This window comes from Parendozoicomonas sp. 2304DJ65-17 (assembly GCF_058148445.1).
Genome location: NZ_JBYVJV010000011.1, coordinates 57672 through 115342, shown reverse-complemented (window position 1 = coordinate 115342; position 57671 = coordinate 57672). Strand labels below are relative to the sequence as shown.

Genomic DNA, 57671 nt, shown 5'->3' with positions numbered 1-57671 from the left:
GATTCTTGCAGGTTGATTCCAGCTACAGAAGAGACTGGGTATATCGGTCATTTTTTATTAAGTGGCCGATAACAGCATCCTCTCGCCACTGTTCCAGAAAGGCCTTCATCTGAGTAAGACCTTCTTCATTATTATAAGGCGCTCGGCTTTGCGGGTAGTTGCACAGCACTGTGACGACTTCCCGGTCTGTCACTGAGTTCTGGATATCGTCGAGATGCTTCTGGCGGTCATCAATCACAATAATCTTTTCAATGTTTTGGAATAGGGGCTTTTTTGCCAGTAGCGTCTTTAGGGTATCTCCCTTGGTATTTCCATGGCCGACAAAAACCACACCGCTTTCTATTGATATAGAAGGTTTATTAAGAGTGTTTTTTAGAGACTGTGTCTCCATAAATTTCGTGTCGGTCTGTTGTAACTGCCACAGGGTGACATCTTTTACACCCAATCCCCTTGAAGTCATGCCCAGCACCCGAAAGCCTTTATCTTTCAGTACGTGAAGTGTCTGGGGGAGGGTTGCGTCGGTAAGCTGAAGGGGAACTCTCGGGTAAATAGCAGCCAACAAAACATCAATATGTTCGGCCGCCTGCTTTCGAGTCCATTCTGGATGTTGTTGCTGAGCTTCGGCGAGCAATCCATAAAACATGGCCGAACTGCCCAGCCACTGGCTGGGCGGGGTAGTCAGTACAGTATCGTCAATATCCAGAATAATCAGGATTGTTTCAGGGTTACAGGCACTTTTCAGGCATTGCTCCAGCCATGCCTGTAGGTAGATACCCGGCTGATCGGTACTTTCCTGCTGATTATTGAATTCCTGGGCTGCAATCCCTGCTGCCAGCATGGTTATCAATCCTGTGATCAGAAACCAGAAATAGAGCTGTTTCCATCTCAATGTAGCAACCTCCGCTGAAAATCCCCCCAAATAGGCTAGGGCAGCATAGCCACTGAAGCCTGCGCAGAGCGGAACTTTCGGGGATTTTTAAGGCCTAAAGATAAATTTCTGTGATCACGGAGGATTCCTCTATGGCTTCAACAATGACTGAAACAGCTCATCCCCCTATGAGCTACACCCCGTCTACAACGGGTGGGCTTCATAGGCCTGACTCTTACTCTACACCGTCATCCACTGGAACTGGCAGAAAGCTGGGTAGCAGCTCTCCTACATCTTCCCACTTTCCTCGTAGCCATGAGCATTCCGGGCATGGGAGCTCTAAGACATTCGCAGAGGGAAGTTGGGAAATCAGCCAACCTTCTGATAGTGAACCGGAGACAGAAATCGAGAAGCTGGAGCAGGAAGTTCGAAATGTAGAGAGGCAGGAATGGGCCTGTAGTTACCTTGATCTGATTTTACAGAGTCTGAATGATCCAATGGTGGCCCAGAAGCACGGCTTTATCGTATCTGTTGTTAACCATGCGACAGGAGAAGAGGTTCAGATTGCCCCTGTAAAGGCTGGAAAGAAGTCCGAAAATTTTGGCTATTACCGTCAAATGGCTGAAGACGGTATAAACAGCATGAAAAATGATACTAAGCACAGCGCTTATACAAAGAGGTTGAGGGAGCTAAAGCAAGAGCTCAACAATGCCTTTAAGCAGGAAAGTACTGATAACAGTGACTGTGAGTATCCATGGGAGTTATTTTTTAAATCCGTTCAGGAAGAGCCTAAAGTCTTTTCCTGGAAAAAGGGAAAGGTTCAGATTGTTTTTAAAGCTGCACCAGACTCTGTTGATACCGAAGAGAGCGAAGGTGAAACCAGTGTGTCTTCCACTAAAAAGAAAAAGCACCACAGAACTTCACACCATACCCACCATTCTGCCTCTGACGGAGAGGATGAAGAGGAACTCTCAAGCAGTTCAGCGAGAAGAAAGCGTAAAACCAGAAGTCGTCATCATACAACTCCGGTGACACGTTCCAATCCTTCAAGCACAACTGAGGAAGAGAGTGACGATGATATGGGCTTTGGCCTGTTCGACTAACGTCTTTTCACAAGCTCTGCTAAGATGCCAGCCCGAATGATAAACCGCTCCGGATTTACGTTCCGGCTGGCATATAAGGATAAAAACAGTGGCATCTTCCCAACAGACAGGCTCCCGGCAAGTGGTGGTCTGCGCTCTCTATAAGTTTGTAACTCTCGAAAATTACAAAGACCTCCGTGAACCGCTGTTAACTACCATGACCGAACTGGGTGTGCATGGCACTTTGCTGCTGGCTCAGGAAGGGATTAACGGTACGGTGGCAGGTTCCCGTAAAGGTATTGATCAGCTGTTGAACTGGCTGGAGCAGGATAAGCGACTTAAGCCAATCGAATTTAAAGAGTCTTTCGTGAGTGAGATGCCGTTCAAACGCACCAAGGTGAAGCTGAAGAAAGAGATTGTCACCATGGGGGTTGAAGGTATTGATCCGCTGAAAACAGTAGGCACTTACATTGAACCTAAAGACTGGAATGCCCTGATCAGTGACCCTGATGTAGTTCTGGTAGATACCCGTAACGACTATGAAGTACAGGTGGGTACCTTTAAAGGAGCGGTGAATCCCAACACTGAAACCTTCCGTGAGTTTCCTGTCTATGTGGCAGACAACATGGATAAGAACTCCCAGAAAAAAGTAGCTATGTTCTGTACCGGTGGAATTCGCTGTGAGAAATCCACAGCCTTTATGAAAGAGCAGGGGTTTGAAGAGGTGTATCACCTCAAGGGCGGTGTTCTGAAATACCTGGAAGAAGTGCCGCAGGAAGAAACTCTCTGGGAAGGTGAGTGCTTTGTGTTTGATGATCGGGTAACAGTTAACCATCAGCTGGAGAAGGGCAGTTACGATCAATGCAATGCCTGTCGCTTACCGATTACTGAAGAAGATAAGCAGAGTGAGAAGTACCAGCAGGGCGTAAGTTGCCCGCACTGTTTCGATAAGCTCACAGACCAACAGAAGAAACGCTTTTCTGAACGGGAAAAGCAGATGCAGTTAGCCCGTAGCCGGGGAGAGCATCACTTAGGTGGAGGCGTCGCGGAAACTATTGAGCAGCGACGGATTAAAAAAGCAAAAGAGAGAGAACTGCAGAAAGAGCTTAGCCAGAAGTAGTAGCGGCTGAAGAAGGCAACTCAAAAGCTACGTTTTGGGTTTGTGTTGCTCGGTCAAAGACCAGGGTGGCCTGATAGCGACATCAATACGGGGATGTATTGTTGGAGCGGACAGAGCTGCACAAATCCAAAAACATACGCTGAAGTATTAGTTATCTTACCTGCAGCTGTAACTGCCGCACTTCAACATCCCCGGTTTTCTTGCCTGCCACCATTTGCAGATTGGTCACTTCAATCTGTTCACTATCCAGAGCAACCAGCCACTGCGTAAACCGGGTAAAACTGATCGGTGCAAGTCGCAGGGCTAATCCCTGACTTTGCTGGTTAATGGATTGGATAGTGATGCCGTAGTTGCCAGCACTTTCACTTACCCGGCTGTCCAGCGGTGCTCCACTGTTTGATCCTTGCAAAGGCTTGCTGCCGGCAGCTAATAGCTCAGCAATCTTGATTGCACGATTGCCTGCCTGTTGATAGGCTTTCTGGCTCGCCTGCAGGCGCATTTCAGCCTGCTCTCTGGCAGACAGTGCAGGCTGAACAATAAGGTTATAAACCAGCCAGATAGCCACAACAGCAGCCAGCAAAGAAACAATTTGTTGTTCACGAGAATTCAGTGCTGCCCAACGCTCTCCAAGCGAACTTTTCAGGTTGTGCCAGGTCGTTCTTAACTGTTCCATTATTGCTGGCCCCTTAAAACAATCACTCCGGTGGCTGTATCACCATTTTGCTCCAGAGATTCAAGGCTGATGACGCTGGTGGTGCTCAGATCATTACGCAGGCTGGTAATACTGTTCATAGAATCGGCTTGAGCAGTGATTTTCAGAAGCTGCTGATCGTGGTTGTAACTCAGTGACTGAGCCTTAACAGAGTCGTAAGACTTCATGACGGGAGCCAGTTTGCCAAGCTGGACCAGCAGGCTACTGCTGTCGGTTTGCCCAGATTCCAGTTCCGCCAGTTTACGGTTCATCTGAGGAATCAGGCGAATAATACGTTCTCCCGGAAACAGTTGTTGATAGAGGCTTCTGGATTCTTGCTGCAGGGCTGAGGCCTGTGCATCAATCTGCCAGGTACCATAAAGACTGCTTCCCAACCATACGGCCAATGTTGTGCAACCAAGTGTCAGTGCTCTGCGCCAGATTTGAAAGCGACTCTGCTGCTGACCAGATACCTCGTAGGCTCCCTGCAGTAGATTGGTTATTTCTGTTAAGGCACCTGGCCCGAGAGTTTTCAGGGGATTGGTGTCGTCCTGCAGGCTGCCATGGTTTACCCGGTGGATCTGCTTGTCTTCATCAATACTGGCGAGATAATGATCAAGCCAGTAGTTGTCGCATGTGGCTATTTGCCACTGACCATGACGTATTAGCCAGTGGTCATCCATGCGGTAGACATCAATAGCTTCTTTATTGGTTGGAAGCGCAAGTGTTTCTGGAATCAGCGTGTTGCAATGAATTTCCGCCTGTTCCAGCCATTCTGTCCATTGTTCCATCCAGCGGTGTTCAATAATCGCCAGATACAACAAGTCATTGGCATGTTCCAGGATACTGATATGCAGATCATCCACATCGCCAGCCAGATCATCTTCGAGCCGATAAGGGAGCGATTTAACTACCACATTGGTCAGTCGGCCGGGCATGTCCAGCTCTCGCAGGGTAACCAGTTCCCCAGGTACCAGAACTATAACCTGTCGCCCCTGGCTGTAATCCGTCAGCTGGTTGAGCTCACGGGATGATGGAAGGCGACCGCTGTCTTCAATCTCAACGAGTTCGCCCACTGCATCGTGGGCACAGGTTTGCCAGTAAACCGTTTCATCTTTACCTGTGGGCAGGCGCAGTAGCAGAGAGTGTTTCATTGTGATGTTATGAGTCTCCAATACGACGGCGTACGGTTATAAGTTTCTGATCGGTTTCCCTGACCAGCAGGCTCTGAAAGTGCTCGCTGTTTTCCTGAACCTGAATGCGGGCGCTGACTTCAAAATAACGGCTGGTGACAGCCAGCGTCTGGGTGAACTTGCTGACAGTTGCCAGTTCCGCCGGCAGTTCCTGAATAAAATCATCCGTTGTTTTCCAGCCTTCCCGTGGGCGGCCGTTGAGCAGTGATTCTGCCTTAGAAATACTTATCTGGTTGTCAGTGATGGCAGCCAGCAGTGCTGGTTGGCTGACAGAAAGGGTATTGATGTTAAAACTCAGCTTGGTATCTGATAGTGCACACAAATAAGGACTGACCTTTTGAGCTATAGAGGCAGTGACTCCCATAACTGCTCGCCATTCACTGGCATCACGCATGCTGGTATCTGCAGGCAGGTAAGGTACCGGCAGCGACAGGTAATCATTATCGCTTGCTCCCTGCACAGATTGTTGGCGCCGATCTGGATAAACCCAGTCCCGGGTTGCTTCAACAATCTGCTCAGCCTGGATTTCTTCAATGCCAAGATTGATCAGCAGAGCCCGAAATACTGTGACGGATCTTGGTTTTGCAGGAGGAGAGCTGTTGCGATCATCCGGTAGAGCCAGACTGTTGAGATTAAAGCAGCTTTGTCGGTCAGTAATTGTTTGGGTAATGGTGCCTTTATCCAGAGGAAAACTGCGATCCTGCAAAGCCCAAACCTGCGAGAGATGAACAGTCTGGTTGTTATCAGCAAAGTCCCGCATAAGAGCCTGCTTGGCCATCTCTTCGGCTGATATGCCATACCAGTAAATCTGCTCCTGGTTTTGCAGGGCAGAACTGAAGCGCACCTGCCGCCCAAGCCCCTCAGACAGGCCAGCCACAAGCAGAACAGCCAGGGTCAGAACAATCAAAACACTCAGCAGTGCCAGCCCGTTCTGATTGGCGGGCTGTGGTTGGGAGCGGTAGGAATTAGCCATCTTCACTGTTCCCCCAAGAAGATGGAATCAGAAATCGGCGTTCAATCTGGCCGTAGCGTTCATGCTCAAAGCTGATGGATATGGCCTCCGGGAAAGCTTCATTGTTCAGCCGGTCATGCCACTGGTTTCGAAAATAGAACTGAAAATCCAGATTGTTTATATCGCTGATAAGTGTACGAAATTCCGGTGTTGTGGCTGACGGTTTATCCAGAATCTGGTCGTATCCGCGCTGCAGAGTATTTTTTTGCTGCCGGTAGTAGACACGCTGTAAAGTGGAGCGTGGCAGTTGTTGTTCATTATTATGCCAGCCCGCCCGTACAAATGAGAGTGACTGGCCAGTGCCTGCCACTGCATTGTTTATAAACAGGCTTTTACCCGTTGAACGACTGCCAATACGGGTACTGCGATCGATCAGCTGGCGAATATCTCGCTTGATCAGCAAAAAGGCGTAATCAAGTTCGTGCAGATAACTCTCGCTTTCCAGTTGGGCATCACGGGTGCGGGTGATTGTATTCAGCATCTGCCAGGCGGCCAGACTTACCATGGCAAAAATAGTAATCGCCAGCAGCATCTCCAGCAGGGTAAACCCTCCAGCCGGAGTTTGGCGTCTATTTCTAACAGGCAGTCTACTCATGGTTGTTGATACATATGGCTTTGCAGCTGGGCCAGAGGGGCTTCGCTGGTTTTGTGCTCACGAACTTCCACTTCTACTGCGCGAAAGCCTTTGGTAACCGTTTTGATACTGCGGCTGCGGACAAACCATTCTCGATCCGCCAGCGTTGTGCGGCTCTCCTGCCACTCTTCAGCAGGCCATTGCCGGGAGAGCTGAATATCAGTCATGGCGTTTTCTGCCACCCAGTAGGCCGGCCGTTTGGTGTTCAGGTACTGGCTGTTGATTAAACCTTCCCGGGTTGTGCCAATCAGAGCCATACCGGCGATAGCCAGCACCGCTAGTGCGACCATAACTTCCAGTAAGGTAAAGCCTGAGTCATTACTAAGTTGTCTGGACATAGATTTCCCCAGACTCCTTCAGAGAAACAGAGCGACACAGCTGCTCTTCCTTAAGGCAAAGAGTGATAGTGGCGGGTGATATCTCGCCGCTTTCCCAGAAGTAGAGCTGTGGAGCTTGTTCCTGCTTCTGCTTGTTCAACGACCGCTTATGTTGAGTCAGGGCTGGTGCCCAGAATGAACTTCCAGGCTGAATACTCAGTTGTATATCGCCTGGCAGAGTGATCGCTTTCAAATAACGCTGGTTGACCCACCGCAACTTGTTCTTGCCTGGATCGTCTTTGCGAACAAAGCTGTAACCCTGTTTCTGCTCGTTACTTTTTAAGCCAATCACCCGACCGCTGGTCAGGGCTGTTTCATGGGCAAAGCGTAATTGGGCGGCCAGTCGTTCGGTCAGTTGGTTGAGTTGTTGAGGTCCACTGTTTGAGGGCAGTCTCGGCACAATGGCCGTTGCCGTCAGTCCCAGCAGAACAAACACCAGCATCACTTCCAGAAGAGTAAAACCCTGATCAAACCGGCCACCAGAGAGCATCAGATATTCCAGTTACCAATATCCTGGTCGGTACCTGTCTGGCCATCGGGGCCAGCGGAGAACACATCAATCTCACCGTATTCGCCGGGTACCTGCAGGTAGTAAGGGTTACCCCATGGGTCAGTCGGTAGACGACGGATATAGCCGTTCTTGCGGTAACTCTTTGGCTCAGGGAAACCAGAAGGTTTGCTGACCAGAGCTTCCAGCCCCTGCTCATTGGATGGATAGATATTGTTATCCAGCTTGTACATATCCAGTGCACTCTCCAGAGAGGAGATATCACTGATGGCTTTCTGGCGGTCGGCCTTGTCTTTATTGCCCAGTACATTGGGAGCTACCATGCTGGCTAGGATGCCGAGGATCACGATAACCACCATGATTTCCAGCAGGGTGAAACCTTTCTGCTGGTGGCGGTTGGTCATTGTTTTGTTTGTATTCATAGAATTACTCTCCTGAATCATCAGCCCATCAGGCTGTTGAGATCCATCATCGGGGTGAGAATGGCCATAACAATAAACAGAACCAGTCCGGCCATAGTGACGATCATTAACGGTCCAAAAATTCCCAGGGCAATATTGACTTGGTCTTCAAAAAGCTTGTCCTGAGCATTGGCGGCACGCAGCAGCATATTGTCCAATTCTCCAGAGCGTTCACCGCTGGCAATAATGTGCAGCATCATTGGGGAGAACAGACCGGTTTGATCTAGAGCTGACCAGAAGGCACCCCCTTCACGTACCTGCTCGGATGCGTTCATCAGTGTTGAGCGGATATGGCTGTTGGACATCACCTGCGCTGAAATGCGCATGGCTTCAACCAGTGGCACGGTGCTGCTGATCAGAATGCTGAGGGTGCGGGCAAAGCGGGCAATATCAACGCCTGCCAGAACGGGGCCAAAAACCGGCATTTTCAGGATATGCCGGTCGTAATTCAGTTTGAGCTTTTCATGTTTCAGAGCGCGCTGTCGTATAACCAGCAGAGCAATGATCACGGCGAACACTTTCATACCGTGGTTCTGCACAAAATTGCTGGCAGTGATCAGTGCCTGAGTCATTTCCGGCAGGTTACGGCCGGCCATATCGAACTGTTCAACAACAGTAGGTACCACCGTTGTCAGCAGGGCGATAACCACCGAAACCATCACAAAAGCCAGTACTGCCGGGTAGATCAGTGCCTGAGTCAGCTTGCTGCGAATCTGCTGTTTCTGTTCGGTGTAATCAGCGAGACGTTCAAGAATAGCGTCCAGATGCCCGGACTTTTCACCAGCAGCAATCATTGCACGGTACAGAGTATCGAAGGTGCCGGGGTAAGCAGCCAGAGCATCGGACAGAGTATGGCCTTCAAGTACTTTGGCCCGAATAGCGATAATCATCACTGACAGGTGTTTTTTCTGTACCTGCTTGGAGAGAGCCTGCAAACATTCATCTATCGGGATTGAGGCGGCCACTAAAGTGGCTAGTTGTCGTGTGATCAGTGCAACTTCGGAAGCACTGGCCTGACGTTGAAACAGGTTGGATTTAACCTTTTCTGTCGCGGCGCTGGCTGCTTCCGTCTCTTTGATTTCAACGGGAGACAAACCTTCCGAGCGCAGAGTCTGGCGCAACAGGCGAGGGGAATCTGCTTCCTGTACGCCTTTGCGCACCTTGCCGCGGGTATCGAGTGCAGAGTAGGCGTATAACGTCATGCCCGGGTCACCCGCAGAACTTCTGAGAGTGTGGTGTCACCAGTCAGCACACGACTGAAGCCGTCAACACGAATGCTGCAGTTATCCTGTAGCATCACTTTTTCCATCTCGGCTTCGCCAGCACCGTCATGAATCAGCTGGCGAATATCATCGTTAACCAAGAACAGTTCATAAATACCGGTACGGCCAATATAACCTGTATGATTGCAGGCGCTGCAACCTCTTTCCCGCCATATGGGACGATAATCTCCGGGAGGCAAACCTAAAACTTCACGCTCTGCTTCGGTGCAAACTTCTGACTCACAACAGTGGGGGCAGAGAGTTCGTACCAGTCGCTGTGCCAGCACTCCCAGTAAACTTGAAGAAAGCAGGAAGGGTTCAACACCCATATCCCGCAGACGGGTTACAGCGCCGGAAGCGGTATTAGTATGCAGGGTGCTTAACACTAGGTGGCCGGTCAGAGAGGCTTGTACAGCAATCTCGGCGGTTTCCAGATCCCGGATTTCACCGATCATGACGACATCAGGATCCTGACGAAGAATCGCGCGTAACCCCCGGGCAAAAGTCATATCAACTTTGGGGTTTACCTGGGTCTGGCCGATGCCCTGCAGGTCGTACTCCACCGGGTCTTCAACTGTCATAATATTGCGTTCCGGCGTGTTGATTTCACTCAGGCCGGAATACAAAGTGGTGGTTTTACCTGAGCCAGTTGGGCCAGTCACAAGTAGAATGCCGTGGGGTTTTTGCAACATGTTACGGAACTGGGAACAGACCTTCTCCGACATGCCTGAACTGCTCAAATCATGTTGGATACTACTGCGATCCAGCAGACGCAACACGATGCGCTCACCGTGGCGGGTGGGCATGGTGGATACTCGTACATCCACCGCGCGGCCGCCCAGTTTCAGTGATATACGACCATCCTGGGGCACCCGTTTTTCAGCGATATCCAGTTTGGCCATTACCTTGATTCTGGATACCAGCAATGCGGCGAGTTTGCGCTGAGGCTTGAGGATTTCTCTTAATACACCATCTATCCGGAAACGAATCACCAGATAGTTTTCAAAGGTTTCGATATGAATATCGGAAGCACCATCGCGAATGGCTTCGCTGAGCATGGCATTGATCATACGAATGATCGGTGCACCATCATCGGCTTCCAAGAGGTCTTCATTTTCCGGCAACTCTTCCGCCAGAGCCTGAAGCTCGGTATCGCTGCCAATATCATTCATAAGCTGACGTGCAGCGGAAGAATCCTGCTGGTAAAACTCAGACAGCTTCTTGTTGAATTCATCTTCTGACAGCTTGCGGGGGCGAAACGGCCCAGATAAAACCCTGCGTACTTCGGTGAGGGTACTCGACTCTGGCAGGCTGTCGTAATAGAGATGGTAATCATCTCCAATCTTATCCAGCAGTACCCGAAACCGGTTGGCAAAGGAGAAGGGCAGAGTGACTGTTTCACCAGCAGTCATCAGAGGCTTGCCTCCTGGCTGTTGGTAAACACAAATTCTTTAGCTACCACAAGCTTCTGGCCAACTTCCAGCACAGTACTATTAAGGCGGTTCAAGGCCATTAACTGAGTCACGGATAAACCGTTGCGTTTTGCCAGTGAGTACAGGGTGTCGCCTTTTATAACGGTGTGATAAATCCTGCGAACTTCAGGCTTTGGAGCAGGTTCTGGCTCGGGCTGAATGACAACGGCAGGTTGAGTGGTTTTGTCTACAGAGACTGGTGCTGGCGCTGGTGTTGCTATAGTTTGAGTCACTTCTGTTTTTTCAGTAGCAACTTGGAGCGATGTCTCGACAGGTTCATCTTCGTCAGTGATCAAAGCATAAGGGCGTACGACTTCCGGTAAAACAGGGATGCTGGTGAGCGGCATCAGACTGATACCTTCCTGGTCATGCTCCAGCTGCTCGGCACGAATCAGGCTGTATTTATCAGCGCTGATGGTTTTCATCATATCGTCGTCACGAATAATGGTCGGGCGTATAAACACCATCAGGTTGCGTTTGACTTTACGACTGGACGTGGAGCGGAACAGATGTCCCAGCACCGGGATATCCCCGAGCAGCGGTACTTTGGATTTACTTTCCTGAACATCGTCGTCCATGATGCCACTGATCACTACGGTATCGCCGCTGCGAACCATAACAGATGTTTTGACTTCCCTTGTTGAAAAGGTGACATCTACAGTGGTGCGACCGTTCACCTTCGAAACTTCCTGTTCAATGTCCAGGCGAACAGCATCACCTTCGTTGATCTGGGGTGTCACCTTGAGTTTTACCCCAACCTGGCGGCGTTCAATGGTCTGGTAAGGGTTGTCATTGTTGTCACCAGTGGAAGAGCCTGTAATAGTGGGAACCTCATCACCCACGACAAATGATGCAGGCTGGTTATCCAGAGTCATCAGGCTGGGAGTGGAAAGTACATTGGATTCTGAGGCTGTAGATACTGCCTGGATCAAAGACGCCCAATTGCCAGAACTGATAGAGAAAGCAACACCTGACAGGCTGGACAATGTATTCGCTAGCGAGGAGTAGTCGCCGGGTTTATCCGGGTTAATGGTTCTGTTGCCATTGCTGTCGATAATAGTGGTGCCTTTTTCTCCCTGGGCTTTGGATATCCCAAGCAGAATCTGGGATGCAGGAATGGTCGTGCCATCATTGAACTGCAACAGGGCGCCATCTTTGCTGGCCAGTTGCAGTGAAAGGTCAATACCGTCCGATTCTCCAACTTCGGCAATAATGGCTTCCACCATTACCTGAGCACGACGGATGTCCAACTGCTCAATTAATCCCTCAAGAGATTTCATCAGTGCTGGCTGGGCAGTAATTATCAGCGCGTTGTTCTCTTCGTGAGCGGTGATGCTGTAGGACTTTTTATTTCCGCTACCTTGGTTTGAGACAGCTGCTGCACCTTCCAGAACTTTCTTCAGGCTTTCTGCACGGGCATAACGCAGATAGAAAACTTTATCGTTATCAAGATTGTTGGCGCGTTCATCGTCCAGCCTTAAGGCAAGGCTGCGCATACGGTCGATCATTTCCGGGGTACCAGAAAGAATAATCTGGTTGCCCTGCTCATTAGCGACAATAGTCGTCAGGTTGTTGGCTGTGTCTTTACCCAGATACACACTGGTGAGAATGCGGGACATCTCTTTGGCAGAGGTGTGTGCCAGAGTGACAATAGCAATAGACTTTGCTCCTACCTGATCAATCCGGCGAACAATATTGACCAGACGTTCGACGTTTCCTGCGCGACCGGTAATAATCAAAATATTGGAAGGATTAAAATTCACCACGTTCCCGTAAGTGGCATTCATTTGTCGCAGAATGGGCGCCAGTTCTCGTGCAGGTACGTTATTGACTGGCAGAACCCAGGTCACCAGGCTGTCGTCGGGGTTACCGAATTTATTAACCAGAGGCAGTGGGGCATCTTTGCTGTTTTTGCTTTTGATAACCTTCAGAACATCATTGTTTTGTGTAATCACCCCGTAACCATGCATTTCCAGCACACTCAGAAAAAGCTGGTAGTACTGTTCCCGGGTGAGGTTGCTGTATGAGCGAACGGTTATGGTGCCAGTCACGCCTGGATCAATAATGATGGTGCGACCAAGGGTTGCACTGATGGTATCGATAAATTCGGTGATATTGGCCTTGTTGAAACTGGCCGAATAACCCTGGGCCTGTGCTGGCCCAGTAAGTGTTATGGCCAGCAGCAGGGCGGACAGGAGTGAGAGACAAAAACGCAACATTTTAAAAAGTCCTGTAATCCCTGGCTTTATAATTATTCAAAGAAATCAGTCAAAAAACCCAACCACTAAATTGAGAGATCAATGCGGTGGAGTTGACCAGCACGTTCAACTGTAAAAGTGGCCTCTTCAGAGAACTCAAGTTCTGCGATGACTTCTTCGGCATCATCAGAGTTGGTTAAGTCATAACCATTGATAGCTACTGCAAGATCGTTTTCTTTCAGGCCAGCATTGAGGAATCGATCAGCATCCCGTTTTGGTGTTAATCGATAACCAATAGTTTTTTTATCTCTTTGTACCGAGGAAAGTGCCACCAGCTCATCCAGAGACAATGGTGTATCTGGTGGGAGGGCGGTTTCCACTACCTGTTGCACTGCCTGGTTAGTGGTGTGTGGTCTGTTCTTTTGATCCGGGTAAAGAAGGATGGCCTCCTCCCGTCCCTGATAATAAATTAATACCCGGTCCGGCAGTATGGCCTGGACCTTGGCCTGCGTGTTGTGGATTGTTTCGCCAATACGCAGCACCTTCTGTTGTCCGCCGGATTCCAGAATAGCCAGGACTTTATCGTTGTCAGTGTGAGCCAGCAGGCCTGCGATTTTTACTTTTAATCTGGACTTTGGCACTACGTCAGATGTTCTCGCTGTGGAAGGTTTCCTGGTGGTTTGATCGCCAAAGAGGTGGAAAGACTGTAATACAGCAAATGATTCGCTTTGAGAGACTGGCGTGGCTGGTGTGATTGAAGATAGATCTATTACGGTAAAACTTGGGCTGCTTTGGTCTTCATAAACAGTTTTTCCCATTAGACCAATTTGGAGCAGGAGCACCAGCACAAGCAGAGCTTCAACAGTCTTTACCATAGAGTTCTGGTTAAAGACTGATGTTAATGCTCTCAAGTTGTCGTTTAAGTCCATACTGCTCAACACAACAGCCTAATATTCACGGTACATGGTTTCTGACCGGATACTGGGGATACCCGGAAATATTTAATTTATCGAAACGAGGTTGGATTAACCTGAAGGGATTGAGCCATAACCAGTGGATAAAGGTAAACGGATTCCTATGGATAATTGTGAATCTGTGGAATATTTAACACTTTCCCGAAAAGTGCTTGATTCTGCCTTTGAAACTGTAAAGCCGTTATCTGTGCTTTTGCTTGTTAAAATAATATTTGTTTTTCTTACATCATATTTGTTTGTTTTTTTGGAATGGTTGTTCTTAATTAAACGATTATTTTTGCAGATTAAATGAAATAGATTTTCCCATTTTATTCTCATGAAATTTGCTAGCTTTGCTTTCTTATTTTTTCACTATCGAAGTTGATTTGAAAGGGTGTCTTTTCAGATCGGCTCTTAGAAATCTGGTAAATCGTCTTTTGAGTTTGTTGTGCTTAGTTTTATAAGCTCACCTAATGAGTTATTAAATATTTTATCCCTAAATTTTGAAGGTTTTAAAGATGATTCTGCTAAACCTTTGGGCTTGTTCCTCTATTTAACCTGAAGTGTTTAAGAAAGTCTGGGCTTGCCAGTCTGGAAGATGAATTTTTCGTTTCCTGTTATGGGTGTATTACATTGGAGATAGAATGGCTGGCTTTGTTGCGAATGGCCGAATAACACTAAAGATGCTGCGATATTTTCATACCTTGGCTCAGGTTGAACATTTTGGCCATGCTGCAGAACGGTTAAGTATCACAGTGTCTCCCTTAAGCCAGAAGATTAAAGAGCTGGAGGATGTGTTGGGGGTTGAGTTGTTTATCAGAAACTCCCGAAATGTTCAGCTTACCCCGATTGGCTTAAGATTATTCAAAGAGTGTGAAGGGATCTTTGAGCATGTTGAAAGCTCTTTGGGTAGTGTTGTGCGACTTGGTGCTCAAGCTGAAAACACCATATCTGTTGGGTTAACTGGGTCAATCTTTCAATCAGGTTTTGGCTCGATTCTGGATCGATTTCGTCAGAAGTTTCCCCAGTACAAACTGACTTTCCAGGAAATGGAGCCTCGTGATCAGAAACGGAATATTTTGGACAGAACCATTGATGTTGGCTTAACCCGATATGCGGATGCTATTAATCTGGAAGGCCTGTCATCTGTGAACTTTCTCGCCGACGAGATGGTTGTGGTTGTCTCTACACGGCATCGCTTTCGTGGCCGTAGAAGCCTTTCCCTGAGTAATCTCAAGCATGAAGAGTTTGTGCTGGTTAGCCCCGAAAAAACACGTTCGGCGGAAATGGTTATAGAGGCCTGCCTGAAGCAGGGTTTTCGCCCCAATATCCAGCAGCAGATAGTTGACCCCTGCTCTTTGCTGGGGCTTGTTATGGCTAATCAGAACCTTATTTCTATTGTTCCGGACAGCATCGCCCGCCTTTGTGGTAATCATGGGATCAGTATTGTGCCGTTGGAGGAGAGATTGCCTGCAGATCTCTGTGCTATTTATGATGAGTCTCGAGTGTCGCCGGGGCTAAGTGCTTTGCTGGATTTGCTTTATAAGCATGCCACAAAGAAGAAGCCTTACAGTACGGAAGCCGTAACCTTATCCTGAGTCGTACTCCTGTCGGCTTGTACATGGTTTATGCGAAGAGTGACATGATTAAAAAGGCCTGATCCGCAATGAATCAGGCCTTTTTTGTTGCAGCGTGTACGATTACTTCACTTCAAAAGGTTCAAAGATAATGGTTTCGGTAAAGTCGTAGGCAGTACGGTTACCGGCCTTATCGTGCAGTACCAGTTCAGACACACCCCAGATACCAGGTGCAGAGCCCTTGGGCAGGGTAGTGGCACCCACATATTTCTTCCACTTGGCAGGTTCACCGTTGAAGAACAGGGTATGGGTGTTGTTGTGGTATACGCCGAAGTTGTGTTGCTTGCCCTGTGGGTCACGCAGGATATAGTCGGCGGCTTCGATACCGGACTTATCATCGCGGGCCCAGAAGGTCAGCTCAACATTGGTTTCACCATCAGGATTGTCCGGGTTGGTGGGCGTAGCTTCAACATGGATGCACTGCTCATCACCGCTACTGCAGGGTTGAATATTGGCTTCAGGACCCTGGGTGTCTGGGTTGGCATTGCTGTTGTCGATAAACACCGTCGGTGAGGCTTCGTAAGTGCGGTGGTTATCCGCAAACTGGGCGCCACCACGGTTCAGGGCACGATCCTGCATGCTCAGGAAAGCCACTTCGTAGTCACCGGTACGGTAGTATTCGGTGGCGTACATGCTGGTTTGGCACTGGCCGTCGATTTCACCGTCAACGTTCTTGGTGAATGGACCGTACTGGTCTTTGGAGTAGTCGCGATAGTCGTCAGACTTGGTACGGGTAAAGCAACCCCAGTCTTTCATCTTCACGTCTTCATCCGCATCCCACTGGGCGGTCAGCTTACGCACCAGGCGGCAGCTGGACTTACCTTCACAGGAATCACCAGACAGGTGACGCTTGATGTTGCCGTTACGCACTTCCACAGGCATGGGATCGGTCAGATCCACAGTTAGGGAATTGTCGATGTAACGGGGCGCATCAGTGTCTTCAGCTGGGTTGTTCACAAACAGCTGCCAGCCGTAATCGGTGTTGCGCTGGAAGCGCTCGTTACCCACTTCGTCGTTCAGGCGAAGCTGAGCCGGTGCCCACCAGCCGTTCTTGGCGGTGTTAGGAATGGTCAGGGTGCCGCGGAGTTTGTGAGACAGCTTGCCGCCGACAGGCCAGAAGCTCATTTCCATCATGGTGCCCGCTTCGCTGTAGAGACGGGTGTAACCTTTGGAGGCGCCTTCCATGCAGGAATCCAGGGTGCAGGCTTCCTTGGTAGTGTGCAGTTCCAGGTCGATGGTCACGCGCTTGTCTTCTTCCGGACGACCTTCAACCTTGATCTCTACGCGCTTGATCTTGCCAGGATAGATGTAATCCGGGTGTAGGTTCAGCACTTCGAAAGTCAGGTCTGGGCGAATCTCCTGCAGATACATTACGCCGGCCATCAGCTGGTCACGGATGAACTCATACTTGCCAGGTGCGCGGGAGCGCAGCTTGTCTGGGTTGAGCAGGAAGTAGGAGATGCTCTCTGCCATGTCTTCGTTCGGGTTCTTCAGCTGCGCATAGGCAGATACGAAGTTGGTGGTCTTTTTGGCAGACCAGCCGTCCTTCTTGTAGACGATAGCGTTCAGAGTAGCCGGGTTGAAGCCGGAGCGGTGGGTGCCGTCTTCGCCACCTTCCGGGTTGTAAGGCAGGTCATAGAAGTGTTCCATTTCCTTGCCATCCAGGCGGTACCAGTCGGAGAAGGTGTACCACTTCTCTTTCTGGGCTTCGGTGATCCGGTAGTGCCACAGGAAGTGAGACTTCTCGTGGATGATCAGGCGCTGCATGTGTTCAATGTTGTTGCCCTTGAAGGCCAGTTCCATGAACTCGACGTAGCCGGCGCCAGGCCAGGCCACCGCTGGTGCGCCAGGGTAGAGCGGATGGTCGTGACCGTTCTTGCGACGGAACAGATACTTCAAGCCATCTTCATTGTTTTTGCCAGCGCGAATGCGGTGCATGCCGGTGGGCATCTCTTCGAACTGGTTGATGACCATCAGCACTTCTTCGGGAGTGAAGGACTGCCAGGCAGAGGCATCGCGGTCAACATCAGTTACTGCGACATTACGGTACACCTTCTTCAGGTTGGACCAGTGAGCCGGGCCGTTCTTACGGGTATCGATGGTGACACCGAAACGGTTTTCCAGAATGAAGTTGGCGTAGTTCAGGTCGTTACCACCATTGGTGATCTTGCGAACCACGGCATGGTGCAGACGCTTGGAGAAGAACCGGCCTTTACGGCCATCAACAGTCGCAATAGCTGGGTTGGCATAGGTAAAGGTGTCGGTCGCCAGCGTGATGTTTTCACCATTGATCAACAGGTCGTTATTAACCTTCTGAGTGGTGAGCTTCCAGACGCTGCGCTTGTTGTCTTTGCCTTTGCACTTCAGAGAGGTACTGAAGTCGGTACCGTTATAGCAGTGCTTCTGTGGTACCTGCTTCATGGTTTCCAGCAGACGGTAAGCATGATCCTGAGTCCAGGGCAGTTCGCCGCTGTCGTCCAGTACTACATTGTAATCACGGTACAGGATCTGGGCCGCAGCAATGTTGGGAACTTCTTTCTCAACACCGTGAATGGTTACCTTGATCGGCTTGTTAACCGCGGAGGCGTATTCCAGACCACTGACGTTTTCACCTTCACCATCCCAGATAAAGTGGAAGGTGTCGTCACTGATCAGGTTCGGCATGGGCTGCATCAGCAGGTCCAGGCTTTCTCCTGGCTTGCTGGTGATCAGGCCTTTCAGGCGCAGGCCTTCCGCCTGAACCTTGATGGTGTATTCAATTTCCGGATTCAGGTTGTCGAAACGGAAGCTGTCACCGTTAGCCAGCACTGTGTGCAGTTCACCACGGCCGCTGGCAGTCACTACTGCACGGTCAACTGTCAGACCCGCGATGGTGCCGGTAATCACACCTTTTCCGGCAACAGGTTTGTTGCTGGCATCGGGAGTGGTTGATGGTTTCTCGACTACAGGGAGGCCAGGATCAAAAGCGTCGCCGGTTCCGGCATCAGGTGTTTCACCAGCATGGCCTTCTGCTGGCGGGGTTGCTGGAGAGTCGGTTTCAGGCTGGGGTGTTGGCGCAACAACAACAACAACTTCCTGTCCACTTCCGGGTTGGGTTTGCTGGGAATCATTAGGAGTCTCGCTCACAGGTGCTTTGCTGGCGATAACGAGCTGAGGTGCGAATCCGCCCTCGGAGCTGTTAAAGGTAACACCGTTACCCTTGCCGGCTTTGGGGTTTTCGATAACCAGAGAGAGCTGGCCGTTACTGGAAGTTTTGGCCAGTTTGGTGATATCCACTTCCACCCAGCTACGGCTCTGACTGGCGCTCAGAGGCAGAGTGGCAACACCGGCTGAAAGATTAGCCGCAGGTGCGGAGTTCCAGTCGATAGCGCCGACCCAGCCTTGCTGGCCCTGCATAACGTTGAGGGCCACGCTTTTTTTCACCCGTTGTGCGTAAAGCTTCAGGGTGGCTTTATCCAGGTTGGCCAGATCAACACTGTTCAGGTCAAACGTCAGATAAGACTTTCTGTCGAAACTGGTGTTGTGGGAGTTTTTAACAATCAGTTTGGACTGAGAGGCATAGTTATCTGTGGCGTACTTGCCGCCCCGGGTATAGCTGTCATCACTGGGGGTGATATTGGCAGCCATTGCTGTCTGCACAGCAAAAGCCATGGGCAACAGCATTGCCGGCTTTAACCATGTTCGTTTGGGTTGAGGCATATAAGATTTACTCCTTTTGATAAAAAACACCGACAGGACGGCGTAGGCAATCAATATGAAATTTCCTTGATTGCTGGTTTTCTACTGTGTTTTGTTAACGCTGCAGGTGTTGTGAGAGATTGGAGATGTTATTTGCGGAAGAATTTTGCCTGTTCCGCCTGCAGTGTTAGATAAAATGTTAAAAGGGAGTGGCAATTGGGCGTAGTGAAAGAGATCACATTCTTGTTAAGAAAGCGTTTTGAGTTGACCTATGATTAAAGCCCTAACTACTTTCTGCATCCTTTAAGTGTGATTTGGTTCTTGTTTTTTTAGATCAGTTTTTCCATTTTTGATAAATGCTTCTCTTTATGTGCATGTGTGCCTAATCATTTTATTTTCTGTGATTTTTGTTTTTTAAATTGATACGGATATTTATTGATTAATTTTTGTTTTTCAGTTTGTGACTTGATTCTCCTTGTTGAATAAACGCCAACTACCATTTTTTGATTTGTGATTTTTGTCACTCCTTGATTTAAATGCCTTCGGTAATCTGCGCAGCGTAAGGCTTCATCTGTGTGTTTCTAAAGTTTGTTTTGCCTGTTGGTTAGCCGGCCTTCGTTGCTGTATCGAAGGCTTTTGGTTGGCTTTGCTGTGACTCAAGGAGAAATAAAAATAATGCCTCTTCCATGCAAAAGGCAGTTGCTGGCGGTTGCCCTTGGAGCATCTGCTCTGGCTGCCGGCAGTGCTACTGCCCTCGTGGTTCCACCCAGCTTTGATACCTATATACAGGGGGGTGTTAAAGCTGAAAACACCTATCAGCAGAAAAAAAAGCTGGTGGTGAGCAATTCTGTAAATGATGACTTTGACAGAAAGTCCTTCCTCACTTTTGATTTAAAAAGCGTAGAGGGCGCACAGGTTGAAAAAGCAACTCTGCGCTTATACCCCAATAGGATCAGGAGAACTGTAAGTCTGGATATTCACCCGGTTAACGGCACTCTTGCTTCGAGTATCAACTGGAAAAGCGCTCCTGCTGCTAACTTTGGTGTTAAGGGAGCTAGTTTGAGTCTAAGCCCTCACCAGGTTAACAACTGGGTTGAAGTCGATGTGACAAATCTTGTTGTTGGTGGTGCAGCGGGGCAGTTGAACCTTCTGGTTCAAAACCTTAAGCAGCAGCGCAAGACTGCGGTTGCATTTTACAGTAGTGAATATGGCAGCAAGGCTCCTCAGCTGGTTATCGCCAAGAAAGAAGTTGCTGAACCTGCTCCAGAAGAGACTCCGGTAACAACACCGGCAGCACCTTCTACCGGTACCGAAGTTGTAATTGCTCCGGAGCCTCAGCCGGTACAACCTGAGCCACAACCAGAAGCACCAGTAACTCCTGTAGAGCCTGTTCTTCCTGTTGTTGATAACGGCAGTGTTCAGCCACAACCGCAACCAGAGCCAACGCCTGAGCCGGTTCAACCTGAACAGCCGGTTGTCGCCAATGCTTCTATTACCGGCACAGTTTCCGGCTTGACCATAGATAGTGCCTACGTGACGGCCAGTGGTGGTGGCGAGTTGCACACTGTGCCAGTTGTTGGTCAAGCCTATGGTTTCTACAACCTCAACCCGGATGTTGAATACACCATCAAGGTTGAAGCGGATGGCCTGCGTCAGAAAGGTGTAACCACCCAGAAGCCTGGCTCAGAATCCATTGATATTTCCCTGAGTGAAGAGCCTACTCCTGATGTGAATGGTCGCTACCACTATGTGTGGGAAGGCGAGAACAAGAGTGTCAGTGGTCTGGAATACTCTTCTGCGGTGAATAAGCCAATCAAGGTTACGGTTCACGGCCAGGAAAAAGAGATCCCTAATATTGCTGCTGCCCAGATGCTGTTCCGGGATTATCGGGTAGTGCTGGACGACACCGGTAATCTGCCCTGGACTCAGGCCCACGCTTACCGGCTGCTGGAAACCTTCCGTCAGGTACCGCAGAAGCACTGCTACGATAAGGCTTCTGTTTTGGGGCTGCCCTGCAAGGGCGACGAAGTCAGCAAAACCGTATGGAAACTCAGTACTGGTGAAGTTGATAACGACATCAAGGTTAACGGTGAGAACGTGACTTTGGCGACGGCCGCTTTCACTTATGCTGAACCAGCTATTGCTACAATCGAAGGCCGTAAGGGCCGTTACTTCTCCAAGCGCCTGCATCACGCTGTAGTTCGCAAGATTACCAATGGTGGTCACGATATGCAGAAGGCGAACTACATTCTGGAGAAGCGTTTCGGTGTCACCATCGATACCCGCAAGAACAGCCGTTACTCCAATCTCTCGAATGTTTACCGCAATATTGCGGTGACCGATGTGGATCGCAATGCCTCTGCCTGGCAGTCCTTCTCTCCTGAAGAAGTGTTGATTGTTATCAACCAGTTCGAAGAGATGCCTACCGGTATGCACGTGATTCGCGGTGGTGCGGATAACAAGAAAGGTCTGAAGTACCTGTTCCGTCGTGCCAACGGCCATGATCATCCGCTTTATCCTGGTGCCCCTGCTGTCGCCTGGCCGGGTGCGGGTTACATCGAGTTTATGGAAAAGGCCTTCAAGGGTGCGAGCCTGGAGCATATGCAGCGACTGGTTCTGCACGAGAAAGCTCACTTCCTGTGGCACTACGTGGTAACACCTGAGCAGAAAGAAGAGTGGATCAAACTGTCTGGCTGGTTCCGTCTGGATGGCCAGGAAGCGGATCATCTTGATGATGCTCCTTACAGCGAAGACGGCGGTAAGGATGGTACTCACGACTCTGGCTTCAACCCGGATACTCTGAATGCCAGTGTGTATGATCCTTCCGGCTGGTCTGCCAAGAAGACGACCAACTTCGTATCAGCCTATGCTCAGCTGAAAAACCCGAACGAAGATCTGGCAGAAAGTATCTCTTACTTCCTGCTGAATCCAGACAAGCTGCGCTCCCGTGCCCCAGGTAAGTACGAATTTATTCGTGACCGTCTGATGGCTGGCATTATGTACCTGCAGGAAATTCGTCCTGACCTGACTTTCGAAGTGCTGAACCTGCATCCGGACTATGTATATCCGGGCAAGATCAAGCGCGTAGAGATCAAGGTGGATGGTGCTGCTAACCAGGATAAGCGTGTAACTATCGATCTGGAACTGCACACCACCAATGGCTGCTCGAAAGAGTCCTGCCTGGAAGGTGCCTCCAGTGCCTTTACCCGTATCTTCAGTGAAGCCGGCACCTTTAAGGATCTGTATTTCTACCCTGTAGGTGGCCGTATTTCCAGCAAGCTGCGTGGCACGCTGACTATTCCTAACACCGCCAAGAATGGCTGGTGGGCACCAGCGCAGATTGCTGTGACCGATCCTTTGGGTAATGAGCGTTTCCAGCGTAATACCGATTACGGCTGGCAGATGTTTATCAACAACCCGGATGAAGACACTGTTGCACCGAAGTATGTGGCTAACTCTCTGTCTCTGGATTTGAGTGAGCCGTTTGCTATCCGTGTGAGTAATGGCAAGAAGTCTGGCAACCTGAATGTTGATAGCTGTGAAGGTCAGTCCAACTGCCGCATGGTTCGTGAACTGACAGCTCGCTGGGATGTAGACGAGGATGTGCGTATGGACCCAAGCAATCCTTGCTTTACCCGTACTGCGTCTGATGATTACAAGACTTACTCTTTTGATCAGTACGGCAGCTTCAGTAAGAATGTGTCCGGTATTGTTGATGGCCAGTGCCAGACCCAGTTCCTGACCACTGAGTACTACCGCACCGGTACCTACCGTGTGGCTCACCTGAGCATGAAGGACCGTGCCCTGAACCGTGGCGGCGCTCAGTTCTCTGACAGTCATCACAGCCGTGAGTCTTCTCCGAAGGTATTCCTGGATAACAGCAATGGCAATCCAGACAGCAAGCCGGTAGAGATGAACATCCAACCTTGCAGCAGTGGTGATGAGCGTTGCATCTCTATCAAGGGTACGCCAACCAATTCGGATAACCCTGATGGGGAAACCAATGTTGTACTGAACTACTGGGTACGGGATGACAAGTCCGGTCTGGATACAGTGTCTTACAACCTGCGTGATCCGCAGGGCGTAAACCACTTCTTCTACGCCTACCACGAGAACACTCATACTCTGTTCTTTAAAGGCGATCCCACCAAATGGAAGAAGTACACTGCCAAGACCACGCTGCCTAAGGGTTCAGCGCCTGGCACCTGGGGTCTGACGGAAATGACCCTGTACGATAAGGCAGGTAACAAGAAGGCCTATGACTTTACCCAGACAGTGATTTTTGAACCGTTTGAAGTGAAGTAACCTTCAATCTCTCTGTATTAAAGGTCTGTCCTGTTCACAGCTCAGGCCTTTAATCGTTTTCATGGCAGCTTTTAATAGTTAGTTCGTTATAACCGGACAAAGAGCAGGGAGTGCGGTAAAAGGCCAGCTCAGGCATAACACCAATCACAAGCTCCGCAGTTGTGTACACCTTGCTGCCGGGGAGTACATGCCCGCCAAAAACTTCTCCCTTCCCATTGGCTATCGCCATATGCAGGTGGCAACCATTAACTGACAGTGTTCCAGACAAGGAAACAATTTCCAGCGGCTCTTTGTAAGCTGTACCGGTTTTGTGATCGGAAAGTCTGAGAGCAGCTGGGTTCAGGCTGCCAGCGCAACTTAAAAGACAACCTGCTTCTATCTTCTCTTGTTTTAGAAAGGCTTTTATTGAATCAAGAAGGTCTTCACCCGGTAGCAGTCGTATTACATGGCAATGTAATGAACTTTTGGTTGAGTGTTTTGTAGAACGACTCATTTGATTCATCTCGGCGTGATGGTATTAATTCAAATAAAGTAGATTAGATAAATAAATTTTGAATGTTTTGTTCAATAAAAACCCTTAAAAATACGCTTCGCAGCAGGTGTCGTCAATCTGTGAAAGTTCCAATGTTTTGTCAGCAAATTGCCAGTATCATGCACCCATCGCTTCGGAAGCAGATGGGGTCTGGTGGCCCTCCCGGTCTTCAAAACCGACGTGAGCCGTAGAGGCTCTGGCAGGTTCGATTCCTGCCTCTTCCGCCAAATTTCATACCAAGGCTGGTTCTGGTTATTAATTCTTAATAACAAGTTCCGGCCTTTGTAGTTTCTGAATCCTGAAAAATTTCAGGATTCAATGCACAATGTGCACCGGCACTTGCCCATATTGCATGTCTGCGGCCTTTGCCGGGGCCAGAACCTCGTTTAGGGCCCGTTATGGAAGCAGGCAAGAAAGACGCAAAAGGTGCAGGCGCGAGGCCACGTTTCCCTCAAGTCGGCCAGCTGCTGGAATCTTCCTTTTTAGAAAACGCGATCGCGCGATTAAGTCGCCCACTGGTAACTGATGTTATACGCCGGGTATTAGACAGTTATCGTAAACAGCGCCGCTTTATTACCGATGATAAAGAGCAGGCTCAACTCGAAGCCGATATTCTCTTCTCCTGCCAGAAATTAATTCGCACTCGCCAGAACCGGGTTATCAACGCCACTGGTACTGTTATTCATACCAACCTTGGCCGTTCTCCTATCAGTCCTGATGTCTGGGATGCCGTTACTGAACTCAATACAGGTTATAACAACCTGGAAATCAGTCTGGCCAAAGGCAAGCGCGGTGAACGCAAAGGTCTGGTGAATCATCTGGTGAGCGCGCTCACCGGCGCAGAAGACGCCATGGTTGTGAATAACAATGCGTCTTCTGTCTGGCTGCTGCTGAATGAACTGGCCGCCGGTAAAGAAGTGATTGTTTCCCGTGGTGAGCAGATTCAGATTGGCGGCGGCTTCCGTATTCCCGACATTATGCGTATGGCGGGCGCGAAGATGGTGGAAGTGGGTACCAGCAATATCACCACTGCTGACGACTATATAGATGCCATTACCGAAGATACCGCTCTGGTATTAATGGTGCACCGTTCCAACTTTGCCATTCGCGGTTTTACCGAATCCGCTGATATTAAAGAAGTTGCCCGTCGTTTACCGGAGCATGTTCTGCTGGCGGTGGATCAGGGTTCCGGTCTGGTGACAGAAACCTTCTCTAAAGAAGAAGTGCCTGCCGATCGTTATCTGCGTCAGGGCGCTCATCTGGTGTGCTTCTCCGGAGACAAGATTCTTGGCGGCCCGCAGGCAGGCATTATCTGCGGTGATAAAGATCTGGTAAAGCGTCTGGAAAAGAACCCGATGATGCGGGCTTTCCGCCCCAGTCGCATTATTTATTCTCTGCTGGAAGAGCTGCTGGTTCGCAAACTGAATGGTGAAGACAGCGGCCGCGGTATTGCCGAACGGGCACAATTGAATCTGGAAGCCAACCATCAATGGGCTGAGCAGCTGCTGCCAGAATGGGGCGACAGAGTTTCACTGTTTGAAGATCAGCTGGTTGTTGGCGGCGGAACGCTGCCCGATGAATATTACCCTTCCTGGTCTCTGGAGCTGAACCTCAATAAGCCAGCCAACAAAATACTGGATGAGTTGCGGGAATTGGAGGTTCCAATGATCGCTGTAATCCGTAACGACAAAGTGCGGATTAATCTCGCCACTATTCTTCCGGAAGATCGCGACACGGTTGCCCGTCAGTTAACCAATTACCTGTTGGAATCCACCCAATGAGAGCCGTTATAGGAACCGCCGGCCATGTTGACCATGGTAAAACGGCACTGATTAAAGCTCTGACCGGCATTATGACTGCCCGCCCGAAAGAGCAGAAGCTGGGCATGACCCTCGACCTTGGTTTCGCCCACTTTGAGGGTGACAACGAAGAAGTGGTTGGGGTCATCGATGTTCCCGGTCACGAACGTTATATCCGTAACATGGTATCCGGCGTCTGGAGTCTGGATATGGTGTTGCTGGTAGTGGCGGCCGACGAAGGCTGGATGCCTATGACCAATGATCACTTAAACGTGATTCATGCCATGGGCATCAAAAATCTGCTGGTGGTTATCAACAAGTCAGATGCTGTTGACGCGGAAACTCTGGAGCTTGTGGAAGAAGATATTCTGGAGCGAGTGATGGAAATCACCGGCGATATTCCAGAATCCATCTGTGTATCGGCTCTGACCGGCGACAATATTCCACAGTTGAAGAAAACCATTCTGCGTCACCTGAACCGTATGGAAGAGCGGTTAGAAGACAACGGTGCCCGCGTTTATCTGGACCGAGTGTTTACCGTGAATGGTATCGGTACTGTTGTTACCGGCAGTTTGACCGAAGGCCCGATTCAGATGGGCGACAAAATGACAGTTATGCCTGCCGGAAAACAGGTACAGGTAAAAGCGTTGCAGTCCGGCCATAAATCCCTGGATGAAGTCGGTGCGGTTTCCCGTGTGGCGGTTGGCCTTAAAGGGATTACCAAAAAAGAGCTGGAGCGTGGCCACTGTCTGGTCAAGAACCCTGCGGATGCCATGGTTTGCGAACAGGTGATAGTTCGCTTAGCAGATGGTTTTGTTGAAGGCCGTAACAACCGGGAAGTGGAAGTTGCTTTAGGTAGTGCTCACTCACTGGCACGGTTGCATCACATTCGTGGCACTCGCCTCGCTCGTCTGGTTCTCACAGATAAGGTGACTGCTTTCTGGAACCAACCGTTTGTGGTGATTCGTCACGGTGGCAGTGATCTGCTGTTCAGTGGCCGAGTGATCTGGAATGGTGGCGTACCTGCTCATCGTCGTGCAGCTTTATATGAACTGCTGGAAACTCTGCCGGAAGAATTAACTGAACAGGATCGTTTGCAGCTGAGCCTGGATTTCCACGGTTATATTCATCGGGACGCGCTCAATAACTGTGATGGTATCGATTCCGAAAGTTGTGTGGATATGGGCGGCTGGCTGGTCAGCCACAGTTTCCATAAAAATGCGCTGGAACAGATTCAAAGTACTTTGAAAAATGAAGGCACTGCCCTGAGTGGCCCGGAACTGGGCAGTAAACTGGGTATTGAACAAGCAGTCATGGATCAGTTGCTGCAGAAACTTAAGAAGGACAATGTCGTGCATATGTCCGGCGGTGCCTGGGTTCTGGGTGGTGGTTCTTCAGAAGATGATCTGAACGACAAAGGCCAACAGCTTCTGAAAATGATTCGTGAGGCTGGCAAAGAAGGCCTGCAATCATCCAAAACTCAGGTTCCGGGTGGCCAGAAAGAACTGCGTAACCTGGTGCATCTGGGCTTTATCGTGCCCATGGAAGACCAGATTTATTACGCCAAAGAAGTTTTTGATCAGGCTGTGGCCGATATTTTGCGCTCACTTTCCCTGAACGACAGCTTTGCCGTTGCCCATGCCAAGGATCGAACCGGCCTGAGCCGTAAATACCTGATACCAGTACTCAATCGTATGGAAAGAGACGGCTGGGTGAAGCGTAACGACTCAGACCGCATAGTTATCAAATTGCCGGAAGTGAAAGAGCAGGAGGCTGCCGCCGCATGAGAAATACTGCCCAAGATTTGCTGATTGTTACCAACAACCCGAAGGTTGGTGAAAAGCTATCCCGTTTTCAGCAGGAAACCTGCGAAGGTTACGAAGATGTGCTGAAAGCTGTGCGTAACCGGGTTCACAGCGGCGCGAAGCTGATTACCCATCCACTGGCTGGCAGTGTGAAGCCAGGCGAAAGCCCTTACCGTTCAGTCGCTATTGATATCAGCGGTTCCGGGTTGGATATGAAGTCTCTGGAAATTATCGAGAGCGCGCTGGAGCGCTACACCATTATGGTGAACGCTAAAACTTATAAGCGGAATTATCCTGAACAAACTTTGCAGGATTTTCAGGTGATTGATGGGCAGCTGCTGTTGTCTGGTTTGAGTTCTATTCAAGGTATTGGCACTCTGCCTGCTGCAATGGCGTAATGATAATTGTGTAGCCCGGAAGATTATCCGGGCTATCAATTGGTTATTGTGTATTTGCTGCAGCTAGTTGAGCCTGCCTTTCTCGTTCTTTTCTTCTGCGTCTTGCTCGAGCCTGACTTTCCTGCCCAGACCAACCTGTGTTCTTGTATCTTCTGGTTCCGCCTACTTTTGGACTCCTCTTCCTTTTAATTTTTGCCCCTTCTTCAGAGGTTTGGGGGGCGCGGAATTGTTCCTCTTCGGACTTAAGTTTTCGTTTCCGCTCCTTGTGGGCGGGAGAATCTGCCAAAGATTCAAGGTATAGAGGTGTTGGCTTTAATGGTCGGCCTCGGGATGAGGTTGGAACAGTAGGTTCTACGACTGGCGTTTTGAGGGAAGGGATAGGCTCTTCATCAGAACTGTCGTAGGAAGCTCCCGAACTACTGACAGGTGACAATTCTCTTTGGAAGCCGCTCTCTAGCTCTTCTTCGAGCTCTTCAACTTTGGTTCGTAAAATGCCATTTGCAGCTTCAAGTTCATCGTTGGATGTAAGGGCTTTATCGAGCTCTTCCTGAATTTCTCCCTGCTGTGTTTTTAGTGTTTCAAACTCTTCCTGAGTTTCTCCCAGTTGTTGTTTCAACTTTTCAAGCTCTTCTTCAAGATCTTGCTGCGCTTTCTCTTCCTGTTCACGAATTCCCTTTTCTTCATCGTCCAGAGCACCAAGTAAGTTTTGAATGGTTTCAAGAGAGAAGGCATCCGGTGGGGTGTAATCATGGTGCCTGTAAACTTCCTTAAGGCACTCGATCAGTGCCATTTGCTCACTCTTGTCTGCAAATTTCTCTTGAGCGCTTGTGGCAAGTTCAGAGGCATCCTGTTCTGTGTAGTATTGTTTGGTCGGGATGCCGCAAAGTTCTGCCACCTTGTTGAGGCAGGAAAAGAGTACGGCTCTTTGTGCGCGTATTCTAGAGAGGTCTTTATGCATTTGTAGTGGGGTAGTCACAGTGGGTGATGAAAGGGTAATCCTAAATGGTGTAGATACTGTGCCTTGAGTTGTATCCAGAGGGATTTGCACATCTGATGAACTGTAGGGGACTTCAGTGGAGAGCTGGTCAGCAATCCGGCAGACAATTGGAGGCCAGCTGTTCAGCATTCTTTCACTCTGCTGTTTAAGGAATTCTACCAGATAGTGATCTGAGTAACCGTTGGGTATTGGAGCGCCATAGTGTCCATAAACCTTGTTAATACAGTTTTCCAGATAGGATATGTGGCGTTGCTTCTCGTCACAGTTATGCTGAGCTTGTTGAAGCTGACTTTGGCTTTGTTGTAACCGTGAAAGTTGGCTTTGCCAAACCGCAACTTGAACATCATGACCTCCCATTGAGCTTGAAGGTGGTGGATACCCTCCAGAATGATGAGGCGGGAGCATTCCTGGTGGTGGGTAGCCTCCCGCAGGCCTTGGTGGGTGTGAATGGGGTGGGTGTCCCCCAGGTCCTGAATAAGCCATAGCTATACCTGCCATCTGTTAACTGTTGAAGTTTTTAGACAAAAGCATGTGCTCAGAGATGCAGGCCTCTAACACTCTGGTTATCTGTACGACAGAGTAAGAATTTCTAACACAGGTAAATCCTTCATCTATATTGGATGACTTCTTATCTTTGAGTTCCCTTCTTATGTTCTGTTTGCATACCTTGCGGCAGGCTTTGCTATTTCTTTTTGTTGCCTGCTTTATTCACTCTCATCATGTGCTGGCCAAGGGCGGAGCGGGGGTTGTCCCTCCCCTCGCTGATGATGAACTGTTGCAGATAATGTTGCAGCAGGCCCCTGACAGCTCAAAAGACGCAATTGACAGTGGGCGAGCGACTGTTATCCAGAAAGCAGATATTTCAAGCCCGTTGGAAGCCAGAGACTGGTTGTTTGGTGATTTAAGCGGGCTGGACGATATGGTGATCTCCAGTCATGAAGATTACCTAAGGTTTACAGTCAATAACGGGCCGAAGCGGAAGGTGCTTAACCAGATGGGAGTAACCTTTGGTGTTGCCATAAACCCCTATCGGGGGGAAGTAAGACTGAGAGGGGAATATATATCCAGAAGATTTGTTACCACTCGCGATGGAGGGGTTGTAGTTGAGATTCCTCTGGCAGATTTTGCCCATAGTTTCGCCACCCACTACAGCGTGACTTTTTACTACCTGACCAGAGAGCAAACCCCGGTCGGTATTAAGAGCTTTAATCTTACTCTTGCCTCGTTACCTGAAGAAATAAATCACGAGTTGGCTTCTTTGGAGGAGAGCTTCAGGCAAAGCCTGTCTATATCGGGTGAAGAGGAAAGTGGCCCCTCTAGTTCACCACCTGCTCCGCCAACAGCAAAAGAAACAGACCAACTCAAAGCTTTGCGGGAGTCCCAGAATCAAAAGGTATTGGTGTTGGATGTGTCTGGCCACCAGGAAAAGGTGTATCAGCGACAAGCAGGTTTGGGAGGAAAGGTATTCCAACTACTCAGGGAGAATAAAGAAAAAGCTGATGCGGCAGGCTTCAGTTTAATGGTCACTGATGATGGTGAACCTGTAGAGGGGATAAGAAAGCCCCCTCAATATGTCTGTGTCAGTAAAGCCCGGTACGACGCTGTTTTTGCCCAGGTTATAGAAAAGCTGAAGGATCTGAACTGGAAGGTTGATGAAGATACCCTGCCGGAAGAGGAGGAAGAGCCCGATGGTGGGGGAGACACGGAAGGGTTTGTGTTAACAAAGGAATACCTGGAAGGGGACTTGGTGAAGTGGCAGAAGCTAAATTCGATATTTGCCCAGGTTGATGATGACTCGGAGCTGTCTATAGATTTAGCTCAGGGAGCAACCTTTGATGGAAGAACTGCGCAGGTATATGTCACTCCTTTAGTTGAAGGGTTGGGGTTCGATTATGAGTCCGGTGAATTTTACGAGGTAAGTGTTTCTGAGGGGAAGGTGACGTTACCAATAAAATTTGGGGAGGCTCCAATACAAAGCTGGCAATACAGAATACATATTCACTTTGCTGGTGAACCAGGAGTAACAGATTTCAAAACGATAGCGGTGACTTTGCCGAAAGAGCGGGTAGATCATATCTCTGCAGTGTACCTCTCAAGTCACTCATCAGTGAATTCGCCAGACAGTGCAATGCTCAGGCAGGCGAAAGCTATACCCGTTTGTAAGGGTGGGCAATATTGTCCTCTGATTGTTGTTCACCAAAGTGATGTTGCTGTGAATACCAGCCTTTTGCCTGTTGCTGCATCTGTTATTTCTGAAGAGGAAGCCAGCACCCTTCCTGCTGATCTTTTCAAAGGGCTGTCGGGAGAAGCCTGGCATGATGGTTTTGTTGATATGGGGGGGGAAGCAATGGCTTCTTTCCAGAAACACCCTGTAAGCTCTAAGGAGGAAAGAAGTCCTCAACATTTGTTGATGCCTCCTCCATTAGTTAGCCATGGATCGCCATCGCCAGCACCTCATACACCACCTTCACTCTCACCAGCATCAGATGTGAACATCAATGTTGAAGACGAGGAAGAGGGTGATGAAGAAGATAGAGATTCATCTTCGCCTACATCACCACCTCTCTCGCAGTGGCAGCAACCACATTCTGGAGGTGAGGAAGAAAGAGATTCTGGTGGGGGCTCAGACGATGAAGGTAAGCCGTTAACGAAGAAGCCCAGAACAGAGTTAGAGGCTGATGGGTATCGTGATGGTGGTAGGGACTCTGATGAGGACAAGGAGTCTGAGCACGGATCAAGTGACGATGAGATGTAACTGACCTTATAAAACCGCCAGCACTTGCTGGCGGTTTTTTTGAGCAGGCGTCCCAAATCAGGGTTGTTAATCTACGAACTGTATAAAATATGATTGATTAATACGCTTTTGATGTTGATTGTTAGCAGTATTTAATAAAAACAGACATTTCGCGGTTTTTTTTACTGAAATAATTAAAGCGTTTGTTTTTTGTCTTCAGTGTGTGTGCTTTAAACGTTAATTGTCATTGTTCTGTAAATGCATTGAAAGTGTATCTTTAAGAAAAACGTTAACTTTTTTTGCTTTGTTAAAAATGAGTGGTTGTTTAATAAATCGAGATAACGTTATTCAAATTCAATGAAGGGTTTGTAGGTGCTTTTTGTCTACTAAACGTCAGTTTTGATTGCGTATCTACCGCAAAGACAAACAGAATTTGCTCTAAATCAATATTTGTCGATCTGAACAGGAGCATGATTGCTTCCAACGAAACATAGGCAAAAATAAACCGGCTCCACAAAGCACGGTTCAGTAATCAACAGTGTGTTGAGCGTTGATTCAAGTTGCTTTTGCCTGCGATGAATTGATTTGACGGAGCAGTCATGTCTGACATTCTTGATGTTGTTATTGTCGGCGGTGGTGCAGGTGGTTTGTCTGCCGGCATTTACTGCGCACGCGGTAAGATGAGTACAGTTGTTCTGGAAGCCAGCGCCAAAACCGGCGGTCAGGCAGCCAAGACCAACGAGCTGGAAAACTACCCTGGTATCGATCAGGCCACTGGCCCAGATATTATGGGTGCCTTCCGCAATCACTGTGAGCGTTTCGGCGTAGAGTTCAAGCGCGGCACAGTAGACGGCATCAAAGTTGAAGACAACGGCTTCATCAAGCAGGTAACCACCAAAGAAGGTGAAACCCTGCGCGCTAAGAGCGTAATTGTTGCCACTGGCGCACAGCCACGTGTTCTGGGCATCAAAGGTGAGCGTGAGTTCACTTCCAAAGGTGTTTCCTACTGCGCAACCTGCGATGCGGACTTCTTTGAAGAACTGGATATCGTAGTTGTTGGTTCCGGCAACACTGCGGTTGAAGAATCCGTATTCCTGACCAAGTTTGTTAACAGCATCAAGATGATTGTGCTGCACGACGAAGGCATTCTGGATGCTGACCGTACTGCTCAGGAACAAGCTTTCGCTAACGACAAGATTGACTTCGTGTGGAACTCCACTGTTGAAGAAATCTGCGGCGAAGATCTGGTTAACGGTGTGAAGGTTAAGAACCTGAAGACTGGCGAAATCAGCGAAATCGAATGTGACGGCGTATTCATGTTCGTAGGCACCGTGCCTAACACTGACTTCCTGGAAGGCACTGTTGAACTGGCCAAGGGCGGTTACATCAAGGTCGACGACCAGATGGCCACCAACGTACCAGGCGTATTCGGCGCTGGTGACGTCAACGACAAGTTCCTGCGTCAGGTTGTCACTGCTGCTGCTGACGGCGCCATCGCTGCCGTAGCTTCCGAGCGTTACATGCAGGAAGAAGAGAACTGGCAGGAGCGTGTTCTGGAAGCTGACAAGGATGTAGCGGTTATGTTCTGGAACCCTCTGGATCAGGACGGCATTGCTCTGATGCCTGAACTGGAGAAGTTCTGCAAAGAGAGTGAACTGCCTCTGGTGACTATCGACACCTACAAGAGTCAGAACATCTCCGGTCGTTACAACGTAGAACAGATTCCTACAGTTGTACGCTTCAGCAAAGGACAGGAAACCAAGCGTGTGGTTCGTCCTTCTGCGGAAGAACTGAGCCAGCTGGCTTAATAAAAGGTTTTCGAGAGCACAGCTCTTTTCCTCTCCCTCCTGAAAGGGTTGTGTTTCTCAAATGAATGTGCTGAAAGGTGTGTGACATGCTTGAGATTACTAAAGAAAACTTTGACGCTGAAGTTAAAGATTTTGAAGGCGTAGTAATGGTTGATTTCTGGGGTGAGACCTGTGGTCGCTGCCTGGAACTGATGCCTGACGTTGTTGCTCTGTCTGAAAAGTACGACGGCAAAATCAAGTTCGCCAAACTGAACATCAAAGGTAACCGTCGTCTGGCAATGGGCCAGGGCGTTATGGGTCTGCCTTCTATCGTTTTCTTCGAAAAGGGTGAAAAGAAAGAGCACCTGTCTGGCGAAGAGCTGACCATCGAAGAAATCGAAAACACTGTTAAAGCTTACTGCTAATCAGTTGTTAAGAATTCAGGCTTGTTAGCTACTTGATTTATTAAGCAATTAATTAGTTAAAGAGTTAATAAGCCAGATTATTGCCGGAAGGAATCGGTGATTATTGATTCGGAATGAATCAGCCTCCATAGGCTTATATGGAAATCTTTTGGGGGTAATCAATTTTGATTACCAAACTTTAACTCGCTAAGAGCATTAGCCATGTTGAAAGACAAGAAAGTTGTCATTCTGGGCGATCGCGACGGCGTACCTGGTCCTGCCATTGAAGAATGTGTAAAGACCGCTGGTGCTGACGTTGTGTTCTCCACCACAGAATGCTTCGTTTGAACTTCCGCAGGCGCAATGGATCTGGAAAACCAGAAGCGGATTAAAGACCTCGCAGAAACTCACGGTAACGAGAACGTAGTGGTTGTTCTCGGTGGCGCAGAAGCCGAAGCTTCCGGCCTTGCTGCTGAAACCGTGACTGCAGGTGATCCGACTTTTGCCGGTCCGTTAGCCGGAGTCCAGTTGGGACTCTCCGTCTACCACATTACCGAAGAAGCAGTTAAGGAAGTTGTCAATTCCGACGTGTACGAAGAACAAGTCGGCATGATGGAAATGGTACTTCCAGTTGAAGAAATCGCCTCTGAGATGTCTCAGTTCCGCGGTTAAGGGTCAGCCAGCAGAAACTGACCCGGTTTTAAATCAAACCTGGCAACAGGAATGATTGAAAACCAAAGGAAAGTTTCTGCTGATTCCCTTGGGAGTCTGGCAACAGGCTCCTTCTACAACTTTCACAGTTAAACGTTTCACAGTGAAACGTTAAAGAGCTTAACGCTGTTTTCAGACAGTACCTTGAGACGATTCTTGAATGGATTGCTCTGAATAGATTGTTCTTAGGTGCGTCAGGGTATTGTTCCAAAACAGTTCGTACGGCCCTTTCTTTTCAAGCTTAGCGTCACGGAGTATCAAACGTGAGTTTTGCAGTTGTGAAAGCGGCGAGTTATACACTTGCCCATACCCCAGACTTTATTCCTTTCGGTTCTACACCGACAACCGCCAAAGCGCGTAACGACCAGGAGTACTTTGCTGCTCTGAAAAACGGTCTGCGTTCTTTTGACGAAGTCGTGAACTATCCACCCAATCAGTGCTACATCGGCAACATTACCCCTGAACAACTGGGTGAAACTGCTCAGCCATGGTTCAAGGACGCAGCCGCTGCAGAACGCACTGGTCGTTATGGCGACATCATGCCTCAGGAAGAGTTTTACGCTCTGCTGAAGGCTTCTGATGCTTTCGATCTGGTGTCCCTGACCCCTGAATTCATCGAAATGGCCAACCCTAAGCTGGCCGCTCACCCACAGCTGAAGCGTTACACTCTGGACGCTGAGAAGGCAATGTCCGCAGTTGACATGCACGCCATGCTGGAAGAGCACAAAGCTGAGCCGCTGAAGATGAACGGCGAGCTGGTAGGTATCGTTAAGCAGGCTCACGACGAAGATGAGAACCTGTCTGCCCACATCATGCTGGAAAACCTGACCGTTAAGGCCACTGGTGTTCACGCAGCACTGATGCTGGAAGCTCAGGGCGTTGACCTGACTGAAATCGATTACATCATCGAATGTTCCGAAGAAGCTTGCGGTGACATCAACCAGCGTGGCGGTGGTAACTTCGCGAAAGCTATCGGTGAAATGTGTGGCTGCGCTTCCGCAACTGGTTCCGACCTGCGTGGTTTCTGTGCTGCTCCTGCTCACTCCCTGATTCACGCTGCAGCTCTAGTTAAGGGCGGCGCGTTCAAGAATGTTCTGGTTGTTGCCGGTGGCGCTGTTGCCAAGCTGGCTATGAACAGCCGTGAGCACATGGCTAAAGACATGCCTGTGCTGGAAGACGCTCTGGCTGGTTTCGCATTCGTTGTTTCTGAAAACGACGGCATTAGCCCAATCGTAAACACCGACATCATCGGTCGTCTGAACATTGGCGCTGGTTCCTCTCCTCAGGCAGTAACCACTGCTCTGGTGTCCGAGCCTCTGAAGCGCAACGGTCGCACTATCACTGATATCGATCGTTACTCTGTAGAAATGCAGAACCCTGAAATCACCAAGCCAGCCGGCGCCGGTGATGTTCCTGAAGCGAACTACAAGATGATCGCTGCTCTGGCCGTTAAAGAAGGTCAGCTGGAACGTAAAGAGCTGATGAACTTCGTTAAGAACCACGGCATGCCTGGTTTCGCCCTGACTCAAGGTCACATCCCATCCGGTGTTCCTTACCTGGGTCACGGTCGTGACGCGATCATGAATGGTGACATCAACAGCTGCATGATCGTTGGTAAAGGTTCCCTGTTCCTGGGTCGTATGACCAACCTGTTCGACGGTATCTCCGTTGTGGTTGAGAAGAACCCTGGCGTTCAGGAGTCTGCAGGCTTCGATAAGGACGAAGCTCGTCGTCTGGTGGCTCAGGCCATGCAGGACGTAGCTGCTCGTCTGACTGAGTCTGAATAAGACAAGGGAGACGACTATGTCTGAATTAAACCCTTCACCTATGAAGCAGGCGTTGAGCGAAGCGTTCTCCGACATGGCCGATGGCCTGCTCGGTGGCAGCTTCAAGCGCAAGGCCCGTATCGGCCTGACCCTGATCGGCAGCGAACACGGCAACGATGAACTGATTCGTGCCGCGACTCTGGCTGCCCGCAGCGGTCGCGTTGAACCGGTTCTGATCGGTGACGCGGAAGAGGCTCCATTCGAACTGCACAAAGTTGAGTGCATGAACGATGGCCATCTGCTGATGGAAAAAATGCTCGACAGTGGTGAACTGGATGGCTGTGTAGCCATGCACTACGGCTTCCCTCTGGGCGTAAGCACAGTGGGCAAGGTTGTGACTCCTGCAACCGGCCGCGAGATGATCATCGCCACTACGACTGGTACCAGCGACACTCTGCGTCCTGCTGCCATGGTGAAGAACGCAATCTCCGGTATTGCTCTGGCTAAAGCCAGCGGCATCGAGAAGCCAACAGTCGGCATTCTGAACGTAGACAACGCTGCTCAGGTTGAACGCTCCCTGCGTCAACTGATTGAGAATGGCTACGAAATGCAGTTCACCGAATCTGCCCGTGCAGATGGTGGCGCTCTGATGCGCGGTAACGATCTGCTGCAGGGCGTTCCCGATGTGATGGTGACCGATTCTCTGACCGGCAACCTGATGATGAAGGTGTTCTCCTCCTTCACCACTGGTGGCAGCTACGAGGCTTCCGGCCAGGGTTACGGCCCGGGTCTGGGCGAAGGTCAGGAACGTCTGGTGGGTATTATCTCCCGCGCTTCCGGTGCGCCTGTTGTTGCTGGCGCTATGGAGCTGATCGCTGACTGTGCAAACGGTGATGTGGTCAACACCTTCAAGGCTGAGCTGGCTGCGGCCAAGAAAGCTGGTCTGGATGACATTCTGGCTGGTCTGGCTCCAAAGATTGACAACGCTCCGAAGGAAGAAGTTGTTGCTCCTGCCGAAACTGTGACTGACGCCGATATTGGCGGCATCGATATCCTGGATATCGAAGACGCGAAAGAAGCGTGCTGGAAAGCTGGCATTTTTGCCAAGACCGGCATGGGCTGCACCGGACCAATCGTAATGATTGCCGGTGACGCAAAAGAAAAAGCTGCAGAAGCCCTGAAGGCTGCAGGTTTTATCTGATAGAAACTGCGGTTTCAGCGCTGGGTAAGAGTTCTGAAACCGCATGTTCCGATTTTTATGGCTAGCTGTGAATTCACCCTTTGTGTGAAAGGGACCGGGCTTACGGCTAATTACACGACTGGGTTTTTAGACTGGAGTACAATCAGTGAAACTCGAAGTTGGATACATCCACGTTAAGGAGCTTGCGTTCGGCAACGAAAGCGCTCTGAGTGGACACCGTGTCGAGATCGATAAGGAAGCCCTGACCGGCTTTATCCGTGAAATCGATCACCGTATCACCGAAGTGAAGCTTGACATCGCCCTTCCAGGCGAAGCTACTCGTATCATGCCGGTGAAAGACGTTATTGAGCCTCGCGTAAAAGTTGAAGGCAAGGGCAGCATCTTCCCTGGCCGTAACGCTGGCGAGAACGATATTGTTGGTGAAGGCCGCACTCACGTCCTGAAGGGCATGACTGTTATGACAACCGGTAAGGTTGTTGGCTTCCAGGAAGGCATCATCGACATGTCTGGTACTGGCGCTGAATACACTCCGTTCTCCAAGACTCAGAACCTGGTTATCACCTGCGAAGTTGAAGAGTCCTGCAACCAGTACGATCACGAACAGATCCTGCGTACCGTAGGTCTGGAAACTGCACGTAAGGTTGGTGAGCTGGCTAAGACTGCTACTGCAGACGAAACCAAGACTTACGAAACTCTGCCAACTCTGCAACAGGCTGCTCAGTACCCTGACCTGCCTAAAGTTGGTTACGTTTACATGCTGCAGTCCCAAGGCCTGCTGCACGACACCTACCTGTACGGTGTTGACGTGAAGAACATTGTTCCAACCATCCTGTACCCAACTGAGGTTATGGACGGCGCAATCTTCTCCGGTAACTGTGTATCTGCCTGTGACAAGAACCCATCCCTGGTTCACCAGAACAGCCCGGTTATCCACGAGCTGTACGAGCAGCACGGCAAGAAGTACAACTTCATGGGCGTTATCGTAACCAACGAAAACGTAACCCTGGCCGACAAAGAGCGTTCTTCCAACTGGGTAGCCAAGCTGGCTGTTCAGCAGGGCTGGGATGCAGCGATCGTTTCCGAAGAAGGCTTCGGTAACCCAGACGCTGACCTGGTTATGAACTGCAACAAGCTGGAAGCTGCTGGCATCAAGACTGTTCTGCTGACCGACGAATACGCCGGTAACCAGGGCGAGTCTCAGTCTCTGGCTGACTCCACTCCTAAGGGTGACGCTGTTATCTCCAACGGTAACGCGAACATGATCATCGAGCTGCCAGCAATGGAGCGTCTGATTGGTCACGACACCTATGTAGACATGATCGCCGGTGGTACTGAAGGCTCTCTGCGTGCAGACGGTTCTATCAGCATCGAAATCCAGGCTATCACTGGTGCTACTAACGAGCTTGGTTTCCACAACCTGACTGCACGTCAGGGCTAAGGGAGAGATTACGAAAATGCGTATTCTTCATTACATTAACCAGTTCTTCGGACAGAAGGGCGGCGAAGAAGCTGCTAACCATCCGATCGAGCTGGTAGAAGGTCCTGTTGGTCCTGGCGGCGCGCTGAACAACCTGCTGGGCGACAAAGCTGAAATCGTTAACACCATCATCTGTGGTGATAGCTACTTCAACGAAAACGAAGGCGTTGCCGTTATGGGCATCGCTGAGATCATCGACCAGGTTAAGCCTGACCTGATCGTTGCCGGTCCTGCGTTCAACGCTGGCCGTTACGGTGTGGCCTGTGGCCGTGTTGGTAAGCTGGCTGCCGAAAAGGGCATCACTTGCATCTCCGGCATGTACCCAGAAAACCCAGGTTACGATCTGTACAAGCAGACTGCTTACATGGTTGAAACCAAGAACAGCGCTGCTGACATGCGTTCCGCTCTGCCTAACATGGCTGCTCTGATCTCCTCCTACGTTGAGAAGAACGGCAAGCTGGGCATGCCTGCAGAAGAAGGTTACATGTCTCGTAACCTGCGTGTGAACATGTTTGCTGAGAAGCGTGGCGCAGCTCGTGCTGTAGACATGCTGATCTCCAAGCTGGCTGGCGAAGAGTTCACCACTGAATACCCAATGCCTGTATTCGACCGTGTAGAACCTTTCAAAGCTCTGGCTTCCCTGAAAGATGCCAAGATCGCTCTGGTAACTTCCGGTGGTGTTGTACCTAAGGGCAACCCAGATCACATCGAATCTTCCTCCGCTCAGAAGTACGGTGAGTACTCCATCGAAGGCGTCTTCGATCTGACTGAAGAGACTCACGAAACTGCACACGGCGGCTACGACCCTGTGAAGTGTAACGAGAACTCCGACGTTGTTCTGCCAGTTGACGTTCTGCGTGACCTGGAGAAAGAAGGCTACATCGGTTCTCTGCACAACATGTTCTACACCACTGTTGGTAACGGTACTTCCGTATCCAACTCCAAGAAGTTCGGTGCAGAAATCGCTCAGAAGCTGCTGGATGCCGGGGTTTCCGCCGCCATCCTGACCTCTACCTGAGGCACTTGCACGCGTTGCGGTGCAACGCTCGTTAAAGAAATTGAGAAAGTAATGCCCGTAGTTCACATCGCTACAGTAGTACCTATCTCCCAGACTGTAGGCGCGAACCGTATCGTTCCTGCAATCGCTATTCCTCATCCTCTGGGCGATCCTAAGATGGATAAGGAAGAAGAGAAGCTGGTTCGTCGTGAGATGGTTGTTAAAGCCCTTGACACCCTGACCACCGATATTTCTGAACAGACTGTATTCTAAGACAGTTTTTCAGAGGCTCTCTTTGAAGCAAAAGCCCGCCCGGTTTATACCGGGCGGGCTTTTTTGTAGATCACTGCTAACCCAATTGTCAGAGACAAATGCCACAGGATAAAAAATAGTAACTCCAATATTATTTTTTTACTTTAGGGTGGTAGGTGATGCTTCGAAGAGTGCTCTCTTCAGTACTGTATTGGGCAGGGGTATCTGGGGAAGATTCCTCTGCATCCACCACAGCAAACCTTTCCGACAGTAATGGCAGGGATGTCCAAGCTCATGAGGGAACTGCAACATCTGGCCTTCAGACAAGGGGAAATGAGGTTACACAGGGAAGGGCTCAGGATTACCGGATACAGCCTGTACATAATAGTGCAGGGGTAGGCGGTTTTGAGCTGAATAGTTTCATCGAGGTGAGCCATAGTTCAATAGATGCGGATGTGAGCAGACTACTGGATTTCAGTGTTGTAATGGAACGAGAGGAGCTTAGTGAATTCACATTAACTGACTTCCACCTCCCGAAAGCCATCTGGCAGGTCGAAGAGAGTCAGTATGAGCGTTTAGATAGTTCTCAACAGGCCGTATTTGCGGAAGCAATTAATAGGCGATTGACTGGTCAAGCCTCGTTTGAAGAACTACTTGCTCTTTACGCCCTTATTTCCAGCAATCTTGTGAACCGCCCTAATGTGACTTTTAACGATTGCCAGCTGAAGATTGATTTAGGTGATGAGCTGCATCTAGCCCTAAAAAAACTATTGGCGCGTATTGTTGAGTTACGTACCGAAGATAATAAAAAGGAAGGGGAGAAAGCATCAAACCAGTGGCAGAATAGCGAGGTATTACGCAGACTGAAAATAATGACCCCAGCTCATTGGTGGGGAGCTTTAGCCAAAGAACAAGACAGTAACGCTGGTATTGGTGATGACGTTGGCCCTTTCTTTAGTAATAAGTGGCGGGCTGTAAAGTGGACGGAAAACCTTGCCTGCTGGAATGAAAAAAATGCTGAAATCGAATCCTGGGGAATTATTCCCAGATGTATCTTCTCTACTCAGAAGAAAGATGCCTGGCAGGTTGACCTTGCAAAAAATATTGCCTGGGTCAGTTTTGCATACCGACTGTTGCATGGCGTAAATTATACAAACACTCGTAATATGGTTTATGCATTTCCTCCCTTCGCCTGTGAGTGCCTGTCCAGACGCCCCGCATATATTCGTAAACATCTTGAGTTCTATGCCTTTATAGCCGGCATCCATGAACGTTATGTGGAAAATATTACCAGAGCATCTTCTAATCACGAAGATGTTAGAGCAGATGTTAGAGAAGCTACGACAAACAAATTCGGTTTCCTGGGGATCGGGCACAAATTGGGTTTTGGCTATGAGAAAATGATTCTTGAAGATGGTAAAAAACTGGGGTCTGCTTTCTACGTGCTTCGACCTCCGGTTCTTCCGCCTTCCGGTGAACCGGTGTTTTGCTCCGTTTCTGTACCTGATGGCGATTATACATGTGTCGCTTTTATTTATGCGGGCGCTTTGGGGAGAATGTTAACTATTCCTTATGCCAGATCGGATTCGTGTTCATTTCGGGAGCGTCTTACCAGTTGCCTGTCTGATAATGTTGACAGTGAGGGGGAGAGGAAAACACTATCTTCCTCAGATCCGGTCAGAATTATTTACGTCAGTTTAAATGATTATAACTCGGTGAACCTGCAAGACTTGCTGGCGTTATTTCCGAAATTTTTCAGTATCAGAATATTTTCTCCTTTCAGGCGTGGGCAGTGGACTGCAGAGGGGCAGGAAGCAGGTTCCGAGTGGGCTGATACTTTGAGTTTCAAACAGGGGGTGGCCCGCACGCCTGGTATGGATGGACAACATGTTCGCCTCTTGTTAGGCGGAGAGGATAACTTGTTGGATCTGTCTGCCCGGGTTAGAACGGGAGGCTATGAATATATCAGAATCGAGCCAGTTTTTCCCTTTGTCAATGAGAGTGTTCATGCGCCAGGGAAGGTTTTATATGCCGCGAATGAACGGTTACTGCAAGCGGCTTGTCTGGCTTTTCGTTGTGCGATCAGTAAAAAAACAGTTACAGAGATAGAGCACCCCGTGTTTGACCGATACGGGAATGTCTATGAGAAGAGCGAGCTGGATAGTAACCCGGGCTATCCAATGAATGGTGCGCCTGTAGAACTTGCTTCTATGCCGCTCCTTAGTGAATTGTTTGTGGAGGCGAAAAAGCTAGCCGCTGCAGGTTCCAGCTCTTCATCTTTAAAATTTCTTCAATATCTGTGCTGTAACTTTACCTGCCCGGTAACCATGAAAGCTGCTTACGAATATGAGGAGCCTATTTATGATGAAAATGGCCGCTGCTTTGAGAAGAGTGCTTTTGACGAGACTGTTGAGCAGTCAGGAGGGCTTAATCCCTATACAAAGAAACAAGTGGAGTACTACCGTTTGCCGCAATTGCGCTGGCTAACCGATATTTTCAGAGAATTAAAAACTCTTCATCAAAAGTATCCACTGCGTGAGCTGGAAACCCTTGATCTTGATCGCAGAGAGAGCGAAGAATCTGTTTCTTTGAGAGTGGGTTCAGATGTTGAAGGCGGTATGTCTTGCTCCAAGCGCATCAAGCCTGATGACCTTGATGTCCCCCCTCCGGCTAAGAGGGGTTGTGTTGAATAAAACTCATCTGGGGCATAGGCACTACCCTAACGGTTTTTTTTCATTTAAACGACAGGAAATGGTTTGGCGATCATCAGCCATAAAATGCCAAGAATGGCTGTAAAAGCTGGTATGCCCAGAGCGACCCAATATTTCATTAAGCGATGAAAGACTGGAGATATAACATTGTCTTGTGCTGATTGCTCTGCTAGGGAACGAAGTCGATATTGCAAAATAATAACTGGGATCCAGCAAAGACCAATGAACAAGAACAATCCAATTACCCAATAAAACCACAGGGAAGAAAACGAATACCCCAGGCGTATCATCAGCAATACACCAGTTATAAACTGAGTAACAACAGCTGGAGCAGTAAACAGCCAGTCGGCCAGCACTACATGGCGGGTAGTCACCTTCAAAGCCTGAACATCTTTGGAAAGCCAGGCCATAAGCATAAAGAAAGCAATCCCGGCGCCGGTTCCTGTCACCACAACAGCTGATAAGATATGAAGATATTTCAGGATGAAATAGCTATCCATAGCGTCTCTCCAGAGAGTGGGTAATGCCGTGTAAAGAGGCTTCGGCATCAAATTCATCCAGTGAAAATAAACCCTGGCAGGGGATGGCAGAACCTTTAAGAGAATCTGTATTGAGAGTTCTGCCCATAAGTTTTTTGGCAAGAATGACGGCAGGCAATGTTGGGATGTAGGGGCCGACACCGCTTTCTGCGACTAGCGTCCACAACAGTGTCAGAGGTTTTCCTTCGTGATCTGTTCCCTTAAGTTGTATGCGCATACCTCCGCTATCTGTTCCCAAAGAGCGAAACCATTGGCTGCTTTGGAAAATAGGGTTAATCCATCGGGCCCAGTTATTTATTAATCCAATGCGTGTAACCCCAGCCATCATCACCATTCCCAGATGTAAGATCCCCAGCTCCAGACCAGCCTGAAAGCGTACGTTTTGCACTGAAGGGTAACGTTCAGGGAATAACTCAAGGTCAGGAATATTAATATCCGCCAGCCAGCGTTTTCCCAGTGTTTGACCGAAGGAAAGTTTTCGGGGAGACATCCATCCCCAGGCTTTCTGCCAGCGGTTATCTTTCCAGACAGAAAAGGGGTGTCCTGTGTAAGAGAGGATAGCTTCAACAGTTGCTTTGCCCCGCTCAGCCTGATTCCCAGGAGCTATGGCGAAATCTATGTCTATTAGTTTGGAAAATTCCTGGGACAGCTGATCAATAACAACCGATGAAAGCCCGGGCACAGTACTGGCTCCGGAAATAACCGCAACGTTTTTTGACGTGGCCTGCTGTTGCAATGTTTTTATGTCACAAACAAAACGCCGGTCATCGGCCAGATCTATGTAATGTGCTCCAGCTTCGATACAAGCTTTGGGTACATAATAACCCTGCCCTTGAAACGGGCCACCGGTGTGGATGACCAAGTCTGGCGATAGCTTTTTCAATTGATTGGAAAACTCTGAAGACTGGCAGTCAATAGAGACAGCTTCCAACTGGGCGGCAATGAATTTTTTCGCAGAGAGTTTATGGCAGTAACTTTGGGCTTTCTCTTGAGAACGGCCGGCAACAAGAAGACGACAGTTTTTCTTCAAGGCCAGGTTCTCAACAATTTTCCTGCCAAAGTTACCGTAGCCCCCCAGAACCAGAATACAGAACATACTCCCTGTCCTTCACTCATTGTTGTTTTACTTATTATGTCTGTTATTGCTCCAATTGGCTTGTGTCGAAAGCAAACTTAGCAATCCCAGACACAACCTGAGAGTTACACGTCTCCTACCATACAACCTCAATAAGCCACTTTGAGCTTGGAAAAAATGGCGTGCTGGAAATGTTTAAACGGGGTGGGTAATGAATCATTTTCTTAAACAACGAAAAGCTGTGCTTGTGGCGTTCTTGCTGCCACTTGCTGGTACTTCTGTGGCAGATGTTGTCGATTATGGGGCAATGGTAAAGGTTCCAACAGGCTCTTTCACAATGGGTTGCCAAAGCTCAAATGACGATATCTGTGATTACCTTGAAGACGAAACTTCCCATAAGGTTTTTCTGGATGAGTACCAGATAGACAAGTATGAAGTGACCTTTGGGCGCTACCAAAAGTGTATTGATGCCGGAAAGTGCACACCTCTTGCGATTGGGGGTTCTATGAACTTTGGCCGCAAAGGCGTAGAGAATTTTCCGATTAATGGTGTGACCTGGCATCAGGCCAAAACTTTTTGTGAATTTGAAGGTAAGCGTTTACCTACAGAAGCTGAATGGGAGAAAGCTGCGCGCGGAACAGACGGGCGGAAGTTTCCTTGGGGTAATCAGAACCCGACCTGTGACCTCGCAGTGATGGATTCTGAATATGGTGGAAACCTCGGTTGTGGCACCGGCAATGTTATGAATGTCGGTTCGAAACCAAAAGGAGCTTCCCCCTACGGTGCTTTGGATATGGCTGGCAATGTCTGGGAGTGGACTGCCGACTGGTATGGCGAAAGATATTACAACAACAGTCCTGAGAAGAATCCCCAAGGGCCTGCACATGGCACCTACAAAACGACACGGGGCAGTGACTTTTTTGGTCGTTCCAGCTACGAGCTGCGCGTCACCAGTCGTTTTCCTTACTACCCGAACAATATAAGCCCTGCAATTGGTGTGCGCTGTGCCAGATAAGCCTCAGGAGAAAATCATGAAAGATTCTATGCAAATGCTGCTAAGTGGCGTTTTGGGTGCCGCATTACTTGGTTGTATGGCCAGTCCAAGTTTCGCTTTTGATGATAAAGAAATGGTGACCATACCTGGTGGTGAATTTACCCGGGGCTGTACTCGCAAGAATAAAGATTACGAATGTATGCCAGACACTTTGCCGGTAGCCAAAGTCTATGTCAGTGCATTCCGGATTAATAAATACCCTGTAACTTTTCGACGCTATAACGAATGTTTGCAAAACGGCACCTGTACAGAACTCTATTACGGTGGTGGGTGTAATGCTGGTATGCCCTGGAATAACGAACATCCGGTGAACTGTGTGACTTATAAACAGGCTGAGACTTTCTGTAAGTGGGATGGTGGTAAGCGTTTGCCAACTGAGGCGGAATGGGAGAAAGCTGCCAGAGGAACAGATGGCCGCTCCTATCCCTGGGGTAATACAGCACCGACCTGTGAACAGGCCACTATGAGTCAGAAAACTACTCCAGGAAAAATGGAGCCTGGGTGTGGGGCGGGCACAACAAATACTGTCGACAGTAAGCCCAAAGGTGCTTCACCTTACGGCGTTATGGATATGGTCGGTAATGTCTGGGAGTGGACCAGCAGTTGGTATGCTCCCGATGAGTACAAAAACAATGATTTACGAGATCCAAAAGGTGCAAAGTCTAAAACCGGTTATAAATCACTTCGTGGTGCAAGTTGGATGATGAAAGAAGCGGAAGGTATGGATGTATCTGTACGGTCACCTTATGCACCGGAAGGGCAGGGATATATTGTAGGCTTCCGTTGTGCAGTCGATGGGTAAATTGATGTAAACGACTCGACCGCTAAAGCGGTTGAGTCGTATAACGGTTGAGACTTTGTTTCGGTGTACTTCAGGCCGCTCTGTGTGGCGTTCCAAGAACTTCTACAACCGCTGATCTTGAAAGCTCACCATGCAACCCGCCATCTTCATCAACCACTGGCAGGTGATACTCTGTTTCCAGCGTATCTGGAATAACGGTTTCCAGAACCGCATCGCAGGGAACTGCCGCCAAATGCTCAACAACCTTTACGCACATTCTGGCGTCGGCATCTTCTTCGTAGGCCTGCTCCAGAGTTTCCTGCAGAACAACGCCTTGGTAGCCATCCTCGTTCACATAGTAACCGTAACTTTCCGGAAGCTTTTTCATTTGCTCCAAAGCTTCGCGGATAGTCGCGGCGGTAATGCGATTCAGAGGAGGCTGCATAACTGTCTCAACAGTCAGCGCTCTGGCGCGATTCACATCTTTTACAAAGGCTTCTACATATTCTGTAGCAGGATGGAGCAGGATTTCTTCCGGCTTGCCAACCTGTACCAGTTCACCATCTTTGAGAATGGCAATCCGATCTCCCAGTCGCAGAGCTTCGTCCAGATCATGGGTGATAAAGACAATAGTTTTGTGCAGCCCGGCCTGCAGCTCAATCAATTGATCTTGCATTTCACTGCGAATCAATGGGTCGAGAGCAGAGAAAGCTTCATCCATCAGCAGAATTTCTGCATCAGTACAAAGAGCACGTGCCAAACCAACACGTTGTTGCTGACCGCCAGAGAGCTGGGAAGGGTATTGTTCTTCATAACCTTTCAAACCAACAGTTTCCAGCCAGTCTGTAGCTTTCTGCTTGCGTTCTTTCTTTGGTACACCCTGAACAGATAAACCATAGGCGACATTGTCAATCACTGTGCGATGAGGCATCAAGCCAAAGCGCTGGAACACCATAGACATCTTGTGTCGTCGAAACTGTTCCAGTTCTTTTTTGCCAAGGCTCATTACATCCACACCATCGACCACAATCTGGCCTTCTGTTGGATCAATCAGACGATTGAAGTGGCGAATCAGGGTGGATTTTCCGGAACCGGACAGTCCCATAATGACAAAAATTTCACCCTTATTAATGGTCAGGTTGATATCTTTCAACCCGAGGGTGTGATCATGCTGGGTCAGCAGTTCATCTTTGCTGATACCAGCACGTACTTTGTCCATCAGTGCATTGGGTTTACGGCCAAAAACCTTGTAAAGGTTTTGGATTTTTATCAGTTCCTGAGCATCAGACATGACCGGTACCTCCCAGATGTTTCTGGGAACGCTTGGCCCAGGCTTGCGATACCCGGTCAAACATAATAGCCAGCGCAACAATGGCTAAGCCGTTAAGCAGCCCCAGTGTGAAGTATTGATTGGTAATGGATTTCAGAACTGGCTGCCCTAAACCCTTCACACCAATCATTGATGCAATCACAACCATTGCCAGCGCCATCATAATGGTTTGGTTGATGCCAGCCATAATCGTCGGCATAGCCAATGGCAGCTGTACACCGAACAGTCGCTGGGTTGAGCTGGCACCATAGGCAGATGCCGCTTCCAGAACTTCTTTATCTACCAGCCGAATACCAAGGTTGGTCAGGCGAATAACCGGTGGAATCGCGTAAATAATAACCGCAAGCAATCCGGGCACCTTGCCGATCCCCAGAAGCATTACCACAGGAATCAGGTACACAAACGCAGGCATGGTCTGCATAACATCCAGTATCGGCGTGAATGTGCTTTGCACCCTGTCGGACCGAGCCATAAAAATACCAATGGGGATGCCCAGAACAATAGCCATCACGGTGCAAACGGTAATCATACTGAGAGTGCGCATGGTGTTATCCCACATACCGAAGTAGCCGATAACAACCATTGCTAGAGTAATACCAACAGTGAGTTTCCAGGAACGGCTGGCCAGCCAGACCAGAGAGGTTATTACTCCCAGCACCAGCCACCAAGGGGATTGCAGCAGTAACTGTTCAAACCACACCAGAAAACTCAGCAGCGGATCAAAGAACGCTTCAATGGTATCCCCGAACTCACGGGAAAAATCACGATAAGCGCCGTCCAGAGTTTTACGGATCGTGATAAGGTCAGCACGATCCATCTGAGGAAAATCTTGCAGCCAGGACTTCTCGGCCATAAATCCCCCGCTTAAAGCTCTGCCAGAGCTTTATTAACTTTGTCAGCCACGTCACCTGGTAGCCAAGCTTTCCAGAGCTGAGGATAGTTGTTCAGGAAGTATTCTGCGGCCATTGGACCATCGGCCTGATTTTCTTCCATCCAGGCCAGCATGGTGTTCATTTCGGCATTATTGAATGAACGCTTGCTGATGTAGCTGTAAGCAAGGGGAGCTTTTGTCGCAAAGCGTTCCGTAGTGACAGAGTGAACCGGTGAAGGAGGATACATGGTCACTTTAGGTTCCAGGCAGTCTTCCTTGGTCGTGCAATTCAGAAACTCTTCTTTGTTAATGCCAGAACCAAAGTCGATTTTTACCATGTCGTATTTGCCGAGAATGGCACTGGGCGCCCAGTAGTAACCAAACCAGGGTTCCTGACGTTCATAAGCTTTAGCAATAGAGCCGAACAACCCTGCACCTGAACCGGGATCAATAACCTCAAAACCTTTTTCATCCAGTTTCAGGGCATTGAACAGGTTTCCTGCTGAAATCTGGCAATTCCAGCCAGCCGGGCAGTTGTAGAATGCGCTGAGGTCGGGGTTTTCCGGATGTTTGAACATAGGGGCATTTTTTATAACGCCTTCAATGGTTGCCAGAGAAGGGTCTTTTTCTACCAGATACTTTGGAACCCAGAAGCCTTCATCCCCACCATCTGAGAACGCTTTGCCTGCATAGCGTAAGCGTTTCTCAGCAACACCCTTATCGAGTGCTTCTTTCATGGTGTTGCTCCAGAACTCTGGCGCAATATCTGGCTCACCCTTCTCCACCATGGATGCACCTGTCGCCATGGTGTCTCCGGGAACCAGCTCGATATCACAGCCATAACCTTCACTCAGGATAAACTGATCAACATGAGCCAATAGGGAAGCGGAGTTCCAGTTCATATCAGCCACAGTGATTTTTCCGCAGCTGTTTTCAGCCCATGAAGTACTTGAAATCGCAAGGAGAGACGCTGCGCCAACAGCTTTGATGGCTCTTATCATTTGAATTGCCTGCTCGAATTTTAATTATTCTTCTATTGCATTGCTGCAAAAGGTTACAGGTCAAATGATAAGAGTTCAAACTAATCCCTGAATGCTTATGGGCTAATAGCCGCGACATCCAGTACCGGAGCAACATCCAGACTCTCGGCATCCATCATATTGGCAATGCGCTGCAGGGCAGAAAGCAGCTGGGTTTTTTCCCAATCTTCCAGTGCTTCAAATCGCTCTATAAATTTTTCATGGAGCAGAGGGGGGGTGTTGCTAAGAACTTCTCTGCCGTTCTCTGTCAACCTAGCGTTGACTATGCGTTTGTCTTTTGCACTGCGTACCCGTTCAATCAAACCCCGCTCCTCAAGGCGGTTCAGGATAGTTGTGACGGTCGCCTGGCTCAGGGATACATCCTGTGAAACACGCTTTACTGTCACATCTCCTAACTGTTTTATTGCCCGCAAAACCATTACCTGAGGAATTGTGAGACCGCAGACTTTAATCATTCTTTTGGAGTGCAGGTCAGTAGCGCGCATGATCTGGCGAAGGGAAACCAGTACATCATTCCAGTAAGGGGATTCGGACATAATTGTTTTACTTGTGAAGTTCTTAATTCAGAGTATCTGTTTGCCACAAAAGTTAGGCAAAAACAAACATGGTTTGAATACTAACAATTAGATGTCTAACCTTACTGGCGCTGTATTGTCCAAGAGTTTGTTACCCAAATCTGGAGAAGGTCCTTTTTATGGTTTCACGTAAAAGGCCGGCCCATAATATTAACAAACCCGTTTTTTTCGGGGCCGCAGCTCTTGTTTTCTTCCTTGTCGGCTATGCCGCTCTTTTCCCGTCCCAGTCAGAAACCGTATTTACAGCTGTCCAGAACAGCATTATGGCTAATGCCAGCTGGTTTTATGTGACAGCTGTCGCAGTGATTTTGATTGGTGTTATCTACGTTGGGCTTAGTCGATATGGCGATATTAAGCTGGGTCCTGACCATTCAGAGCCAGATTTCAGTTTCTCCTCCTGGTTTGCCATGCTGTTTTCCGCAGGCATGGGTATTGGGCTGATGTTCTTTGGGGTAGGGGAACCGGTGATGCATTTCCTCTCTCCGCCAAAAGGTGATCCGGGAACAATTGATGCCGCCAGAGAAGCTCTGGGCATTACCTTCTTTCACTGGGGCTTTCATGCTTGGGCGATTTACGCGATTGTGGCTCTGATCCTGGCCTTTTTTGGTTACCGCCATAATTTGCCGCTGACTTTGAGATCCGCTCTTTACCCGTTAATTGGCGAGCGGATTTACGGAACCATCGGCCATATCATCGATATTTTCGCTATTGTGGGCACCATCTTTGGAGTGGCCACGGCTCTTGGTTATGGTGTTCTACAAGTCAACTCTGGCCTGAACTATCTGTTTGCCGTTTCTGTCACTACGGAAATTCAGGTGGGGTTAATTATCTTTATTACCGCGCTGGCAACTTTGTCTGTGGCTTCTGGATTGGATAAAGGTATTCGTCGCTTATCTGAATTGAATTTGTTGCTGGCCTGCCTGTTGTTGTTGATGGTGATATCTCTCGGTCCAACAACGCTGTTACTGCAGATGTTTGTGCAGAACTTTGGTGGCTATCTGTCCGAACTGGTAGATAAAACTTTCAACCTTTATGCCTATGAACCTACCGACTGGCTGGGTGGTTGGACGTTATTTTACTGGGCCTGGTGGTTGTCCTGGTCGCCCTTTGTGGGAATGTTTATAGCCCGTATCTCTCGGGGAAGAACGATTCGGGAATTTATCTGTGGTGTTCTGTTTGTTCCTTCAGCACTGACCTTTCTGTGGATGACTGTATTTGGCAATACATCCATAGATTTGATTATGCATCATGAGGCTCAGGAGTTGGGCCAGATTGTTCAGACGGACGTATCACTGGCCTTGTTCAAGTTTCTGGAATATTTCCCATTCACCAACGTGCTCTCTGGTGTCGCCACAATTATGGTGGTGATCTTTTTCGTCACATCATCAGACTCCAGCGCCATGGTGATAGATCTGCTGGCCTCCAAAGGAACAGGCAGAACACCTGTCTGGCAGCGAATTTTCTGGTCCTGCTTAATCGGGCTGGTCGCTTTGGTTCTGATGCTGGCCGGGGGGCTGAAATCCTTACAAAGTGCCACCATTGCGACTGCATTGCCATTCTCTATCGTGCTGCTGATTTCCGGGTATGGTCTGTTGAAAGCACTGGCGATTGATGCGGCTAAGAGAGAAAGTCTTTCCCAAACTACGTTGGCTCCCAGTTCTGGTTCCAGCCATATTCCATGGCAAAGTCGTCTGCATAATCTTATAAATTACCCTGAGCAAAAAAGCGTTGCCCGCTTTATGAGTAAAACCGTGCTCTCGGCTATGCAGGCGGTTTCACAAGAGTTGAAAACGCAAGGTGTTGAAGCCTCGATTGATACCAAACTCAGGGGGATTCCCGCTCTTGTGGTGTCCCATGGTGATGAGCAGGATTTCCTCTACCGGGTTAAACCCAGGGCTTATATGCAGCCCAGCTTTGTAGTTGATGATGAAGAGGAAGATGAGAGTAAGTATTACCGGGCCGAGGTCTTTCTTCTCGAGGGTGGGCAGAATTACGACATAATGGGGTGGACCCGGGAACAGGTGATTGGTGACATCATCGACCAGTATGAAAAGCACATGCACTTCCTCCATACAGTTCGCGATTGAACACCCCCTAACTACTCCGTCAGTTTTACAATAAAACCAGTTGGTAACTGTTCACTCTAAGCCATCTTAGAGTGAAAGTTTCCGAGCTTTATATTTATGGATTTACCAGCGGTTTCAATTGCCGGTCAGGCATACGGACAATCATCAACGGAAGCTGAAGACAGAGATATGGCCAGTTTTCCGCTGATTCTCAGAGGAACTGGTGTGCGGACGTTAGCCAAGCAACTCATTGCCGCCGCAAAACAGGTCGAGACATCGTTGGAGCCTGACAAAGATTATGGAAGAGTTCGACAGGTTAGAAAACAACCCGGATTTCGCAGACTTCTCCTCCCTAAACCTGTTCCCTACGAAGAGGTGAATGATCTGATTTATCATGACGAGAAGAATGCTCCTTTATTGACAGGCGCAGATTTAATGTTGTCTTCCGGACAACCTTGTTCATCAAAACCGTTACTTGGGCCGCAAAGAGGAAAACACAGAACTCATCACTGTAACAATGTACGAAAAGCGATACAGACCATTGGCACCAATGGGCAAGCGAAGTTCAGTGATATTCATCAGTGGTTGTTTCAACGAAGGGAAAATAAGAAATCCAGGCAAGCTCTTGCCGCTTTTATTGCACAGGGGATTCAAAGGGACCCAAAGCTATCTATGGCTGATAACGGCCTAGTGACATTTGGTGGTCCGTATAAAGGGGACTAGGTCGCCATAACCGTTCTGAGAGGTGATGAAGTCGGTGAAAGCCTCACTTCTGCCATGCGTTTAACAGCAGCCTGATAAGGTGTGTCTTTTGGTAAAAACGGCGTGGACTCTTCCTTATCTTCATCCTCTTTACTTTCACTCTCTTTATCTTTCGTGGATTTTGGAGGCTTGGCAGCCGCCAGGTACCACTTTGTTTTCATTTCTTCCGGTTGCACTTCGCGACAGTTGTATAGCCTGAAAAATGTTTTCTTAGCGGCGCTGCAGATGGCCGTCACGATATCTTTCAGCTCATTGCCCATGCGTAGCGTGACCAGAAGCATGGGGAATGCTCCCAGGAATGCGAAAACGCCAGCCATAACATTATTATTGTGCCAGCACAGATCGCTCTTGGTATCGGAGAATACGGCTCCGGCAAAACTCAGTGTATAGCAGAGGCTGGTGACTAAACCGGCCAGCATGAAAACACCTTCGCCAAAAGTTGCCAGAGCGCCTTTAAAGATTGGGCAGCTGCAAAGTTCTTTGAAGAATTGTGAGTTACGATTCTGTAACGCCCCTTTCACTTTCTTCAGGCCTTTCCAGAGAGAGGCTGCGCTTTCACCAAAAGCACAGAGATTGTCTTTTAATAGTGTGGCCTGCCCAAGGCTTCTGCCAAGCATGAAGATATTAAAAATGGCCTGCCAGCCCATATAGAAATCAAAGCCGCTAAAACAACTCAACCCGGTACTGTATTTCACTAATGGATTGATAACACTGGCGGCTTCTCCCCAGCTGGAGAATGCTGTCCAGGTCGCCAGCCCAAGGAGCGACATAATGAGCCAGGGTTTACCCCATTTTGAGCGGTGGTTTTTTGCACGGGTGGCCAATCCCTGAACAGACATTTCAGGAGCTGGCTTTGAATCTTTCACAGAACGCAGCTTTTTCACGATATTGCGTGCTTTTTTACCCGGTGCTTTCAAGCAACCGTGGTAAAGAACAGCTTCGCAGCAGCCTACTTTGCGGGGCAGAAGATCCAAGGCTGAGGCATAACATTTGGCTCGTTTACGAACTGCTTCCTCTGAATTTGAGAGATCAATATCTGGCCCCAGTTTTTCAAGAAGGTGAGCGGTCAACCAGGCAGTGTCTTCAACCATTTTTTCTTTTTCAGCATCCTTGCCCATCATGCTATAGGAGAAACGATTGGCGAGAATGTAATAAAACGGGAAACTGCCTACCAGCTTGAGCCCGGCAATAAGGCCGCCGGCAAAAATGCCGCCAACTCCAGGGATCATGGCTGAAACACCCCTGTAAGCCATACCGGCAATAGTGGCGACAGAAGCAAAGGCCATGATGCCGGCACACCATGAACCGGAATCTTTCGACAAGCCATCCAACCCGATTCTTTGGGAGCCATAAGCCCCCTGCAAACCGTCTGAGCCATAGGCTGCGGAAGTAATTGCATAGGCCAGTTTGCTTTTACTCTGGGGGGGAACCGGTAAAAGGTTTGCCAGCCCTTCGTTGCCGAACCAGCGATTGGAACCACTGCCAAACAGTGCGCAAGCTCCCAATAATGCTCTCTGAACAGAACTGTGTTTCAGGTCTTCATCATTTGGGATGGTGATGGCTTCCCCGACAATTTGTTTAAGGGCATTCCATATATCTTCATTCGAACAATCTGGCCCAAGGCTTTTACATAAAGGAGCCAGGCGAGCGGCATTAATTCCATGTTTCTTAAAGAGGTTTCTGACCTCTTCTTTTTGGCTGGTAATAAATGCGTTTGCTCTGGTTGGGGCATTATCAGTATCTGTAGCCTGTGTGCCCAGAATTTTAACGGGCGGTGCCTCCGTCGCAGAGTAAGTCACGATAGGCTCGTTGGGTCTGCGTTCGGGGCTATGCAGGTGGGGGCGCTCCAGCTTTAAGTCACTCGGATTAATCGTCCCTGTAGACCGCGACAGTTTATGTACGGGGCTGGGAGTCGGCGAGTGTTTAGGGCTGCTTCCGGGAGATACAGAAGAGCTCCGATGAGTTAACCGTGTTGCAGAATCCATAATAAGAAGCCCCATTAAAATTGCTTGTTAAGCAGGGACTCGCAGAAAGAAGGGAAATTCCTGCGCTGAACTGTGTTGTCAGTAAAACTGTCAGTCAGCGCAGGGAGATTAGTTTATCGGCAGTTTGCAGGCAGGTACTTGGAAGGCAGTTCGCTGCCAGCATTGGTAGAGGAGCGGCATTCCCACTGGATGCCATTGCCACTGTCGTTGGAGAGGAACACCAGCTGAGCATCATCCTGTACTTTCGCGTCATATGTCACACGAATGATTCCACAGGGGCCACTGCCAAGAGTGCAGGAGGCACCACTATCAACCACAACACTTTTGACCGCATTTCCAGAGATTGTGGCAGGCAGGCCAGCGGCCGCATTGTCTGCAGGCCAACTGTTATTGGTGGAGTAGAACTCAACCATAGAGGCCTTAACGCCAGCGACCAGATTTAAACCTTCGGCTACATGAGAGCGCTTGGTGTAATCCTGGTAAGCGGGAATCGCCACGGCGGCCAGAATGCCGATAATGGCGACGACGATCATAAGCTCTATAAGCGTAAAGCCTTGATTTCTTTGGTTAATGTTTTCTTTCATAACTGACGCATCCATTCGCAGATTTAGAAACCTTTCCGAAAAAGACTAGCAGATGATATAAAGTGGATATCCGTGTTAAACAGGCGTTTGAATGGAGGCAGATAACTGATTTAAGGGAGATTTTTAAGGGGAGAGGTATAACACCGAGTGCTAGAAGGCATGTGGTCGTGGTCAGTCTCAAACCTGTAAGTAATAACAGATGTTTGTTTGGGGAAGGTCAGAGTTTTTGATGAACGTCAGTTTTTTTACAGTGTGTGTAAGTTTTCTTTAATCAAAAAGAAACACTTTAGTAACCCCTGAGAACCAGAGTACCACTATAAGAATAGCGAATTAGCATTAAGTTTTTCTGGTTGACCTTGCTTTAAGAGGAGAAAGCTCTGTTGTTATTGGTATTCACTGTTCGTTTTTTGTTATCTCTGTTTGACTTCGATCATGGTTCCTACTGCAAGAGCCACACATAATCCCCGCCAACTGGTGCAGAGCCAAGGCTGAAAAGCCTTAAAAATTAAAGTATTACGCTTCTGCATCAGAGCCTGAAAAGAATAGTGGAACATGAGTGGGATAAGACTGCAGCCAGGAAGGTTGCGGTTAGATATTGAACCGGAAATCTCTTGACCAGGGGACACCATGAGTCAGACCACCTCTCTGATGAATCGCTACACAAGTAGCAGTCTGATCTTGCGAATCTTTATCGGTATTGTTGCCGGTGGAGCACTGGCCGCCATCGCGCCGGATACCGCTAAGATGATGGGGCTGTTCGGCAGCCTGTTCGTAGGTGCTTTGAAAGCCGTTGCGCCAATCCTTGTATTTGTTCTGGTAACGTCAGCTATTGCCAACCAGAAGAAAGACTCCAACACAAACATGCGTCCTATCATCGCGCTGTACCTGATCAGTACTTTTGCTGCTGCTCTGACTGCAGTGGTTATGAGCTTCATGTTCCCAACTGAACTGACTCTGGTAACAACCAGCACCAGCACCACGCCTCCTGGTGGTATTGGTGAAGTTATGCACACCCTGCTGTTCAAGATCGTGCAGAACCCTGTGCAGGCTCTGCTGGATGGTAACTTCATTGGCATTCTGGCATGGGCTGTTGGCCTGGGTATCGCTCTGCGACATGCTGCTGATGCAACCAAGCGTACTGTTCACGATATGTCTGATGGCATTGCCAAGATCGTTCGTTTTGTGATCCAGCTGGCACCTTTCGGTATCTTCGGTCTGGTTGCTAACACCATCGCTTCTACCGGTTTTGGTGCCCTGGCCAGCTACGCTCGCCTGCTGGGTGTTTTGCTGGGCTCCATGTTCATTATTGCCCTGATTGTTAACCCAATCATCGTATTCGTGAAAACTGGCATGAACCCTTACCCTCTGGTTCTGCGCTGCCTGCGTGAAAGTGGCATCACTGCCTTCTTTACCCGTAGCTCTGCTGCCAACATCCCAGTGAACATGAAGCTGTGTGAAGACCTGAAACTGCACGAGGATACTTACTCCGTATCTATCCCTCTGGGTGCAACCATCAACATGGGCGGTGCTGCAATCACCATCACTGTTATGGCTCTGGCTGCTGTACATACTCTGGGTATTCAGGTTGATATCGCCACTGCCGTATTGCTGAGCGTTGTAGCAGCTGTATCTGCCTGCGGTGCATCCGGTGTTGCTGGTGGTTCCCTGCTGCTGATTCCTCTGGCCTGCTCCCTGTTCGGTATCTCTAACGACGTTGCCATGCAGGTTGTTGGTGTAGGCTTCATCATCGGCGTTATTCAGGATTCCGCTGAAACCGGCCTGAACAGCTCTACCGATGTTATCCTGACTGCAGCGGCCTGTATTGCTGCAGAGAAGAAAGGCGAGCATATTGTTCAGTCCCAGCAACAAGCTGCCTGATAAACTACGCGTTACTTTCTTTTGAAAAGCGGCCCTGAGAAATCAGGGCCGCTTTTTTATTTCTGTTTTATCCAGATTCATCTGCTACCTGATGTTACGTTTTCTATTC

Annotated in this window: 45 protein-coding genes and 1 tRNA gene (1 of these 46 only partly in view); 23 read left to right on the top strand and 23 right to left on the bottom strand. The window is 49.1% G+C overall.

The genetic code is table 11. From position 1 onward, the window contains the following. Positions 1–16, top strand: partial view of a tRNA-queuosine alpha-mannosyltransferase domain-containing protein gene (locus tag ACY2RR_RS21420; protein WP_490110230.1) — the final stretch only. It extends 1052 nt beyond the left edge of the window; 16 of the gene's 1068 nt are visible here — the last part of the coding sequence; its start codon lies off the left edge, out of view; its stop codon occupies positions 14–16. A gap of 6 nt (positions 17–22) precedes the next feature. Here ACY2RR_RS21420 and ACY2RR_RS21415 read toward each other — a convergent pair whose 3' ends face one another. After that, the gene (locus ACY2RR_RS21415; RefSeq protein WP_490110229.1) at positions 23–838 is read right to left on the bottom strand and encodes a DUF2608 domain-containing protein; all 816 of its coding nucleotides are present in this window, start codon (positions 836–838) and stop codon (positions 23–25) included. A gap of 182 nt (positions 839–1020) precedes the next feature. Between ACY2RR_RS21415 and ACY2RR_RS21410 the strand changes: the two genes are divergently transcribed. Together ACY2RR_RS21410 and trhO are read left to right on the top strand one after the other, a co-directional pair. Further along, on the top strand, positions 1021–1971 hold the full coding sequence (locus ACY2RR_RS21410) for a hypothetical protein (protein ID WP_490110228.1): 951 nt from the start codon (positions 1021–1023) through the stop codon (positions 1969–1971). Positions 1972–2059: 88 nt separating this feature from the next. Then, positions 2060–3070 carry an oxygen-dependent tRNA uridine(34) hydroxylase TrhO gene (trhO, locus tag ACY2RR_RS21405; protein ID WP_490110227.1) on the top strand — a complete coding sequence of 337 codons (1011 nt, stop codon included), beginning with the start codon at positions 2060–2062 and terminating at the stop codon, positions 3068–3070. 151 nt (positions 3071–3221) lie between these two features. On the opposite strand, the gene ACY2RR_RS21400 is transcribed toward trhO, so the two are convergent. The 11 genes from ACY2RR_RS21400 to gspC form a co-directional block, all read right to left on the bottom strand. Continuing rightward, positions 3222–3743 carry a type II secretion system protein M gene (locus ACY2RR_RS21400; RefSeq protein ID WP_490110226.1) on the bottom strand — a complete coding sequence of 174 codons (522 nt, stop codon included), beginning with the start codon at positions 3741–3743 and terminating at the stop codon, positions 3222–3224. Beyond that, positions 3743–4915 carry a type II secretion system protein GspL gene (gspL, locus tag ACY2RR_RS21395; RefSeq protein WP_490110225.1) on the bottom strand — a complete coding sequence of 391 codons (1173 nt, stop codon included), beginning with the start codon at positions 4913–4915 and terminating at the stop codon, positions 3743–3745. Before gspL ends, ACY2RR_RS21400 begins: the two co-directional genes overlap by 1 nt. Positions 4916–4922: 7 nt before the next feature. Beyond that, positions 4923–5927: a type II secretion system minor pseudopilin GspK gene (gene gspK, locus ACY2RR_RS21390; RefSeq protein ID WP_490110224.1), complete on the bottom strand. Its 1005-nt coding sequence runs from the start codon at positions 5925–5927 to the stop codon at positions 4923–4925. Next, the gene (gene gspJ, locus ACY2RR_RS21385) at positions 5920–6561 is read right to left on the bottom strand and encodes a type II secretion system minor pseudopilin GspJ (RefSeq protein WP_490110223.1); all 642 of its coding nucleotides are present in this window, start codon (positions 6559–6561) and stop codon (positions 5920–5922) included. The genes gspK and gspJ overlap by 8 nt, the downstream gene beginning before the upstream one ends. Next, complete coding sequence (gspI, locus tag ACY2RR_RS21380) at positions 6558–6938, bottom strand: type II secretion system minor pseudopilin GspI (RefSeq protein ID WP_490110222.1); 381 nt, start codon at positions 6936–6938, stop codon at positions 6558–6560. Before gspI ends, gspJ begins: the two co-directional genes overlap by 4 nt. Further along, positions 6922–7467: a type II secretion system minor pseudopilin GspH gene (gene gspH / locus ACY2RR_RS21375; protein WP_490110221.1), complete on the bottom strand. Its 546-nt coding sequence runs from the start codon at positions 7465–7467 to the stop codon at positions 6922–6924. The genes gspI and gspH overlap by 17 nt, the downstream gene beginning before the upstream one ends. Then, the gene (gspG, locus tag ACY2RR_RS21370) at positions 7467–7907 is read right to left on the bottom strand and encodes a type II secretion system major pseudopilin GspG (protein WP_490110220.1); all 441 of its coding nucleotides are present in this window, start codon (positions 7905–7907) and stop codon (positions 7467–7469) included. Before gspG ends, gspH begins: the two co-directional genes overlap by 1 nt. Positions 7908–7927: 20 nt before the next feature. Then, on the bottom strand, positions 7928–9148 hold the full coding sequence (gspF, locus tag ACY2RR_RS21365; protein WP_490110219.1) for a type II secretion system inner membrane protein GspF: 1221 nt from the start codon (positions 9146–9148) through the stop codon (positions 7928–7930). Further along, positions 9145–10620: a type II secretion system ATPase GspE gene (gspE, locus tag ACY2RR_RS21360; protein ID WP_490110218.1), complete on the bottom strand. Its 1476-nt coding sequence runs from the start codon at positions 10618–10620 to the stop codon at positions 9145–9147. Before gspE ends, gspF begins: the two co-directional genes overlap by 4 nt. Next, positions 10620–12899, bottom strand: coding sequence for a type II secretion system secretin GspD (gene gspD / locus ACY2RR_RS21355; RefSeq protein WP_490110217.1), 2280 nt, complete (start codon positions 12897–12899; stop codon positions 10620–10622). The genes gspE and gspD overlap by 1 nt, the downstream gene beginning before the upstream one ends. Before the next feature lie 65 nt (positions 12900–12964). After that, positions 12965–13753: a type II secretion system protein GspC gene (gene gspC, locus ACY2RR_RS21350; protein WP_490110216.1), complete on the bottom strand. Its 789-nt coding sequence runs from the start codon at positions 13751–13753 to the stop codon at positions 12965–12967. A 722-nt stretch (positions 13754–14475) separates the two neighbouring features. Here gspC and ACY2RR_RS21345 point away from each other — a divergent pair. After that, on the top strand, positions 14476–15429 hold the full coding sequence (locus ACY2RR_RS21345; RefSeq protein WP_490110215.1) for a LysR substrate-binding domain-containing protein: 954 nt from the start codon (positions 14476–14478) through the stop codon (positions 15427–15429). Between the two features lie 102 nt (positions 15430–15531). Here ACY2RR_RS21345 and ACY2RR_RS21340 read toward each other — a convergent pair whose 3' ends face one another. Beyond that, positions 15532–19167 carry a CBM96 family carbohydrate-binding protein gene (locus ACY2RR_RS21340; protein ID WP_490110214.1) on the bottom strand — a complete coding sequence of 1212 codons (3636 nt, stop codon included), beginning with the start codon at positions 19165–19167 and terminating at the stop codon, positions 15532–15534. Between the two features lie 654 nt (positions 19168–19821). Here ACY2RR_RS21340 and ACY2RR_RS21335 point away from each other — a divergent pair. Then, on the top strand, positions 19822–23451 hold the full coding sequence (locus tag ACY2RR_RS21335) for a CBM96 family carbohydrate-binding protein (protein ID WP_490110213.1): 3630 nt from the start codon (positions 19822–19824) through the stop codon (positions 23449–23451). Between the two features lie 49 nt (positions 23452–23500). Here the strand turns inward: ACY2RR_RS21335 and ACY2RR_RS21330 are convergent, their stop codons facing one another. Then, a complete protein-coding gene (locus tag ACY2RR_RS21330) occupies positions 23501–23944 on the bottom strand; it encodes a PPC domain-containing DNA-binding protein (protein ID WP_490110212.1) in 444 nt (147 codons plus the stop codon). A gap of 174 nt (positions 23945–24118) precedes the next feature. Here ACY2RR_RS21330 and ACY2RR_RS21325 point away from each other — a divergent pair. The 4 genes from ACY2RR_RS21325 (at position 24119) to ACY2RR_RS21310 (ending at position 27985) form a co-directional block, all read left to right on the top strand. Beyond that, positions 24119–24210, top strand: a tRNA-Sec gene (locus tag ACY2RR_RS21325). A gap of 171 nt (positions 24211–24381) precedes the next feature. Then, positions 24382–25764: an L-seryl-tRNA(Sec) selenium transferase gene (gene selA, locus ACY2RR_RS21320; RefSeq protein WP_490110211.1), complete on the top strand. Its 1383-nt coding sequence runs from the start codon at positions 24382–24384 to the stop codon at positions 25762–25764. Further along, positions 25761–27569: a selenocysteine-specific translation elongation factor gene (gene selB / locus ACY2RR_RS21315; RefSeq protein ID WP_490110210.1), complete on the top strand. Its 1809-nt coding sequence runs from the start codon at positions 25761–25763 to the stop codon at positions 27567–27569. Before selA ends, selB begins: the two co-directional genes overlap by 4 nt. Next, a complete protein-coding gene (locus ACY2RR_RS21310; protein WP_490110209.1) occupies positions 27566–27985 on the top strand; it encodes a GrdX family protein in 420 nt (139 codons plus the stop codon). The genes selB and ACY2RR_RS21310 overlap by 4 nt, the downstream gene beginning before the upstream one ends. A gap of 43 nt (positions 27986–28028) precedes the next feature. Here ACY2RR_RS21310 and ACY2RR_RS21305 read toward each other — a convergent pair whose 3' ends face one another. After that, positions 28029–29465, bottom strand: coding sequence for a hypothetical protein (locus ACY2RR_RS21305; protein WP_490110208.1), 1437 nt, complete (start codon positions 29463–29465; stop codon positions 28029–28031). 151 nt (positions 29466–29616) lie between these two features. Between ACY2RR_RS21305 and ACY2RR_RS21300 the strand changes: the two genes are divergently transcribed. From ACY2RR_RS21300 to ACY2RR_RS21260, 9 genes are all read left to right on the top strand, one after another. Then, positions 29617–31737, top strand: coding sequence for a hypothetical protein (locus ACY2RR_RS21300; protein ID WP_490110207.1), 2121 nt, complete (start codon positions 29617–29619; stop codon positions 31735–31737). A 578-nt stretch (positions 31738–32315) separates the two neighbouring features. Further along, a complete protein-coding gene (locus ACY2RR_RS21295) occupies positions 32316–33524 on the top strand; it encodes an FAD-dependent oxidoreductase (protein ID WP_490110206.1) in 1209 nt (402 codons plus the stop codon). 86 nt (positions 33525–33610) lie between these two features. After that, the gene (trxA, locus tag ACY2RR_RS21290; protein WP_490110205.1) at positions 33611–33928 is read left to right on the top strand and encodes a thioredoxin TrxA; all 318 of its coding nucleotides are present in this window, start codon (positions 33611–33613) and stop codon (positions 33926–33928) included. Positions 33929–34129: 201 nt separating this feature from the next. Further along, on the top strand, positions 34130–34579 hold the full coding sequence (grdA, locus tag ACY2RR_RS21285; RefSeq protein WP_281648127.1) for a glycine/sarcosine/betaine reductase complex selenoprotein A: 450 nt from the start codon (positions 34130–34132) through the stop codon (positions 34577–34579). 302 nt (positions 34580–34881) lie between these two features. Further along, entirely contained in the window at positions 34882–36405 is a 1524-nt protein-coding gene (gene grdC, locus ACY2RR_RS21280) for a glycine/sarcosine/betaine reductase complex component C subunit beta (RefSeq protein WP_490110204.1), read from the top strand. 16 nt (positions 36406–36421) lie between these two features. Continuing rightward, on the top strand, positions 36422–37585 hold the full coding sequence (grdD, locus tag ACY2RR_RS21275; protein ID WP_490110203.1) for a glycine/sarcosine/betaine reductase complex component C subunit alpha: 1164 nt from the start codon (positions 36422–36424) through the stop codon (positions 37583–37585). Between the two features lie 145 nt (positions 37586–37730). Next, the gene (locus tag ACY2RR_RS21270; RefSeq protein WP_490110202.1) at positions 37731–39023 is read left to right on the top strand and encodes a glycine/sarcosine/betaine reductase component B subunit; all 1293 of its coding nucleotides are present in this window, start codon (positions 37731–37733) and stop codon (positions 39021–39023) included. A gap of 16 nt (positions 39024–39039) precedes the next feature. After that, the gene (locus ACY2RR_RS21265; protein WP_490110201.1) at positions 39040–40332 is read left to right on the top strand and encodes a glycine/betaine/sarcosine/D-proline family reductase selenoprotein B; all 1293 of its coding nucleotides are present in this window, start codon (positions 39040–39042) and stop codon (positions 40330–40332) included. 158 nt (positions 40333–40490) lie between these two features. Continuing rightward, the gene (locus ACY2RR_RS21260) at positions 40491–43004 is read left to right on the top strand and encodes a hypothetical protein (protein ID WP_490110200.1); all 2514 of its coding nucleotides are present in this window, start codon (positions 40491–40493) and stop codon (positions 43002–43004) included. A 44-nt stretch (positions 43005–43048) separates the two neighbouring features. Here the strand turns inward: ACY2RR_RS21260 and ACY2RR_RS21255 are convergent, their stop codons facing one another. Both ACY2RR_RS21255 and ACY2RR_RS21250 read right to left on the bottom strand, forming a co-directional pair. Then, on the bottom strand, positions 43049–43522 hold the full coding sequence (locus ACY2RR_RS21255; protein WP_490110199.1) for a DUF2269 family protein: 474 nt from the start codon (positions 43520–43522) through the stop codon (positions 43049–43051). Continuing rightward, complete coding sequence (locus tag ACY2RR_RS21250) at positions 43515–44657, bottom strand: saccharopine dehydrogenase family protein (RefSeq protein WP_490110198.1); 1143 nt, start codon at positions 44655–44657, stop codon at positions 43515–43517. The genes ACY2RR_RS21255 and ACY2RR_RS21250 overlap by 8 nt, the downstream gene beginning before the upstream one ends. A gap of 190 nt (positions 44658–44847) precedes the next feature. Here ACY2RR_RS21250 and ACY2RR_RS21245 point away from each other — a divergent pair, with 190 nt between their 5' ends. Further along, positions 44848–45651: a formylglycine-generating enzyme family protein gene (locus ACY2RR_RS21245; RefSeq protein ID WP_490110197.1), complete on the top strand. Its 804-nt coding sequence runs from the start codon at positions 44848–44850 to the stop codon at positions 45649–45651. A gap of 16 nt (positions 45652–45667) precedes the next feature. Further along, entirely contained in the window at positions 45668–46492 is an 825-nt protein-coding gene (locus ACY2RR_RS21240; RefSeq protein WP_490110196.1) for a formylglycine-generating enzyme family protein, read from the top strand. 70 nt (positions 46493–46562) lie between these two features. Here the strand turns inward: ACY2RR_RS21240 and ACY2RR_RS21235 are convergent, their stop codons facing one another. The 4 genes from ACY2RR_RS21235 to ACY2RR_RS21220 all read right to left on the bottom strand — a co-directional run bounded on the left by ACY2RR_RS21235 (position 46563) and on the right by ACY2RR_RS21220 (position 50248). Next, the gene (locus tag ACY2RR_RS21235) at positions 46563–47762 is read right to left on the bottom strand and encodes a quaternary amine ABC transporter ATP-binding protein (RefSeq protein ID WP_490110195.1); all 1200 of its coding nucleotides are present in this window, start codon (positions 47760–47762) and stop codon (positions 46563–46565) included. Continuing rightward, the gene (locus tag ACY2RR_RS21230; RefSeq protein ID WP_490110194.1) at positions 47755–48654 is read right to left on the bottom strand and encodes an ABC transporter permease; all 900 of its coding nucleotides are present in this window, start codon (positions 48652–48654) and stop codon (positions 47755–47757) included. The genes ACY2RR_RS21235 and ACY2RR_RS21230 overlap by 8 nt, the downstream gene beginning before the upstream one ends. Positions 48655–48665: 11 nt before the next feature. Continuing rightward, positions 48666–49673: an ABC transporter substrate-binding protein gene (locus tag ACY2RR_RS21225; RefSeq protein WP_490110193.1), complete on the bottom strand. Its 1008-nt coding sequence runs from the start codon at positions 49671–49673 to the stop codon at positions 48666–48668. 95 nt (positions 49674–49768) lie between these two features. Next, positions 49769–50248 (bottom strand): MarR family winged helix-turn-helix transcriptional regulator, encoded by a 480-nt coding sequence (locus tag ACY2RR_RS21220; protein ID WP_490110192.1) that lies wholly within the window; start codon positions 50246–50248, stop codon positions 49769–49771. 158 nt (positions 50249–50406) lie between these two features. Between ACY2RR_RS21220 and ACY2RR_RS21215 the strand changes: the two genes are divergently transcribed. Both ACY2RR_RS21215 and ACY2RR_RS21210 read left to right on the top strand, forming a co-directional pair. Then, complete coding sequence (locus ACY2RR_RS21215; RefSeq protein WP_490110191.1) at positions 50407–52374, top strand: BCCT family transporter; 1968 nt, start codon at positions 50407–50409, stop codon at positions 52372–52374. A 96-nt stretch (positions 52375–52470) separates the two neighbouring features. After that, the gene (locus ACY2RR_RS21210) at positions 52471–53076 is read left to right on the top strand and encodes a hypothetical protein (RefSeq protein ID WP_490110190.1); all 606 of its coding nucleotides are present in this window, start codon (positions 52471–52473) and stop codon (positions 53074–53076) included. On the opposite strand, the gene ACY2RR_RS21205 is transcribed toward ACY2RR_RS21210, so the two are convergent. Further along, entirely contained in the window at positions 53073–55100 is a 2028-nt protein-coding gene (locus ACY2RR_RS21205; RefSeq protein WP_490110189.1) for a hypothetical protein, read from the bottom strand. The two genes, ACY2RR_RS21210 and ACY2RR_RS21205, sit on opposite strands and share 4 nt — an antisense overlap. A 113-nt stretch (positions 55101–55213) precedes the next feature. Continuing rightward, positions 55214–55699, bottom strand: a complete 486-nt coding sequence (locus tag ACY2RR_RS21200; protein WP_490110188.1) for a pilin — start codon at positions 55697–55699, stop codon at positions 55214–55216. A 612-nt stretch (positions 55700–56311) separates the two neighbouring features. Here ACY2RR_RS21200 and sstT point away from each other — a divergent pair. Continuing rightward, positions 56312–57562, top strand: coding sequence for a serine/threonine transporter SstT (gene sstT, locus ACY2RR_RS21195; protein WP_490110187.1), 1251 nt, complete (start codon positions 56312–56314; stop codon positions 57560–57562). Positions 57563–57671: the final 109 nt, after the last annotated feature.

What these genes read in the sequence shown, in the direction of transcription:
- ACY2RR_RS21415 (WP_490110229.1), bottom strand. Translation starts at nt 838, where the DNA reads ATGCTGGCAGCAGGGATTGCAGCCCAGGAATTCAATAATCAGCAGGAA.
- ACY2RR_RS21410 (WP_490110228.1), top strand. Translation starts at nt 1,021, where the DNA reads ATGGCTTCAACAATGACTGAAACAGCTCATCCCCCTATGAGCTACACC.
- ACY2RR_RS21400 (WP_490110226.1), bottom strand. Translation starts at nt 3,743, where the DNA reads ATGGAACAGTTAAGAACGACCTGGCACAACCTGAAAAGTTCGCTTGGA.
- gspL (WP_490110225.1), bottom strand. Translation starts at nt 4,915, where the DNA reads ATGAAACACTCTCTGCTACTGCGCCTGCCCACAGGTAAAGATGAAACG.
- gspK (WP_490110224.1), bottom strand. Translation starts at nt 5,927, where the DNA reads ATGGCTAATTCCTACCGCTCCCAACCACAGCCCGCCAATCAGAACGGG.
- gspJ (WP_490110223.1), bottom strand. Translation starts at nt 6,561, where the DNA reads ATGAGTAGACTGCCTGTTAGAAATAGACGCCAAACTCCGGCTGGAGGG.
- gspI (WP_490110222.1), bottom strand. Translation starts at nt 6,938, where the DNA reads ATGTCCAGACAACTTAGTAATGACTCAGGCTTTACCTTACTGGAAGTT.
- gspH (WP_490110221.1), bottom strand. Translation starts at nt 7,467, where the DNA reads ATGCTCTCTGGTGGCCGGTTTGATCAGGGTTTTACTCTTCTGGAAGTG.
- gspG (WP_490110220.1), bottom strand. Translation starts at nt 7,907, where the DNA reads ATGAATACAAACAAAACAATGACCAACCGCCACCAGCAGAAAGGTTTC.
- gspF (WP_490110219.1), bottom strand. Translation starts at nt 9,148, where the DNA reads ATGACGTTATACGCCTACTCTGCACTCGATACCCGCGGCAAGGTGCGC.
- gspE (WP_490110218.1), bottom strand. Translation starts at nt 10,620, where the DNA reads ATGACTGCTGGTGAAACAGTCACTCTGCCCTTCTCCTTTGCCAACCGG.
- gspD (WP_490110217.1), bottom strand. Translation starts at nt 12,899, where the DNA reads ATGTTGCGTTTTTGTCTCTCACTCCTGTCCGCCCTGCTGCTGGCCATA.
- gspC (WP_490110216.1), bottom strand. Translation starts at nt 13,753, where the DNA reads ATGGTAAAGACTGTTGAAGCTCTGCTTGTGCTGGTGCTCCTGCTCCAA.
- ACY2RR_RS21345 (WP_490110215.1), top strand. Translation starts at nt 14,476, where the DNA reads ATGGCTGGCTTTGTTGCGAATGGCCGAATAACACTAAAGATGCTGCGA.
- ACY2RR_RS21340 (WP_490110214.1), bottom strand. Translation starts at nt 19,167, where the DNA reads ATGCCTCAACCCAAACGAACATGGTTAAAGCCGGCAATGCTGTTGCCC.
- ACY2RR_RS21335 (WP_490110213.1), top strand. Translation starts at nt 19,822, where the DNA reads ATGCCTCTTCCATGCAAAAGGCAGTTGCTGGCGGTTGCCCTTGGAGCA.
- ACY2RR_RS21330 (WP_490110212.1), bottom strand. Translation starts at nt 23,944, where the DNA reads ATGAGTCGTTCTACAAAACACTCAACCAAAAGTTCATTACATTGCCAT.
- selA (WP_490110211.1), top strand. Translation starts at nt 24,382, where the DNA reads ATGGAAGCAGGCAAGAAAGACGCAAAAGGTGCAGGCGCGAGGCCACGT.
- selB (WP_490110210.1), top strand. Translation starts at nt 25,761, where the DNA reads ATGAGAGCCGTTATAGGAACCGCCGGCCATGTTGACCATGGTAAAACG.
- ACY2RR_RS21310 (WP_490110209.1), top strand. Translation starts at nt 27,566, where the DNA reads ATGAGAAATACTGCCCAAGATTTGCTGATTGTTACCAACAACCCGAAG.
- ACY2RR_RS21305 (WP_490110208.1), bottom strand. Translation starts at nt 29,465, where the DNA reads ATGGCTTATTCAGGACCTGGGGGACACCCACCCCATTCACACCCACCA.
- ACY2RR_RS21295 (WP_490110206.1), top strand. Translation starts at nt 32,316, where the DNA reads ATGTCTGACATTCTTGATGTTGTTATTGTCGGCGGTGGTGCAGGTGGT.
- trxA (WP_490110205.1), top strand. Translation starts at nt 33,611, where the DNA reads ATGCTTGAGATTACTAAAGAAAACTTTGACGCTGAAGTTAAAGATTTT.
- grdD (WP_490110203.1), top strand. Translation starts at nt 36,422, where the DNA reads ATGTCTGAATTAAACCCTTCACCTATGAAGCAGGCGTTGAGCGAAGCG.
- ACY2RR_RS21260 (WP_490110200.1), top strand. Translation starts at nt 40,491, where the DNA reads ATGCTTCGAAGAGTGCTCTCTTCAGTACTGTATTGGGCAGGGGTATCT.
- ACY2RR_RS21255 (WP_490110199.1), bottom strand. Translation starts at nt 43,522, where the DNA reads ATGGATAGCTATTTCATCCTGAAATATCTTCATATCTTATCAGCTGTT.
- ACY2RR_RS21250 (WP_490110198.1), bottom strand. Translation starts at nt 44,657, where the DNA reads ATGTTCTGTATTCTGGTTCTGGGGGGCTACGGTAACTTTGGCAGGAAA.
- ACY2RR_RS21245 (WP_490110197.1), top strand. Translation starts at nt 44,848, where the DNA reads ATGAATCATTTTCTTAAACAACGAAAAGCTGTGCTTGTGGCGTTCTTG.
- ACY2RR_RS21240 (WP_490110196.1), top strand. Translation starts at nt 45,668, where the DNA reads ATGAAAGATTCTATGCAAATGCTGCTAAGTGGCGTTTTGGGTGCCGCA.
- ACY2RR_RS21235 (WP_490110195.1), bottom strand. Translation starts at nt 47,762, where the DNA reads ATGTCTGATGCTCAGGAACTGATAAAAATCCAAAACCTTTACAAGGTT.
- ACY2RR_RS21230 (WP_490110194.1), bottom strand. Translation starts at nt 48,654, where the DNA reads ATGGCCGAGAAGTCCTGGCTGCAAGATTTTCCTCAGATGGATCGTGCT.
- ACY2RR_RS21225 (WP_490110193.1), bottom strand. Translation starts at nt 49,673, where the DNA reads ATGATAAGAGCCATCAAAGCTGTTGGCGCAGCGTCTCTCCTTGCGATT.
- ACY2RR_RS21220 (WP_490110192.1), bottom strand. Translation starts at nt 50,248, where the DNA reads ATGTCCGAATCCCCTTACTGGAATGATGTACTGGTTTCCCTTCGCCAG.
- ACY2RR_RS21215 (WP_490110191.1), top strand. Translation starts at nt 50,407, where the DNA reads ATGGTTTCACGTAAAAGGCCGGCCCATAATATTAACAAACCCGTTTTT.
- ACY2RR_RS21210 (WP_490110190.1), top strand. Translation starts at nt 52,471, where the DNA reads ATGGATTTACCAGCGGTTTCAATTGCCGGTCAGGCATACGGACAATCA.
- ACY2RR_RS21205 (WP_490110189.1), bottom strand. Translation starts at nt 55,100, where the DNA reads ATGGATTCTGCAACACGGTTAACTCATCGGAGCTCTTCTGTATCTCCC.
- ACY2RR_RS21200 (WP_490110188.1), bottom strand. Translation starts at nt 55,699, where the DNA reads ATGGATGCGTCAGTTATGAAAGAAAACATTAACCAAAGAAATCAAGGC.
- sstT (WP_490110187.1), top strand. Translation starts at nt 56,312, where the DNA reads ATGAGTCAGACCACCTCTCTGATGAATCGCTACACAAGTAGCAGTCTG.